At 39.7% G+C, this 49518-nt stretch carries 48 protein-coding genes and 2 pseudogenes (1 of these 50 cut by a window edge); 39 read left to right on the forward strand and 11 right to left on the reverse strand.

The genetic code is table 11. From position 1 onward, the window contains the following. Positions 1–336 carry the 5' portion of an HU family DNA-binding protein gene (locus BN161_RS15490; RefSeq protein ID WP_044267816.1) on the reverse strand. It extends 165 nt beyond the left edge of the window, so only the first 336 of its 501 coding nucleotides appear in the window; its start codon is at positions 334–336; its stop codon lies beyond the left edge, outside the window. A gap of 313 nt (positions 337–649) precedes the next feature. Here BN161_RS15490 and BN161_RS15495 point away from each other — a divergent pair, with 313 nt between their 5' ends. Next, positions 650–886 (forward strand): DUF4248 domain-containing protein, encoded by a 237-nt coding sequence (locus BN161_RS15495; RefSeq protein WP_007216226.1) that lies wholly within the window; start codon positions 650–652, stop codon positions 884–886. Positions 887–1047: 161 nt separating this feature from the next. Here BN161_RS15495 and BN161_RS15500 read toward each other — a convergent pair whose 3' ends face one another. Then, positions 1048–3303, reverse strand: coding sequence for a VapE domain-containing protein (locus BN161_RS15500; protein ID WP_044267820.1), 2256 nt, complete (start codon positions 3301–3303; stop codon positions 1048–1050). A gap of 126 nt (positions 3304–3429) precedes the next feature. Beyond that, positions 3430–3774: a hypothetical protein gene (locus BN161_RS15505; protein WP_244436515.1), complete on the reverse strand. Its 345-nt coding sequence runs from the start codon at positions 3772–3774 to the stop codon at positions 3430–3432. Between the two features lie 830 nt (positions 3775–4604). Between BN161_RS15505 and BN161_RS15510 the strand changes: the two genes are divergently transcribed. The 25 genes and pseudogenes from BN161_RS15510 to vap15 all read left to right on the forward strand — a co-directional run bounded on the left by BN161_RS15510 (position 4605) and on the right by vap15 (position 29165). Further along, complete coding sequence (locus BN161_RS15510) at positions 4605–5153, forward strand: UpxY family transcription antiterminator (protein WP_044267824.1); 549 nt, start codon at positions 4605–4607, stop codon at positions 5151–5153. A 75-nt stretch (positions 5154–5228) separates the two neighbouring features. Beyond that, the gene (locus tag BN161_RS15515; protein WP_044267826.1) at positions 5229–5717 is read left to right on the forward strand and encodes a UpxZ family transcription anti-terminator antagonist; all 489 of its coding nucleotides are present in this window, start codon (positions 5229–5231) and stop codon (positions 5715–5717) included. A gap of 31 nt (positions 5718–5748) precedes the next feature. Next, positions 5749–7196, forward strand: a pseudogene (locus BN161_RS15520) (MBOAT family O-acyltransferase). A gap of 7 nt (positions 7197–7203) precedes the next feature. Continuing rightward, positions 7204–8118, forward strand: coding sequence for a hypothetical protein (locus tag BN161_RS15525; RefSeq protein WP_044267828.1), 915 nt, complete (start codon positions 7204–7206; stop codon positions 8116–8118). Positions 8119–8224: 106 nt separating this feature from the next. Further along, positions 8225–9427 carry an alpha/beta hydrolase gene (locus tag BN161_RS15530; protein WP_044267829.1) on the forward strand — a complete coding sequence of 401 codons (1203 nt, stop codon included), beginning with the start codon at positions 8225–8227 and terminating at the stop codon, positions 9425–9427. Positions 9428–9457: 30 nt separating this feature from the next. Beyond that, positions 9458–10903, forward strand: a complete 1446-nt coding sequence (locus BN161_RS15535) for a lipopolysaccharide biosynthesis protein (protein WP_044267833.1) — start codon at positions 9458–9460, stop codon at positions 10901–10903. Positions 10904–10907: 4 nt separating this feature from the next. Continuing rightward, complete coding sequence (locus BN161_RS15540; RefSeq protein WP_044267835.1) at positions 10908–12287, forward strand: NDP-hexose 2,3-dehydratase family protein; 1380 nt, start codon at positions 10908–10910, stop codon at positions 12285–12287. Positions 12288–12294: 7 nt separating this feature from the next. Further along, positions 12295–13272 (forward strand): Gfo/Idh/MocA family protein, encoded by a 978-nt coding sequence (locus BN161_RS15545; RefSeq protein ID WP_044267837.1) that lies wholly within the window; start codon positions 12295–12297, stop codon positions 13270–13272. Beyond that, complete coding sequence (locus BN161_RS15550; RefSeq protein WP_044267839.1) at positions 13262–14350, forward strand: DegT/DnrJ/EryC1/StrS family aminotransferase; 1089 nt, start codon at positions 13262–13264, stop codon at positions 14348–14350. The genes BN161_RS15545 and BN161_RS15550 overlap by 11 nt, the downstream gene beginning before the upstream one ends. Before the next feature lie 38 nt (positions 14351–14388). Beyond that, positions 14389–15711: a phenylacetate--CoA ligase family protein gene (locus BN161_RS15555; RefSeq protein WP_125910848.1), complete on the forward strand. Its 1323-nt coding sequence runs from the start codon at positions 14389–14391 to the stop codon at positions 15709–15711. Further along, the gene (locus BN161_RS15560; protein WP_044267845.1) at positions 15708–16337 is read left to right on the forward strand and encodes a NeuD/PglB/VioB family sugar acetyltransferase; all 630 of its coding nucleotides are present in this window, start codon (positions 15708–15710) and stop codon (positions 16335–16337) included. The genes BN161_RS15555 and BN161_RS15560 overlap by 4 nt, the downstream gene beginning before the upstream one ends. Positions 16338–16388: 51 nt before the next feature. Continuing rightward, complete coding sequence (locus BN161_RS15565) at positions 16389–17711, forward strand: CapA family protein (protein WP_044267847.1); 1323 nt, start codon at positions 16389–16391, stop codon at positions 17709–17711. After that, a complete protein-coding gene (locus tag BN161_RS15570; protein WP_052356307.1) occupies positions 17708–18664 on the forward strand; it encodes a glycosyltransferase in 957 nt (318 codons plus the stop codon). The genes BN161_RS15565 and BN161_RS15570 overlap by 4 nt, the downstream gene beginning before the upstream one ends. 54 nt (positions 18665–18718) lie before the next feature. Continuing rightward, positions 18719–19291, forward strand: a complete 573-nt coding sequence (rfbC, locus tag BN161_RS15575) for a dTDP-4-dehydrorhamnose 3,5-epimerase (RefSeq protein ID WP_044267849.1) — start codon at positions 18719–18721, stop codon at positions 19289–19291. Positions 19292–19305: 14 nt separating this feature from the next. Further along, entirely contained in the window at positions 19306–20136 is an 831-nt protein-coding gene (locus BN161_RS15580) for a glycosyltransferase (protein ID WP_044267851.1), read from the forward strand. A gap of 110 nt (positions 20137–20246) precedes the next feature. After that, positions 20247–21353 carry an O-antigen ligase family protein gene (locus tag BN161_RS15585; protein WP_125910849.1) on the forward strand — a complete coding sequence of 369 codons (1107 nt, stop codon included), beginning with the start codon at positions 20247–20249 and terminating at the stop codon, positions 21351–21353. 4 nt (positions 21354–21357) lie between these two features. Then, positions 21358–21639, forward strand: a complete 282-nt coding sequence (locus BN161_RS15590) for a glycosyltransferase family 2 protein (protein WP_044267855.1) — start codon at positions 21358–21360, stop codon at positions 21637–21639. A 44-nt stretch (positions 21640–21683) separates the two neighbouring features. Further along, positions 21684–22175: a glycosyltransferase family 2 protein gene (locus BN161_RS15595; RefSeq protein WP_044267857.1), complete on the forward strand. Its 492-nt coding sequence runs from the start codon at positions 21684–21686 to the stop codon at positions 22173–22175. Then, a complete protein-coding gene (locus BN161_RS15600) occupies positions 22175–23188 on the forward strand; it encodes a polysaccharide biosynthesis protein (RefSeq protein ID WP_044267859.1) in 1014 nt (337 codons plus the stop codon). The genes BN161_RS15595 and BN161_RS15600 overlap by 1 nt, the downstream gene beginning before the upstream one ends. A gap of 34 nt (positions 23189–23222) precedes the next feature. Continuing rightward, complete coding sequence (locus BN161_RS15605) at positions 23223–24383, forward strand: polysaccharide biosynthesis C-terminal domain-containing protein (protein ID WP_044267861.1); 1161 nt, start codon at positions 23223–23225, stop codon at positions 24381–24383. Further along, the gene (locus BN161_RS15610; protein WP_044267865.1) at positions 24380–25522 is read left to right on the forward strand and encodes a UDP-N-acetyl glucosamine 2-epimerase; all 1143 of its coding nucleotides are present in this window, start codon (positions 24380–24382) and stop codon (positions 25520–25522) included. Before BN161_RS15605 ends, BN161_RS15610 begins: the two co-directional genes overlap by 4 nt. Positions 25523–25530: 8 nt before the next feature. After that, a complete protein-coding gene (locus BN161_RS15615) occupies positions 25531–26742 on the forward strand; it encodes a glycosyltransferase family 4 protein (protein WP_044267867.1) in 1212 nt (403 codons plus the stop codon). A 27-nt stretch (positions 26743–26769) separates the two neighbouring features. Then, on the forward strand, positions 26770–27666 hold the full coding sequence (locus BN161_RS15620; RefSeq protein ID WP_044267869.1) for an NAD-dependent epimerase/dehydratase family protein: 897 nt from the start codon (positions 26770–26772) through the stop codon (positions 27664–27666). A 97-nt stretch (positions 27667–27763) separates the two neighbouring features. After that, entirely contained in the window at positions 27764–28714 is a 951-nt protein-coding gene (locus BN161_RS15625; RefSeq protein WP_044267873.1) for an MraY family glycosyltransferase, read from the forward strand. A 202-nt stretch (positions 28715–28916) separates the two neighbouring features. Next, complete coding sequence (vap15, locus tag BN161_RS15630; protein WP_044267905.1) at positions 28917–29165, forward strand: type II toxin-antitoxin system VapB15 family antitoxin; 249 nt, start codon at positions 28917–28919, stop codon at positions 29163–29165. Positions 29166–29228: 63 nt separating this feature from the next. Here the strand turns inward: vap15 and BN161_RS15635 are convergent, their stop codons facing one another. The 3 genes from BN161_RS15635 to BN161_RS15645 all read right to left on the reverse strand — a co-directional run bounded on the left by BN161_RS15635 (position 29229) and on the right by BN161_RS15645 (position 32612). Continuing rightward, a complete protein-coding gene (locus BN161_RS15635; RefSeq protein WP_244436516.1) occupies positions 29229–31640 on the reverse strand; it encodes a TonB-dependent receptor in 2412 nt (803 codons plus the stop codon). Between the two features lie 107 nt (positions 31641–31747). Further along, positions 31748–32140: an RNA recognition motif domain-containing protein gene (locus tag BN161_RS15640; protein WP_044267876.1), complete on the reverse strand. Its 393-nt coding sequence runs from the start codon at positions 32138–32140 to the stop codon at positions 31748–31750. Between the two features lie 22 nt (positions 32141–32162). Further along, on the reverse strand, positions 32163–32612 hold the full coding sequence (locus BN161_RS15645) for a cold-shock protein (RefSeq protein WP_007213973.1): 450 nt from the start codon (positions 32610–32612) through the stop codon (positions 32163–32165). A 326-nt stretch (positions 32613–32938) separates the two neighbouring features. Between BN161_RS15645 and purT the strand changes: the two genes are divergently transcribed. Next, complete coding sequence (purT, locus tag BN161_RS15650; RefSeq protein WP_007213975.1) at positions 32939–34105, forward strand: formate-dependent phosphoribosylglycinamide formyltransferase; 1167 nt, start codon at positions 32939–32941, stop codon at positions 34103–34105. 58 nt (positions 34106–34163) lie between these two features. Here purT and rpiA read toward each other — a convergent pair whose 3' ends face one another. From rpiA to BN161_RS15660, 3 genes are all read right to left on the reverse strand, one after another. Further along, the gene (gene rpiA / locus BN161_RS15655) at positions 34164–34865 is read right to left on the reverse strand and encodes a ribose 5-phosphate isomerase A (protein ID WP_044267879.1); all 702 of its coding nucleotides are present in this window, start codon (positions 34863–34865) and stop codon (positions 34164–34166) included. 12 nt (positions 34866–34877) lie between these two features. Next, a complete protein-coding gene (locus tag BN161_RS29900; RefSeq protein ID WP_007213977.1) occupies positions 34878–35048 on the reverse strand; it encodes a hypothetical protein in 171 nt (56 codons plus the stop codon). A gap of 80 nt (positions 35049–35128) precedes the next feature. Next, on the reverse strand, positions 35129–35614 hold the full coding sequence (locus BN161_RS15660; protein WP_044267881.1) for a PepSY-like domain-containing protein: 486 nt from the start codon (positions 35612–35614) through the stop codon (positions 35129–35131). Between the two features lie 169 nt (positions 35615–35783). On the opposite strand from BN161_RS15660, the gene BN161_RS15665 reads away from it, so the two are divergent. Further along, positions 35784–37250: a RimK family protein gene (locus BN161_RS15665; RefSeq protein ID WP_044267883.1), complete on the forward strand. Its 1467-nt coding sequence runs from the start codon at positions 35784–35786 to the stop codon at positions 37248–37250. 5 nt (positions 37251–37255) lie between these two features. Beyond that, complete coding sequence (rimI, locus tag BN161_RS15670; protein ID WP_044267884.1) at positions 37256–37717, forward strand: ribosomal protein S18-alanine N-acetyltransferase; 462 nt, start codon at positions 37256–37258, stop codon at positions 37715–37717. A gap of 326 nt (positions 37718–38043) precedes the next feature. On the opposite strand, the gene BN161_RS15675 is transcribed toward rimI, so the two are convergent. Next, on the reverse strand, positions 38044–38988 hold the full coding sequence (locus tag BN161_RS15675; RefSeq protein ID WP_044267886.1) for a Dyp-type peroxidase: 945 nt from the start codon (positions 38986–38988) through the stop codon (positions 38044–38046). Positions 38989–39367: 379 nt separating this feature from the next. Here BN161_RS15675 and atpD point away from each other — a divergent pair, with 379 nt between their 5' ends. From atpD to BN161_RS15725, 10 genes are all read left to right on the forward strand, one after another. After that, positions 39368–40888 carry a F0F1 ATP synthase subunit beta gene (atpD, locus tag BN161_RS15680; RefSeq protein ID WP_044267888.1) on the forward strand — a complete coding sequence of 507 codons (1521 nt, stop codon included), beginning with the start codon at positions 39368–39370 and terminating at the stop codon, positions 40886–40888. Between the two features lie 23 nt (positions 40889–40911). Then, positions 40912–41157 (forward strand): ATP synthase F1 subunit epsilon, encoded by a 246-nt coding sequence (atpC, locus tag BN161_RS15685; protein ID WP_007213983.1) that lies wholly within the window; start codon positions 40912–40914, stop codon positions 41155–41157. Positions 41158–41206: 49 nt separating this feature from the next. Then, complete coding sequence (locus tag BN161_RS15690; protein WP_007218358.1) at positions 41207–41632, forward strand: hypothetical protein; 426 nt, start codon at positions 41207–41209, stop codon at positions 41630–41632. Beyond that, complete coding sequence (atpB, locus tag BN161_RS15695; RefSeq protein WP_044267889.1) at positions 41616–42767, forward strand: F0F1 ATP synthase subunit A; 1152 nt, start codon at positions 41616–41618, stop codon at positions 42765–42767. Before BN161_RS15690 ends, atpB begins: the two co-directional genes overlap by 17 nt. 27 nt (positions 42768–42794) lie before the next feature. Beyond that, positions 42795–43052 carry an ATP synthase F0 subunit C gene (gene atpE, locus BN161_RS15700; RefSeq protein ID WP_007213986.1) on the forward strand — a complete coding sequence of 86 codons (258 nt, stop codon included), beginning with the start codon at positions 42795–42797 and terminating at the stop codon, positions 43050–43052. A gap of 19 nt (positions 43053–43071) precedes the next feature. After that, the gene (gene atpF / locus BN161_RS15705; protein WP_044267890.1) at positions 43072–43578 is read left to right on the forward strand and encodes a F0F1 ATP synthase subunit B; all 507 of its coding nucleotides are present in this window, start codon (positions 43072–43074) and stop codon (positions 43576–43578) included. A gap of 76 nt (positions 43579–43654) precedes the next feature. Further along, complete coding sequence (locus BN161_RS15710) at positions 43655–44215, forward strand: F0F1 ATP synthase subunit delta (RefSeq protein WP_044267891.1); 561 nt, start codon at positions 43655–43657, stop codon at positions 44213–44215. 120 nt (positions 44216–44335) lie between these two features. Next, the gene (atpA, locus tag BN161_RS15715) at positions 44336–45919 is read left to right on the forward strand and encodes a F0F1 ATP synthase subunit alpha (RefSeq protein ID WP_044267892.1); all 1584 of its coding nucleotides are present in this window, start codon (positions 44336–44338) and stop codon (positions 45917–45919) included. A 117-nt stretch (positions 45920–46036) separates the two neighbouring features. Next, a complete protein-coding gene (locus tag BN161_RS15720) occupies positions 46037–46924 on the forward strand; it encodes a F0F1 ATP synthase subunit gamma (protein ID WP_029328561.1) in 888 nt (295 codons plus the stop codon). 175 nt (positions 46925–47099) lie between these two features. Next, complete coding sequence (locus tag BN161_RS15725) at positions 47100–49319, forward strand: HRDC domain-containing protein (RefSeq protein ID WP_044267893.1); 2220 nt, start codon at positions 47100–47102, stop codon at positions 49317–49319. A 45-nt stretch (positions 49320–49364) separates the two neighbouring features. On the opposite strand, the pseudogene BN161_RS29220 reads toward BN161_RS15725, so the two are convergent. Then, positions 49365–49518: pseudogene (locus tag BN161_RS29220) on the reverse strand (IS982 family transposase); the annotation flags it as partial.

Genomic DNA, 49518 nt, shown 5'->3' on the forward strand with positions numbered 1-49518 from the left:
CGAGGGGCGGAAATTGATTTTCACGGCCTTGATGTTCTTAGCCGTACAATCCTCCTTTTTCTCCACTCCGAGGGTCCGTGCCGACAGGCTGAAAACCCCGAAGTCCTTTATGTTCACCGATTGGCCACCATACAGCTTGTCAATCAGTGCTTCCACAAAGTTGGTAATCACACTTTTAATGTCTCCCAATGTCAGTGAACTTTTCTCCTTCATCACGTACGCCACGTCTTCCAGGTCGGCATTGTCCCCTAACGTCACCAGTTGCGGATAAAACTTTGCCACCGCATCCTCCTTTCGCGGATCTTTCCGCGGAATCTTCTTGAATGGTACTCCCATAATCAATAATTTTTTTAAAGTTTAAAAAACTAAGGTTGTTTAATAATCCTTGGGGAAAAGCTGTCCGAATTCTCTTCTCATGCTTTTCTTTATTTATTCTGCCATCATGGGCTTGCCGGAAGATTTTCGCTCTTTTCTCCTTTGGACACTGCAAATATACCCTGTTCTTTTTCCTTCCACTTTCCGCTTGACGTTATTTGAGTTTGTATGAAAAAAAGAGACTTCCAATGAGAGGTAATACCTCCTTTATTCCTTTCGGATATCGTTGCAAATGAGTACCTTTATACCATGTAAATCACTAAAAAACAAACTTATGAAAGAAGAAAACTTAGATGAGAAAGTCCCTGTCCGCGCTTATACCAAAGCCGACCTTGCCATGCTTTACAATCCCGGTGTATGTATTACTACCGCCCTTCAGCTTCTCCGCCGGTGGATTTACGCTAACAGGCAACTGATGGCGGAACTGAAGGAAGCGGGTTATAACAAGAACCGCCATTCTTACCTGCCCCTTGAAGTAAAACTCATCTTCAAGTATCTGGGAGAGCCTTAGAATATCCGGCAGGGAGTGTGCCTCTCCTTTGTAAAGAAAATGCCAATATATGTGGCGGGTGATAAGAATATATGTAATGCCACATTACAATATATCTAATCACCCGCTACATTATATGCTACCCGGTGGAATCTTCTTCCCGTGGATTCTATCCGAAATCCCTAAAACGGTAATCCCCCCTCGGCTTTATCGCCTTCTTCCGTCTTCCCGTCCTGTCCTTTTTTTCTGAATCCTTTTCTTACTTCATCTTCCGTCAAGTCCACCACCTGATATTCCGTGCTTCCCTGTTCGTTCTTTCTCGTCCTGAATCCGTATTTTTCCAGTGATAGCGCCAAGGTCTGTATGGTTTGCCTGTTCACCTGTATTTTGCCGTAGATCGCTATTTTGGTTAGTATGGCTGCGGCCGGTATCCACTTCACGCATAGATCCTCCGTTTCCGGCTTTCGGAAGTATATGAACAGGTTTTCTTCCACGGGGTCCTTCATCCTGTGCAGCTCATTGTGCCGGTTAAGCTCGTCAATTTCTTCTCCCTCGTACCAATACTGGTATCCTTCCTTCATCAATGCGTAAGCCTGCGCGTATATCCCCTCGTAATTGACCGGTGTTCTATAATCCAGCGTAATGACTGAAGAGGGCAGGAATCTCCTGTTTCCCCCTATGTCCTGCAGGCATTGGCGGCTGTTTGTGCTTGCAATGAACGATGCATGACGCGTGAAGTTATATGCCTGTAAGTCATAGGCCTTTCTCTCGGTGATGCTTTCCTGTGTGATGATCCGCTTGAGACCCGCCAGTTCTTCCATTCTGACGCCTTCGAATTCCTCCATGTTGATGATCAGGTGCGTACTTAGCAGTATCTGGTGATCTGTTTTTTCCGATCCCACCATTCCGTTTCTGTAATACTCTTTCCATTCCGGTGGCAACAGTCTTCGTATCCATGTACTCTTTCCCTTTCCCTGCTCGGAGTATAGTATGATGACCAGATGGTTCACCGTGTCGTCCTGCAATGCTCCTGCCAGCATTCCCACGAACCACCTTCTGAAACTCTTCCTCCAGAATTCCTGGTCTTCAGTCTGCACCGTATCCGCCAGTTCCCCGATGTAGTCTTTCACTCCGTCCCATGGTCTCAGCTTCTCTATGTAGGCTGTGAATGGATTGAACTCCCTTGCATACGATGAATCAATGATTGCCTGCAGATAATTTCTGAAGCATTTGATTCTTGTCAGTTGCAGGTCCAGGAATATTGAATTGTAGCTTCTTGTTCTCATGGGGCGGAACTTTCCTTTCCATTTCTCATCCTTTTCGTTTAGGTTTAGATATTCCAGCCGGTCCAGTATCACGTTTCTTCGTATGTCATAATGCGTCTTCAGGAATTCCAGCAGCTGGTCGATGGTATCTGTTTTCTCTTCCTTCCGCCCGAGTGCTTCGTAGGTCTTGTCCGTGTATACATAAGCATTGTGCAGGGGCGTGGCCATATCAATTCCCTTTTCCTCCGGTCCGAATTTCTCCTGTACCAGTCTGACTACCACCTTTTCGTCCAGTCCTTTGGCATAGCATTTGTTTCCCAGTGCGAATAGGAAGTTGTCCCTGTTTCCGGATTCAAACCTCGATGTCCTCTTCACTGCGAGCACTGCCTTGCCGAACTCCATCCTTTCCCACGGCTCAGCTTCCACTTTGCCGGCCTCCGGCTTTTTATCACCCACCGCCTTATTATCTATCACCTTATCACTTATCACCTTACCACTCATCACTCCATCACTCTTCCTTCTACCGGCTTGCGGCTTTTCCGGCGGAATGATGTCGGTCAGCGCCTCGTCCACCTCTTTCATCAGTTCCTCGTTCAGATACGCCTTCTCATCGAAAGAGGTGAAGAATCCCCTTGAAATGTCTTTTCCGCTTCCGTCTACTTCTACTTCCAACAGCTGCTCGTAGTATTCCTTGCAGGCGTCATACATCATCCTGTGATACTTCTCCAGGGTTGCGAAGTCCATTTTTCCAACAGAGAATATTTCCCTCAGGGTCCGTGCATATTGTGTACGCAGGAATACGAAGACTTTGAATCCATGCCCCTTTGGAGTGAGGAAACTGCCCAATGTATTGGGATCTTTATTTATTTTCTCCCTCAACTCTTCCAGCTTCTCCCCGGGCTGGTCGTCAATGTCCAGTACAATGGTATGGGTGTGCCTTGTAATGCTGTATGCCTGCCTTTTCTCCCTATACCCTGCCGTTACGGTATAGAATGGCAACTGCTTCTTCACATGGTTCGCCTCCTCTATCTTTCCCTGGCTGACGAGCAGCCTGATTTTAAGCACGAGCTTTGCATGCAATCCTTTTGTAATGTCCTCAATCACTTTGCGGAGAGTAATTTCTCCCCTGACGTTGCTGAATCCGCTGTATGCGGTAACCGGAATATTTTCCATTTCTAATTCTTAATTGTTTTAGTCTGCCTTATGGCGTTGCGAAGTAATGGATAATATTTTAAATGTGATTGCGCCTTTTCATGAGGAAAAGGCGCAAAAACCACAATTTTGCAGAAGCGTCCGGTTCTATTTCTGTTTCTTCCTTTTTCCGTCTTCCTTTTGCTCGTTCAGCAGTGCCTTTCTTAGTTTAATGATTTCAGTGTTAAGGCTTTCTACGGATATGAATCCTTTTTCGTTTTTGTCTTTCTCGAAGACTGTACTGCGGTTCAGTAATCTCGCCAGGTGCTTGGTCCCTTTCAGTCCCGCCTCCTTTTTCTGCCCGATAAGTTTCCGTACCCACGGGGTCAGGAACTCTTCCCTTTCCCCGGCTTTGACGATCATTCGCCCGTCAAACGCTTCATTTTCAACTAACAGGATGTTGATCCTGTATTCAGTTCTCTCTACCTGAATGTCATAGCCATCCTTCTTCATGAGTTCAATACTCAGGATTGTGTTTTTTTATCCATAAAACCACAATTTTAAAAGTTAGTAATTTATTGTTAGTTTGAAATACGAAAGCAAAATTAACGCTTATAATGGAAATATCTTCTGTTTTCGTATGGAAAAGTGAATGTTTTCTTTAGGTGTTGTTACACACAGTGATCCGAACAGGGTAGGGGGGATACCCCCTATTATTAATAATATGTGTGTAACAAGGTCTAAAGAAAAAATAGGGAAATACGCGCCTGTGCGCATATATACGCGGGTACATTATTATAAAAGAGAAATCTCCTGTCGGTAGATTGAAAGGAAGATTCTGCAATATGGACGTGATAGGGGAGTGAAGCGGGTGAACAGGGATGGTGTCAATAATGATTGTGTTAAATTGGGGTGTTTTTTAATCGTTCGATTAATGTGCGCAAAGATAGTGCAGAGAAATGAAACAACAAAATATTCTGATAAATAAAAGCTGCTTATTTTTCTTTTAAGTATGATATATTGCTAATCTATAACCAGTTATCCCTGAAATAAAATTGTGTTTTTTCCGCCTGCCTTTTGTTGAAAGAATCTTAGTGCGAATATGCCCCCGGACTATGCACATTAATCGAACGATTAAAAGACGATTATTTCTCTTAATCCATTCGTTTATAGCTTTTTACCTGCCATTTATTAAGGTAATGAACAGCTACGGAAAATCAACAGGCAAGAGGAACACGAAACTTGCCGTATCTTACATAAAGTGTTCGCAAGTGATTGAAACTCAAGTATATGCAAGGGTGTCAAAGCCCCGAAGGAACACCCTTTTCTGAACAGGACATAGAATGGAATCGGAAAAAGATACTGAAAAAGAGTCTGAAATCTGGTACGCTATGCGTGCCACCTACCGTCGGGAGCCTGATGCCATGCGTCTTCTTGAAAAGGAGAATCTGGGCTGTTTTGTCCCTATGCAATACAAGGTCAGCTTGAAGAAAGGCAGGAAAGTCCGGGTTCTGGTTCCTGTTGTCCACAACCTGATTTTTGTTCATGCCCGTCCTTCGGATGTAAAACGTGTGAAGTCTCAGGTCAGTTATCTGCAATACATCACCGATACCCGCAGCGGACGGAAGATAATCATCCCGGATAGTGAGATGCAACGCTTCATTGCCGTAGCTGGCACTTATAACGACCATCTCCTGTATTTCCAGCCTGATGAACTGAACCTGTCGAAAGGCACGAAAGTCCGTGTCACCGGCGGTGACTTTGCGGGGCAGGAGGGTCTTTTTCTGAAAGTGAAGGGTGCCCGCGACCGCCGTGTGGTTGTCGAGATACAAGGTGTGATTGCCGTAGCCATGGCCACCATCCATCCGGACCTTATAGAAGTCATAAAATAATCGGCTGTTGATAATCAATGATTGATCGTTGACAGTTGATGAATCATAAATCTGAAATCATAAATTAAAATAATTATGTCTCTTTCTGCAGAAACAGCTGCCCTTCAACGTGCAGCACATGAGCTGATGTATTTGGGTGTTGACGGGAGCCCCATCTATAGCGATGATTTGTCCCGTCGTAACGGTGAAGTCTACCGCCTGACCACTGCCTTGTATGATTCCGGTGCCAAGGGTTCTACCATTGAAGAACAGGCGAATGTTTGTCTCGCTCTTCTGATGGGCTATAGTGCCTCGTTTATTGATCACGGTGAAAAGCAGAAACATATCCAGGAAGTCTTGGATCGTTGCTGGGATATTCTTGATGCTCTTCCTGCTTCGTTGCTGAAACTCCGTTTGCTCACTGCCTGCTATGGTGAAGTGTTTGATGAGCCTTTGGCTGACGAAGGCCGTGCTATCATTGCTTCCTGGGATGTCGCATCGCTTACTACTGAACAACAGGAAGCTATCGAAGAGTTTCAGAGTGTGGTGGATAATCCTTATCCATGGGAGTACATTGACAATTGATAAAATATCTATGAATTTTATTCTGTAAAATATGCTATTCAACTCTTTAGAATTTGTTCTCTTTTTGCCTGTTGTTTTTCTACTTTACTGGTTTGTCTTTAAACGGTTAAAGTGTCAGAATTTATTTTTAGTAGTAGCTAGCTATTTGTTTTATGGTTGGTGGGATTGGCGTTTCCTGCTTCTTATTGCTTTTACAACATTGTGTAGTTATATCAGCGGCCTTCTTATTGTATATTATGAAAGAAAACGCTCTTTGCAGAAATTGATAAGTGCATGCAACATCGTTTTGAATCTTTCAATTTTAGGTGTATTCAAATATTATGATTTTTTCGCAGAGAATTTTGCTAATCTTTTTCATGGTTTAGGTGTTGAAATTGATTGGGTGACTTTGGATATTCTTCTACCTGTTGGTATTAGCTTTTACACTTTTCAAGCATTAAGTTATAGTATTGATGTCTATCAGAAAAAGCTGGAAGCTTGTCGGGATATTATTTCTTTTTTCGCTTTTATAAGTTTTTTTCCTCAGTTAGTTGCTGGTCCCATTGAACGAGCAACGAATTTACTTCCACAATTTTATCGTCCGCGTATTTTTGATTATCCTAATGCAGTGGATGGTTGCCGTCAGATTCTTTGGGGCTTTTTTAAGAAAATGGTAATTGCAGATAATTGTGCAGTATTAGTTAATCAGATTTGGTCGGATTATTCTCATCAAAACGGTTTTATACTGTTTATGGGAGGTCTCTTTTTTACTTTCCAGATATATGGAGACTTTTCCGGCTATTCGGATATTGCTATCGGAACGGCTCGTCTGTTTGGTATAAATCTGATGCGTAATTTTAATTTTCCTTATTTCTCGCGTGATATTGCCGAATTTTGGCGGCGTTGGCATATTTCTCTCACAACTTGGTTTCGTGATTATATTTATATTCCCTTAGGAGGAGTCGTTGTACTAAATTAAAGGCTTTTCGTAATACAATGATTATTTTCTTATTAAGTGGTTTTTGGCATGGTGCTAATTGGACTTTTATTGTCTGGGGAGCTTATCATGCAATACTTTTTCTGCCTTTGATGTTTTTGGGCAATAATAGAAAACATACAAATATGGTGGCTAATGGGCATTTACTGCCTACATTTAAAGAGTGCTTTCAAATGTTGTTTACTTTCTTTTGGGTTATCATTGGCTGGATTATTTTTCGCGCAGAAAATATTTATCAAGCATGGGATTATTTGGAAAGAATGTTCTCTGATTTTTCAGTTAATATCTTCATGTTATCCTCTAAACATCTTTTTTCATTACTATGTATTCTTTTACTGTTGATTGTGGAATGGGTACAACGTGATAAACAGCATGGGCTACAGTTTTCTGCTAATGGAATTTTGAAATATAGAGTTTGTCGATTAAGTATATATTATGTTTTAGTGATGACTATTCTTCTCTTTGCCGGTGAGCAGGAAACATTTATTTACTTTCAGTTTTGAGTTTAAAATGAAACATTTTTTACGTTTAATATTTGTGATGATCTTACTTGTGGGTTTATCACTGGCAATTGGAGAATGTCTTGTTCGCAAAGTTCCTAACCCCTTTAAATATAAACATGAATGGATGCAACAACATGCAAGTGAGGTTGAAACTTTAATTTTGGGAAGTTCGCATGCTTATTTTGGAATTTCCCCCTCTTATATGAAACATTCAGGTTTCAATTTAGCAAATGTGTCACAAAATTTAAAATACGATAGCTTCTTATTAGAACAATATGCTTCTGACTGTAAGAACTTGAAGCAAGTTGTTTTGACCATATCGTATTTTACACTCTTTTCTCCAGGATTTGAAGGGACAAAAAATTGGTGGAATGGAATAAATTATAAGGTATATATGGATTGTCCTTATCATTCTGATTTTTCAAAATATAATTTTGAATTATTTCATTTACCAGTATATGCAGGAAAACTACGAAGTTTTTTTCAATCCCAAAGTGATATTCTCTGCGATTCTTTGGGGTGGGGGAAGAATTATTCGTTACGAAATAAACCTGCCTCATGGGATAGGAGTTTAGCTGAACAAGCAGTACGTCGTCATACAAAACAGAATTGGGATTATCTTGACGAGAATGAGCAATACTTAAATAAAATAGCATTTTATTGTCAGGAACATTCGCTTTCGTTAGTTCTGGTTACTATGCCTGCTTGGCCCACTTATTATGAGAATTTGGATAAGAAGCAATTAAATAAAATGCATGAATGTATTCAGGAACTTCAACATGAATATGGTTTAGTTTATTATGACTATTTGAAAGATTCGCGTTTTGTTGAGGAAGACTTCTATGATTCAGATCACCTTTCTGACGTTGGTGCCCGAAAGTTTACAGAAATTTTTGTAGAAGAGTGCTCTTTTAGATTTTAGTTTAATGAATTTATTCTTAAAAAAATAAGAATATGGACTTGAGTAAAAAAAATGTATGGCAGAAGTGTGATCTACCTAATAGTATTAACTTGTAAAACTGAAAATTATGATTGTAAATGACAAACAAACAGCTATTAAAATTGATAACGGGAGTTTTGTGACTTGTGAAGGAGACATCCATTATTATTTGATTCAAGGAGCACAACGTCACGAAGTCCCTTTAAAAGTTTTGGATGCATTAATTGACAATAAAAAAGTGATTCGCGTTATTAAAAAAGACACTTTGGAAAATATTCCATTAGGGATATCTCTGTCTGATGATACCTGTTTGATAAGAGGTCATGAAACAGCTCCGGTTTACCTTTATTCGAACTATGTGAAAAGTCATATTCGTTCTTCAAATGATTTTAATCTTACAGGATTTAACTGGGGAGCAATAAAGAATATTTGTCAAGAAGGCATAGACAAAATTCGACCTGTAAGAGATTTTATTATTGAAAAGAATAAGGAGGTTTTTATTAATAATGGTGATATACCTTCAGACTTTGCAGATTATACAGACTATGGAATTCGAGAGGATTTTGTATACGAAGGCGATGGAGAGGTAATGAAGCAATGCTCTATTCTGTTACCTGAGGAAAAAGAAGATAAAAAGTATCCTGTACTATATTTATATCATGGACTAGGTGAAAATACAGAATGGCTCGATTTAAATAAGGGGCGTATTAGAAAAATTATGGGATATATGGTATCTAAAAAAATGATACCAGAAATGGTAGTGGTTATTCCGCAAATAATGTCTCCTGACTCTACGTGTGAGGAAAAAAAAGTTTGCGATTTTCATTGTTTTCATAAGCATTTGACACATTTGATGGACTATGTAAATACTACTTATTCAAATGTCGTATCAGTGAAGAAAGAGAATAATGCAATTGCAGGTATTTCTCTTGGAGGAACAACAGCTCTTTATAACGGTTACTTATTTAAAGAGCGTTTTAAGTATGTTGCCGGAATAAGTCCTAATTATGAGCTTTTGACCAGCAAGGAGAGAGGAATATTCAACGGCTGGATAGCCAAACCTGAGGATTTTGTTTTGGGAACAGGCAATGGAGGTTTTGCTTTTATTGGTAATGGTACTGCTGATACAGGAACAGGCTCGCATCCAAGATATTATAGTAATGTTCTTAATGAAAATGGAATCGATAATCTTTTCACGCTTCTTCCAAATGGAGGGCATAATTGGGAGGCCTTTAGAAAACTTTTCTATATATTTATGTCTTATGATTTTTTCCGCAAACGAGTGGATTAGAAAAGATGAAGTTGTCAATAAATCTATCAGATGTCGGAATCACTGAAAAATAAAACAGTTCGTGGCGTAACTTGGAGTTTAATAGATAATATTGCCAATTCTGGAATTACCTTTTTAGTCGGGCTTATTCTTGCCCGTTTATTGACACCTGCAGAATATGGGATAATGGCAATGATTGCAATTTTTATTGCCATATCAACTTCAATTATTGACAGTGGTTTCTCTAATGCTCTGATTCGGAAGAATGCGGTAAAGAAGATTGATTATGACACCGTTTTTTATTTTAATCTGGTAGTAAGTAGTATTTTATATATATTTCTTTATTTAGTTTCTCCTGCTATCAGTTCTTTTTTTAAAGAACCAGTGTTAATCGAAGTAACAAGAGTAATTAGTTGGATACTGATTATAAACGCATTGGGAATAATTCCTCGAACTATTTTTATTATAAACGTAGATTTTAAGGTTCAGACAAAAGCTTCTTTGATATCTTCTCTTGTGAGTGGAATTGTTGGCATAAGTATGGCTTTGTTCGGATTAGGTGTTTGGAGTTTGGTTGGTCAACAGCTTTCTCGGCAATTACTGAATACATTTTTCCTGTGGTTTTATTGTCATTGGCGTCCTGCTTGGGAATTTTCAATTGAGAGTTTCAAAGAAATGTTCGGTTTTGGCTCTAAATTGTTGGTTTCAGGTTTGATAGATACGATTTATAAAAACATTTATTATATAGTAATTGGACGTTTTTATGATCCGGATCAATTAGGGCAATATACGCGGGCAGAACAATTTAAATTAATATTTTCTAGCAATTTAACTGCTGTAGTTCAACGCGTCAGTTATCCGGTTTTGAGTTCTATACAAAGTGAACCTGTACGATTGAGGGAAGCATATCGACGAGTGATAAAATTAACTATGATAGTAACATTTGCTTGTATGTTGGGATTAGCGGCAATAGCTAAACCTTTAATAATCCTGTTGATTGGTGAGAAATGGTTGCCTGCAGTTCCTTTTCTTCAGATTATCTGTTTTTCTGGTATGCTTTATCCGTTACATGCTATTAATTTAAATATTCTTCAGGTGAAGGGGCGCTCAGATTTATATCTGAAATTAGAGATTATAAAAAAGATAATAGCGGTTATTACTATTTTTGTCGGGATTTTCTGGGGTATTGAATGTATGCTTTGGGGAGGAGTTTTTGTCTCATTTATTTCCTTTTTTTTGAATAGTTATTATTCGGCAGATTTGATTGATTATTCTACCAAAAATCAGATTAGTGATATATTTCCTTTTTTAATTATTTCTTTGATTGTATCTTTTTGTATTTGGCTGGTTTCATTTACGGAATGGTCATATATAATAATCTTGATAATTCAAATCATTGTTGGTATAGGGCTATATTGGTTTATCTCAGAGAAACTACCTATACAAGAATATCAAGAAGTGCGTCAGTTAGTGTTTTCTTTATTCAGAAAAAAATAGTACAATGGTAATTCGTTCTTTATTAACCATTCAGGGTACTTTGCATTCGCTGGATGAAATACGTCTTTGGATTGAGAATCGTAATCGTTCAATCCATGTCTCAATCTCTCCTGTTCCTTTTTCTTCCCTGGAACACTGGTCTCAGGATGAAGATGGTACTTTAAGACATAATTCCGGTCGCTTTTTTTCGATTGAAGGGATTCGTGTAGAGACAGACTATGGCTCCCTTTCCAGTTGGACGCAGCCTATAATCAACCAACCGGAAGTAGGCTATCTGGGGATTTTGACCAAGGAATTTGATGGTGTCCTTTATTTTTTGATGCAAGCAAAGATCGAACCCGGGAATGTAAATTGCGTGCAGATTTCTCCTACCTTGCAGGCAACTAAGAGTAATTATAGTCAGATTCATAAAGGGAAACAACCCCTATACCTTAATTATTTTGTGAATGCGAGCCCTGACCAGATAATTCTTGACCAACTTCAATCCGAACAGGGAGCAAGGTTTCTTCGTAAGAGAAACCGCAATATTATAATAAAAGTGGAGGAGGATGTTGAGGAGCATGATGATTTCCGCTGGATGACACTCGGTCAGATAAAAGAGTTGATGCGTTATGATAATATGGTCAATATGGATACCCGTACCGTTCTTTCCGGTTTAAAAATCAGCGACTATTTATCTCTTGCAGATGATACGAGTCGTTTGTCGGTTTTTGGTAGGGATTTGCTTCTTTCTTCCGTAACGAATCACTGTCATTCTACGATATCCGAGCATCTTTCCTGGCTGTCTTCTTTAAAGTCCCGGTATGATTTGAAGGTACATCCTTTTCCTCTCCGGAAAATGACAGATTGGCGGGTATTGCCCGGTGAAATATCCCGTGAGGATGGAAAATATTTTAAAGTGGTTGGTGTGAAAGTTAGCATATCTAACCGTGAGGTCTCTTCGTGGTGCCAGCCGTTGATTCAGCCGATGCAGCAAGGCATATGTGCTTTTATCATCAAAAAGATAAATGGAGTTTATCATTTTATGGTGCAGGCAAAACTTGAATGCGGTAACTTTGATGTTATGGAATTGGCTCCTACAGTGCAATGTCTGACAGGTAATATTCCTTCTTCGCGGAGCGCCCGTCCGCCTTTCCTTGACCTTGTGCTTGAGTCTTCCGGATCTCAGGTGCTTTACGATACTTTACAATCGGAAGAAGGAGGCCGCTTCTATCATGAGCAAAACCGTAACATGCTTGTTGAGGTGGATGATTCTTTTCCCCTCGAACTCCCTGAACGTTATCGCTGGATGACTTTAGGACAAATCTATCAGTTCTTGCGTTTCAATAATTATCTGAACATTCAGTCCCGCAGTTTGATAGCGGCTCTAAATTATTTATCTTAAATACCGAATGATTAAAAAGTATAAAGTGGGTGTGCTTGGGTGTGCCCATATTGCGATCCGCTCCCTTCTTCCCGCCTTTTCGTCATCTGAACGCTTTGAACTGACTGGCATTGCCAGTCGTGATTTTCACAAAGCCCAACTTGCAGCTGCCCCTTATCATTGTGTTGCTTACGGTAGCTATGAAGAGCTGCTGGATAATGAGGATATCGAATTGGTATATATTCCGCTTCCGACAGGCTTACACTATGAGTGGATCCATAAAGCTTTGGAAAAAGGAAAGCATGTGATGAGTGAGAAATCTCTGTCGTGCACTTATGATGAGGTTCGGGAGCTTGTTGAACTTGCCTGTGATAAACATTTGCTTCTGATCGAGAACTTCCAGTTTCGTTTTCATTCCCAGCATGTTTGGGTAAAAGAACTTTTGGAAAGGCATGAATTGGGTGACCTCCGTTGTTTCCGCTGTTCTTTTGGATTCCCCCCTTTTGAGGATCGGAATAATATCCGCTATTCGAAATCTCTTGGCGGCGGGTCTTTGCTTGATGCGGGAGCTTATACCTTGAAAGCTATGCAGTTTATACTTCCTGATTGTAGTTTTAGTTTGCGTTCCGCTTCTTTATACCAACCTTCTGATATGGAGGTTGAATTGTACGGAGGGGCGTACCTTGACAGTCCCCAAGGTGTCATTGCAGAGCTTGCTTTCGGTTTTGATAATTATTATCAGTGCGGCTATGAAATTTGGGGCAGTCTTGGTAAATTGACTACCACCCGTGCGTTCACCGCTCCTGCTGGTTTTTCTCCGAAAGTAATCTTGGAAAGGCAGGGACGTTGCGAGGAGATTCTCTTACCTGCTGATGATCATTTCTCAAATATGCTGGCGCATATTGCTCACTGTTTGGATACAGGGGAGTTTTCAGGTGAATATATACAGAATTTGAATCAATCCCGGTATATCGGGCAAATAAAAGAATATTGTTATGGCAAATAAAAGTATCTATGTGACGATGCCTACTTTGGCACCGTTGGAAGAAGTTACTCAGCTTATGCAGGGTATTTGGGAGCGTGGTATTATGACGCATAACGGTCCCCTGGTACAACGTTTTGAGAAGGAAGTTGCTGATTATCTTCACTTGCGTAATATTGTTTCAGTGACCAATGGTACTATTGCCATTCATATGGCTATCCGTGCCTTGGGCCTTAAAGGTGAGGTCATTACTACCCCTTTTACTTTCATCGCTACAATCAGCTCCATAATTTGGGAGGGTTGTACGCCTGTCTTTGTTGATATTGATCCTGAGACATTGAATATGGACCCGTCTAAGATTGAGGAAAAGATCACTGAACATACTTGTGCAATTCTTCCCGTACATGTTTTCGGTAATCCCTGCGAAGTCGAGCAAATTGATGCTATAGCTAAGAAACATAACTTGAGAGTGATTTATGATGCTGCGCATGCTGTCGGGGTGAATTATAAAGGCAGGTCAATATTTGAGTACGGTGATATTTCCACTACGAGCTTTCATGCCACAAAGATGTTGAATACGGCTGAGGGAGGTGCCTGCTTTGCCTTGGACGATGAATTGCATGAAAAGTTGAAGCGCTTGCGTTTCTTTGGTTTTGATGATCGTAAGGATGTTGTGGATGATGGTACTAATGGAAAAATGACCGAAGTTCATGCGGCTATCGGCATTGCCAATTTACGTTATCTGTCGTCTGCGCTGGCTGATCGTCAAGAAAAGTATATGCTGTATAAAGAGATACTTTCTCAATGTCCTGAATTGAAGTTTCAGCGTATCAATGAGGCTTGTAACTATAGTTATTTTCCAGTGATATTTCCTTCGGAAGCAACGCTTCTCTCCGTTGAGAAGAAGTTGAATGCTGAAGGCATTTATCCAAGACGCTATTTCTATCCTTCGGTGAATACCTTTACACAGATACTTCCCTATGTAGAAATGCCTGTTTCCGAGGATATTTCGAAAAGAATACTTTGCTTGCCTTTGTACTATGGTTTGGCAAAGGAGGATATTGAAAGAATTGCTAATGAAGTATTATCGTTATTTTTTTAGTGAGGTAGTGCTCTGTTTGGGTGTAATACATGAATGATATGAAACAGGATCTTTTTGCATTTTTTTTAAGAATGTCTTTTTGGATGCGAGATATAATGAAAGGTGGTCGTATTCTTTCTCATTATAAAAATATTCGGTTGATTCAAGAACATCCTGAGCAAGGGAATATTGAGAGAGAGCGTTTACTTACAGATATTTTGCGGCATGCTGTTATGCATACTACCTTTTACAAACATATCAATCCGTCATCTTTGTCTAATTTTCCGATTGTAACTAAAACAATATTAATTGATAATTATGATAATATACGAGTTGATCCAGTATATCTTCCTTGGCAGAAGGGGGCGTATCATATTCAACGAACTTCCGGTTCGACAGGAACTCCTTTTGCTGTACCACAAGATGTAAGGAAGCGCAACCGAAGACTTGCCGAATTAAAGTATTTCGGACGTTTGGCTGGTTTCAAGTCACATGATAAATTGGTGCATCTGAGAATTTGGACAAAATGGCAAAACAAAACTAAGAAACAGTCTTTTAAAGAAAACATTGTTCCTTATGATATCTCAAATTTAAATGAGGATAATCTTCAGGTACTATATGACACTCTGAAGAGTACACGGGCTAAATGTGTACGGGGATATGCTTCTTCTTTTGATTTACTAGCTAAATTTGTTGAAAAGTATCATTTAGACAAACTTCCTCATTTAAGGATCGCTATTGCTACGAGCGAGACATTATATGATTCTACTTGTGAGTTAGTGGAAAAATACATTGGATGTAAAATTATATCTCAATACGCGAATGAAGAAAACGGGATTCTTGCTCAACAACAAGTCGGAGATTCTTCTCGTCGCTTCTATTTGAATGAAGCTTCCTACTTTTTGGAAGTGCTGAAATTCGACAGTGATGAACCGGCGGAATATGGTGAACTTGGTAGAATTGTAATTACAGACTTTTTTAATTATGCATTTCCTCTGATTAGATATGACAATGGCGATACTTGCATTATGCAATTAGATGAGAAAACGAATCATCCATACATTGCACAATTATATGGTAGGAGATTAGATTTAGTGTATAATACTAAAAATGAACCTGTTTTTCCAATGGTATTGGCTAGAATACTTAAAAACTATTCAGAAATAAGTCAGTGGCAATTTATTCAGGAAACATCGGATTCATATTGTCTGAAAATAGTTCTACGAAATTTGTCAAAGTTGAGTTGCTCGGAAGAAATAGTTATTCAGTTAAAAGAATACTTTGGTTTAGATGCTAAAATTTCTATCAAATATGTACAAGAAATTCCGGTACAGAGATCCGGAAAACGAAAATGTGTGGTTTGTAATAAGGAGATTAAATGAAAGATATTTATATATTAGGAGTCGGGTGTAATACGGTTGTGTATATTGATTTAGTTGAAAGTTGCGGTTATCGAGTAGTTGGGCTTTATCATTATGAGGAAGGACGAACTGGGGAGATTTATTTTGGTCACAAAATTATAGGGAGTAATGAGGAACTTTTTTCTTTAGACCTATCTGGTAAGCAATTTGCAATTAGTGTCGGCGATAATAAAATCCGTTCTTCGCTTTATAACAAAATTTTATATAAAGGAGGCGTTGTCCCTACGATTATTCATCCTTCTGCTATAGTTTCTAAATATGCTCAGTTAGGTAGTGGAATCGTTGTTCACGCAAATAGTGTAGTTTCACCTGATGTGATTATCGGTGATGACAGTATAGTTTCTTCCAATGATTTAATTACTCATGGAAGTAGAATGGGAAAGCATTGTTTTGTTGCTAGTAATGTAGTATTGGGTGCTAATGTACATATGTGTGATTATGCTTTTGTTGGTTCTGGTGCAACCATAATTTCTAGTAAAGTATCTTATATTGGCAGAGGAGCTATTGTTGGTGCTGGAGCCGTAGTAACAAAAAATGTGGAACCAGATGCTTGTGTAGCTGGCAATCCGGCTCGATGCATAGATTGAGATAACTATAGATAATTACATGAGATATTAAGAAATGATACGTGCGAAATTATGATAGGTAAAAATAAGAACTCGTTAATAACCATCTCTTTATGTGGTGACATTTTTATAAGCAAACGTTTACCTGGTTCGTCCTATCCGGGTTTTGATGAATTGTACACATTTCTCCATAAACATGAATGTCGATTTGCCAATCTGGAAACTACTATTCATAAAAGAGAAGGATACCCGGAAGCTTTTCCTGGAGGTGGGTATGCGATGGCTGATCCTGCTTGTTTGTGTGATTTGAAAAGAATGGGATTGAATATATTTAATACAGCAAATAATCATGCGATGGATTATGGTCATAATGGGCTATTGGCAACTATTAAATATTTGACTGATTTAGAACTTCCTTTTGCTGGAACAGGCAGAAATTTAGCAGAAGCGAGTAAACCGGCTTTTTTTGAGACTTCAAATGGCAGAATCGCATTGCTTGGAGTAACAAGTTCTTTTCATGACTCCTATGCAGCCGGACCGCAAAATCAAGATATGCAGGGGCGGCCTGGAGTTGCTCCGTTGAAGCATCAAGCTGTATATGAGTTGAGTGAAAATCATTATAAAGCATTGTTGGAAGTATCAAGAAGTATTGGCATTAATAGTTATCATGAACAAGCTATAAAAGAAGGTTATCTGCCTAGGTGTGAAAATTTAAAGTTTGGAACTTATGAATTCAGAAAAGGAGTAGAAAATAAGGTTCATACTTCCCCTAATGAGAAAGATTTGCAACGGACGATTGCTGCGATTGCAGATGCTAAGCGTCAATCGGATATTGTAATTCTGAGTGTACATTCTCATCAATTTGCTGATGGAAGTAAAAAAAATCCTCCAGAATTCATTAAAATATTTGTTCGTAAGTGTATAGATGCAGGAGCAACTATCGTTGTTTGTCATGGACCTCATGTTGTACGGGGAATAGAGGTGTATAATTCGGGTGTTATATTTTATGGATTAGGAAATTTTATTTTTCAACATGAGGATGTTGATTACTTACCTGAAGAATTTTACTGGAAATATGGTAAAACAAGAGAGCAAGTAACCGGAGTTAGTGAGATAATGAATAACCGGAGCAAAAATAATACAATAGGTTTATGCACTCAACCGGATGTTTGGAGAAGTGTAATGGTTAGTATTAGTTGTGATTTGGAATATTTGGAAGTAAGATTATTTCCAATTAAGATTATACTTGAAGGAAGGAAAGGTTTAAAAGGGCTTCCTGTGTTGACTTCGGATTTATCAATCATTCAAGAAATTAAAAACCTGTCAATAGAATTTGGTACTAATATTGAAATGGCAAATGCTAATTTTGGATATATAAGAATCTCTAGGATATGATTGAAAATGAATTTATGATGGTCAGCGTTTTATGCCAAACATATAATCATGAACAATATATTTCCGAATGTTTACAAAGTATAGTTACTCAAAAAGTGAATTTTCGTTATGAAATATTAGTACATGATGATGCTTCCACTGATAATACGGCTAATATTATTCGTAAGTTTGAAAGAGAATATCCTGATTTGATAAAACCTATTTATCAGGAAGTAAATCAATGGTCTTTAGGGAACAAGGTATTTAGTGGTATACAATTGCCTAGATGTACAGGAAAATATATTGCTATATGCGAAGGAGATGATTATTGGACTGATCCATTGAAGCTTCAAAAGCAGGTTGATATTTTGGAAGGTAATGAAAATGTTGGACTTGTTTATGCGAAAGCCAGAGTTTATTTGCAGTCAAAATGTAAATATGCTGATGATTTATTTGGTGAATATCGTGCTTCTTTGAATGAGATGATATTTAAAGGAAATGCGATTCCAACTCTCACAGCCATGTTTCGGCGAGAAATTGCGGTAGCATTCCGACGAAAATTTTCTCAGATAAAGGGGTGGAAGATGGGGGATTATCCATTATGGTTGTATATTTTTGGGAAGTATGAAGTTGCTTTTGAAGATGAAGTAATAGGAGTATATCGAATGCTGGAAAATTCGGCCTCTCATTTGAGCTCATGTAAAAGAAATATTAGATTTAGTAGGAACTATTTTGAAATCGCATACTTTTTCGCTGATTATTTTGGATTAAATAAAAGTGTTTATCATCATATAAAGCAAAGTTATTTTTCGTATGTAGTAAGGATATGTATACAAAGGCAATATAAACAACATGTAATTTCTCGTTATTTACGTAGATTTTATCGTGAAAAAGAGCCAAAGATTTTATGTCTGAGAGTTATATCTATGTTTGGTTGTGGGAGATTTGTTTTGAGGTATTTATATAAACATTGATCTAACTCATATTTCACTACTATGAAATGCATAAAGTTTAAAATATAAGGATATATGAAAGTTTTAAAAACGTTGATAAAGGGTGTGGTTATTATTGAACCTGATCTTTTTAAAGATTCTCGTGGATATTTTTTTGAATCTTTTAATCAAAGGGAATTTGAAGATAAGGTATGTGAAACTCTTTTTGTTCAAGATAATGAGAGTAAATCTTGTTTTGGAGTACTTCGTGGTTTGCATTTTCAGAAACCTCCTTTTGCTCAAAGTAAATTGGTGCGTGTTGTGAAAGGTGCAGTGTTAGATGTTGCTGTTGATATACGTAAAGGTTCGCCTACTTTTGGGCAGCATGTTGCTGTAGAATTGACAGAAGACAATCGTTGTCAGTTTTTCATACCTCGTGGCTTTGCTCATGGTTTTAGTGTGTTAAGTGAGGAAGTCATTTTTCAATATAAATGTGATAATTTCTATTCTCCTCAAAGCGAAGGTGCTTTGGCATGGGATGATCCAGATTTGGATATTGACTGGCGTATACCATTTGATAAAATAATACTTAGTGAGAAAGATACTAGGCATTTAAGATTGAAAGATACTGAGTGGCTGTTTGATTATTCGGTAGATTACTATAAATGAGCAGTTGTATCCTAATGAATAGTTTACCTAATTATTTCAACACTATTATAGTGGTGATAACCTATAACCCGGATTGGGGATTTAGGGATAGGATTAAAAGATATGTTGAAATTGCAGATAAGGCGATTATTGTTGATAATGGCTCTGTTCAAGATGTGTCTCAATACATTCCTGAAGGATTGAATAAGCATTTTATTATAGTGAAATCTCCTCAAAATAGAGGAATAGCTTGGGGGTTAAATCAAGGAGTTTTATATGCGAAAAATCACGGCTTCTCATATCTCCTTACTTTTGATCAGGATAGTTTACCTATTCGAGAAATATTAAATTGTTATGCAGACGTGTTGCGTCATGTTTCTGATGTAGGACTTATAGGCACTTCTTTTACAGAAAAAAAAGCGATAATGCCATCTCATGTTACATATCGTTCGCAAAAAACACTAATAACGTCTGGAACACTTCATCCGGTTACTATCTTTGATGAAGTGGGGTTATATGATGAACAGTTGTTTATTGATTCAGTAGACTTTGATTTTGTATTGCGTGTTAAAAAGAAATTTCATGTATTACGTGTAAATGAACCTTTAATTTACCATGAGCTAGGTTTACCTATAACTAAATATGGAATAAGTTCATCAAATCATAATGCTATTCGCCGTTATTATATGGCTCGGAATCATGTTTTAATCTGTAGAAGATATTGGAAAGATTATCCTATGTGGGTCTTAAAGAAAACTTTTATGTTTTGTGGTTCTGTTATAAAGTTGATGGTGGTAGAAGATAACATAAAAGAAAAAACTTTTAATACAATACGAGGGCTAAAAGATGCCTTTAAACTAAAATAGTAATGTTTTTGACAATACAGAAGAAAACGCTCCTTTCTTTTAGTACTCTGTTACTATTGTCTTTGATGATGGTGTTTATAGCACAATTATACATTGTTAAAATATTATGTATGATAGCTATAGGTGTATTGATGTCTAAGAAGATAAGAGTTTCAAGAATTGTTCTGTTGAACTTTATTCTTATATTGGTTTATGGAGTTTTAGGAACTGGTTTGGGGGTAATTAATCAAAACCCCAATCCATTTCAGTTCCTAGGTGTTTTTTTCTTCTGGCCTATTTTCTGGCTGCTTTTTATTTCCTATTTCTCAACTTCTCCTAATTTATTGGAACGATATTTAAAAGTATTATTCATTTCTCATGCAGTAATAGTTTTATTTGATTTGTTTTATGCCGTGGCAGCATTTAATGGGATTAAATTACCAAATCCTTTTTATGGGACAGAGACAGGATTTAGTATATATGAGAATTCCACTAGAATGACTTTTATTAATCTGAATACATTAACATTCTCCACACCTATTTTATTTATCCTATTCTTTTCACAGTATAAATTCGGAATTAGCAAAATATATCAGGCTATTAATGTCATTCTTACAATTATTTTACTAATACTTTCGGGTCGTAGGAGTGTTATGTTGATGTGTGTATCAGTCTTTATTATGCCTTTATTTTTTTCTGGCTGTTTTTCAAAAGAGGTAAGGAAAACCACGGGAAAAGTTGTGCTTGTATTACTCGTTATAGTCTTTATTGGAGCATATTATGTAGAGAATGCATATCCTGGATTTTGGGAAGGTTATTACCAAGTCTTTTTAAAGGCCTTTGATTCTTCCGAAGAACCTATAAAATTTGCTCAGGCTAAAATGTTTATTAATGCAATTTTTGAAAAACCCTTTTTAGGACACGGTTTTGGTGCTATCTTTTTTGAGCCGTTACCGGGACGCATGATTTATTCTTCATATTTTGAATTGTCATATCATCAGAAATTAGCAACTACCGGAATTGTTGGATTTACTTTGATTATGTTTGTCTTCTTATCTACTCTTTGGTATTCGTTCTACTTATCAAAAAGAAATAAGGATGTTACTTTGGTAGCATTTGCAGTAGGTTTGTTGTTTATGCTGGTTGCAGATGCTACAAATCCAGTTTTATGCTCCTTTGATTTAATGTGGCCTTTATATCTCTGTTTGGCAAAAATAAATTCTTATCAAATAAATTAATTTTATGAAATACTATTTGGTAATAGTAAATTACAATAACTGTAATGTGACTATTGATTGTATTCTTTCTGCCGGAAAACTTATAGAAGAAAGTTTTTCAAAAATAGTTGTAGTTGATAATAATTCTGACGGATCAGATAAAGAAATTCTGAAAAGTTTTATTCTTAAAAATGTAAATTTAGATATTGAATTAATTTCTTTAGATAAAAATATGGGCTATTTTCCCGCCCTTAATAAAGGGATTATTTCATTGAATTTGTATGGTCGTGATGATTTTTTTTGGTAGTTGGTAATAATGACCTTCTGTTTCCTTCCAATTTTATACAATCATTGAAGGCACTAATAATTAATGAGAAAACATTTGTTATCTCTCCTGATATCATTACTCCACAAGGGATTCATCAGAATCCACATGTAATAAACCGGCTTTCCTTTTTTCGCCGATTTGCCTATAAATTGTATTTTTCTTCTTATCCTGTGGCTTGCATATTAACATCGTTGGGGAAAATATTGGGGCGAAATAGAAGAGAAAAATCGAGGTTTGGATATAATAAGGAACAGATTATTAGAATGGGCTTTGGAGCATGTTATATAATATTGCCTCGGTATATACAAAAACTCGGATTACTTGATGAAAGTGTTTTTTTGATGGGTGAAGAAGCATTATTGGGAAATCAAGTATATTCGAATGGTGGTGAAATATTATATACTCCACAAGTGAAAGTTGTTCACCAAGATCATTCTACCTTTAAAAAAATGCCATCTATACATACTTATAACATAACGAAGGAGTCGTATAAAGTTTATAAAAAGTTTTTGTAATGTTTGAAAATAGAGTACTTTTGATAACCGGAGGCACAGGGTCTTTTGGTAATGCTGTTTTACGCCGTTTCTTAGATTCAGATATCAAAGAAATCCGTATTTTTAGTCGTGATGAAAAAAAGCAGGATGACATGCGTCATCACTTGCAAAATCCTAAAGTAAAATTCTACATCGGTGATGTACGTGACAAACGTTCCGTTGATGGTGTGATGAATGGGGTGGATTATATTTTCCACGCTGCGGCATTGAAGCAAGTACCCTCCTGCGAATTCTTTCCGACACAAGCTGTACGTACTAATGTGCTTGGAACAGAGAATGTACTTGATTCGGCCATTGAACACGGTGTGAAGAATGTCGTAGTACTTTCTACCGATAAGGCAGCTTATCCCATCAATGCTATGGGTATCAGTAAGGCCATGATGGAGAAAGTTGCCATTGCCAAAGGGCGTCAGTTGGGTGAAACCGGTTCTACTACGATTTGTTGTACCCGTTACGGTAATGTCATGGCCAGCCGTGGTTCTGTAATTCCCTTGTGGGTTGAGCAGATGAAAGATAATAAGCCGGTGACTATAACAGATCCTAACATGACCCGTTTCATGATGACTTTGGATGATGCCGTTGACCTAGTCATTTACGCTTTCCAACATGGACATAATGGTGACCTGTTTGTCCAGAAAGCTCCCGCTGCTACGCTGGATGTCCTGGCCGCCGCGTTGAAAGATTTGTATCATAACGATACCGAGGTGAAAGTCATTGGTACTCGTCACGGTGAAAAGTTATATGAAACGCTTGTGACCCGGGAAGAGATGTCCAAAGCCATCGATATGGGGGATTACTACCGTATTCCCTGTGATACTCGTGACCTGAACTATGATAAATTTTTTGTTGAAGGTAGTGAGGAAGTCTCCCGTATAGAAGACTACCACTCTCATAATACTCACCGCCTGGATGTGGAAGGGATGAAACAACTTTTATTGAAACTTTCCTTCATCCGTGAAGATCTCCACCTCTAATCTTTCCTTTTTATTTTAAGAAACATATAATTTTATGATACGAGTTGGCATAACGGGCCAGCCTGGTTTTGTAGGGAGTCATCTCTACAATGTACTCGGTTTGTCCCCTGACGAATTCCTTCGTATCCCCTTTGAAGATTCCTATTTTCAGAGTGAGGGGAAATTGCGCTCCTTTGTGTGTGAATGTGATGTAATCGTGCATTTGGCAGCCATGAACCGCCATCCGGATGCCCAAGTTCTTTATGATACGAATATCGGTCTGGTTAGCCAGCTGATATCCGCTATGGAAGCCGAAAAAGTTACCCCCCATGTGCTGTTCTCTTCTTCTACCCAGGAGGAGCGTGATAACGAATATGGACGTTCCAAACGTGAAGGACGTAATCTGCTTGAAGAATGGGCGGGACGTAATCGTGCCAGTTTTACCGGTATGGTCGTTCCTAATGTGTACGGTCCCTTTGGACGCCCCAACTATAATTCTTTCATTGCTACTTTTTGCTATAAACTGACTCATGGAGAAATACCACAGGTTTTACAGGACAGTGAGGTACGTTTGATTTATGTGGGTAACCTTTGCAAACATATAATTGGTAAGATACGCGAAGCTTCTTCAAATGCCCTTCCGATGGTTGAACGTGATGTAGTCCCTTACGACTTTGAGAAAAAAGTAACGGACATTCTGGCTCTGTTGGAAAACTATAAGTCTCTTTACTTCGAACAGGGTATCATTCCTGTCCTGAAGGATAGGGACGAAGTGAATCTCTTCAATACCTTTTGTGGCTATATTGATTTCTCTTCCGTCTATCCCCGTAAACTGGTAAAGCATGAAGACCCCCGTGGTATGTTTGTAGAAACTGTTAAGCTGGGTATCGGCGGGCAGGTCTCTTTCTCTACCACCATTCCCGGTATCACTCGTGGTAATCATTACCATACCCGTAAAATAGAACGCTTCACGGTCATTCGTGGAAAAGCCCGTATTCAGTTACGTAAAATCGGTACGGATGAAGTCCTGAACTTCTATCTGGATGGGAAAGATCCCTGCTATGTGGATATGCCTGTCTGGTATACTCATAATATCACCAATGTTGGAAATGAAGACCTCTATACACAGTTTTGGATCAATGAATGGTATGATTCTTCTGACGGCGATACCTATTTTGAACCTTGTGATAAAAATGAAAATTACAAATTGAAATGAACAAGCTTAAGTTAATGACTATCATAGGCACCCGTCCGGAGATTATCCGTCTGTCTGCCACCATTAAGTGTTGTGACCAATACTTTGATCAGATACTTGTACATACCGGTCAGAATTATGATTACTCCCTGAATCAGGTATTCTTTGAAGACCTCGGTCTTCGTGAACCTGACTACTACCTGAATGCGGTGGGTAAGGACTTGGGTGAAACTATTGGCAATATCATAGCTAAATCTTATCAACTTATGATAGAAGTGCGACCTGATGCGGTTCTGGTTTTGGGAGATACCAATTCTTGCCTTTCCGTTATCGGTGCTAAGCGTCTTCATATTCCCATCTTCCACATGGAAGCCGGTAATCGCTGCTTTGATGAATGCCTCCCTGAAGAAACTAACCGGCGGATTGTTGACGTAACAGCTGACGTAAACCTTTGTTATTCGGAACATGCCCGCCGCTATCTGAATGCTGCGGGTACTCCGAAGGAGCGTACTTATGTTGTTGGTTCTCCTATGGCTGAAGTCCTGCATAATAATCTGGAACAGATCAAAGCGAGTACTATTCTGGAACAGCTCAATTTAGAGAAGTGCAGATATATCCTTCTTTCCGCTCACCGTGAAGAGAACATTGATACGGAGAAGAATTTCTTCAATCTGATGAATGCGGTCAATGAACTGGCTAAGAAATATGATATGCCTATTCTTTATTCATGTCATCCGCGTTCAAAGAAATTTATCGAACAACGCGGCTTTGTATTTGACGCTCGGGTTATTCAGCACCAACCTTTGGGTTTTCATGATTATAATCATCTTCAGATGAATGCCTTTGCTGTCGTTTCAGATTCGGGTACTTTGCCCGAAGAGAGTAGTTATTTTCTCTCTATCGGTCATCCTTTTCCGGCTGTTTGTATCCGTACGAGTACAGAACGACCGGAGGCTTTGGATAAAGGTAACTTTATACTGGCCGGCATCACAACGGAACAGGTTCTTCAAGCGGTTGATGTAGCTGTGGAGATGAATCGTAATGGTGCTTTGGGTATTCCTGTTCCGGATTATACGGATGAGATTGTATCGGTTAAGGTTGTGAAGCTGATTCAGAGTTATACCGGGGTAGTGGATAAGATGGTCTGGAGAAAATATTGATATACTATATGTGTTCTAAAAGAATATGGGTTATTTCAGAAATCTATTATCCTATTAAGACTTCGACAGGCTATTATATAACTGAAATTGCTGAATATCTGGCAGCTAAGGGGCTTGATGTTCATGTGATATGTACCGGTTCTACCTATAGTGAGGGAGAATCTATGAGTTTTTTGAGAGAAGAGTGCCACAAAGGAGTAAATATTCATCGAGTTTTTCCTCCTAACCTCGACAAAAACAATTTCTTTAAAAGAACCTTAAGATTATTTTTTTCTAGTTTTCAATTGTTTTTAAAGGTGTTGCTTTTGGTACAAAGAGGTGATGAATTATTAGTAGTAACTAATCCGGCATTTTTGATTCTGATGATGCCTTATGTGGCATGGAGGAAAAAGATTAATTATACAATTCTTGTTCATGATATTTTTCCAGAGAATTTAGTAGCGATAAATAAAATGTCATCTTCTTCGATTGCTTATAAATGTTTAAAACGAGTTTATGATAAGGCTTATTCTAAAGCTCGTATTTGCATTTCAATAGGACGCGATATGACTGAAATCTTAATATCTAAAACTCGTGCAAATGCTAATATTTCCTTTATTCCAATATGGGCAGAGAATAGAGCCATTTATCCATTGGATAAAAGAGATACAAATTTGTATGAGAAATTAAAACTGGAAGGGAAATTTGTTTTTCAGTTTGCCGGTAATCTGGGCCATGCGCAAGGCGTTGATAATCTTTTGGCTGCAATAGAAAAGATCGATGTTGAAGACATACATTTTTTGTTTATAGGTGGAGGGGCAAAGTTTGATGAAATTTCTTCGTTTATTAGTCATAGAGGACAAAAGAATGTTTCATTATTGGGTTTTCAAGACCGTTCACAGCAGAATGATTTCCTGAATGCATGTGATATTGGAATTGTTACGTTGAATGATGGCATGTATGGTTTGGGAGTACCTTCCAAATCATATAATATATGGGCTGCTGGTAAACCTATATTATATATCGGTGATGATAACTCGGAAATAGCTTTATGTATTAAAGAATTTACCTTAGGTTGGATTGTGCCTCCTAATGATCCACATACATTAAAGAATATGATTGAGTTTATATATGATAATAGAAATAATCTGTCTTCCATAAGAAATAATGCAAGAACTGTATCAGATACAATATTCGCTAAAGATCAGATATTGGAAAGATATTATACCTTATTAAAGTAGTTGTTGCTATATTTAAATTGCTTTTAGATGAAACTCTTATTTACAGGAGCCTCCGGGTTCTTGGGCAATAATGTATGCCCTATTTTAAAGAAAATGTATGCTGTCACCACTATTGGCTTGACTTCACAGGATAATTATACTGTAAATATTGCAAAAGATATTCCTAACTTACATGAACGTTATGATATCGTATTGCATGCAGCCGGAAAGGCTCATTCTATTCCCCGAACGGAAGCAGAACGGCAAGTCTTTTTCGATGTAAATCTGCAAGGAACAAAAAATCTTTGCGCCGCATTAGAGAAAGTCGGAATGCCGAGAGCTTTTGTTTTCATTTCTACTGTAGCAGTATATGGTTGTGATTATGGGGAGAATATCACGGAAGAATATCCATTAAATGGAACGACTCCTTATGCTATGAGTAAGCGTTTGGCAGAAGAATACCTGCAAAAATGGTGTTTAGAACATAATGTAGTACTAGGTATTATTCGTCCTTCTTTGATTACCGGTCCTAATCCTCCGGGAAATTTGGGAACAATGATAACTGGTATCCGTAGAGGGAGGTATTTTAGTATTGCAGGTGGTGGAGCTAGGAAAAGTGTGTTGATGGTACAGGATATTGCTCATTTAATTCCTATGCTTGTCAGAAAAGGTGGTATTTATAATATATGTGATAGTTCTCAGCCTACATTTAGGGAATTGGAAACGCTCATTTGTAGGCAAGTGAATAAACCGCTGCCTTTATCAATTCCTTATTGGCTGGCTAAGGTTATGGCCTTGATAGGGGATTGTTTAGGCAAAAAAGCACCAATAAGTTCACTAAAGCTTGATAAGATAACAAAATCGTTAACTTTCAGTAATGAGAAGGCTATGCATGAATTGGGATGGAAGCCGATGAGTGTATTGGAAAACTTTCGGATAGAATGAGTATGTGCTTTTGGATTATATTATCTGTGATAGGCGTTCTTGTCTTCTTATTTGCCTGTATTCAAATATGGTTTCATTGGATTAATAAAAACGAATAATGTATTATATAATAGTTTTGGTTCTGCTATTTTTAGCAGAACTTTTTTATTTTAAGATAGCTGATAAGTGTAATATCATTGATAAGCCTAATGAGCGTAGCTCACATACAAAAGTTACTTTGCGTGGTGGTGGAATTATCTTTTATTTTGGTGCATTGGCTTATTTCCTGACTAATCATTGGGAATATCCCTGGTTTATAGTGGCATTGACTCTGATAACATTCATTAGCCTTGTGGATGATATTCGTTCCACTTCTCAAGGCCTGAGATTGGTTTTCCATTTTTCCGCTATGGCCTTGATGTTCTACCAGTGGGGATTGTTTTCCCTTTCCTGGTGGTGGATAATCGTAGCATTAATAATTTGTACAGGTATTATTAACGCTTATAATTTCATGGATGGCATCAATGGAATTACCGGTGGTTATTCCTTGGTTGTTTTAGTCGCATTGGCTTATATCAATGCTGAAGTAACACCGTTTATTGAGCCTGTTTTGATTTACACTGTTTTATGTTCTGTCCTGGTCTTTTGCTTCTTTAATTTCCGTAAGAAAGCCAAGTGTTTTGCCGGTGATGTCGGTTCTGTTGCCATTGCTTTTATTATCCTATTTCTGATAGGCAAGCTGATTATAACGACTAAAAATTTCAGTTGGATAATCCTGTTATCTGTTTATGGTGTTGATAGTGTCCTGACTATTATTCATCGCCTGATGCTTCATGAGAACATCGGTTTGCCCCATCGTAAGCACATGTATCAATTGATGGCTAATGAATTGAAGATGTCTCATGTAGTGGTTTCGTTTATTTATATGGTAGTACAAGCAATTGTAATTGTAGGTTATATAATGTGCTTGAATTATGGTTATTGGTATTTGTTCGGTACGGTTCTGTTGCTAAGTTTACTGTATATCTGTTTTATTAATAAATATTTCGAATTGCATCGATTATCATAAAATTACTGATTTGATGCTTAAACAAAGAGGACGAGGATGTATCCTATATTGTGGAACAGATAAAAGTTTGCTGTAAGAAATAATAAGTGCGAAATATTGCCCACTGTTGTGCCATAATCATCAAGAAAATAATCGCATCTTTATTTGATAGTTGCATAAATTATACTACTTTTGTTTATAGATAATATCAATGTGTAATTGTATGGCAACTGTATCATTGAAAATTCGTCTGAATTATAATCAGATATTGGAGTTAACTCAACAACTTTCTGACGATGACAAATTGGAGTTGAGCCGTGCGCTTGCTGTCGAAACGCGCGGCATTAAGTTGAAACGACTATTGAATGCTTTTAAAACAGATGAAATTTCACAAAAGGAAATAGATGCTGAAGTGGAAGCTGTTAGACAAGAGGCATATGAAAAACGATTGCGTGATAAAAATAATTGTTGATACAAATCTTTTGATTATTTTTCTGATAGGTAAGTATTTGACTCGCTCGTTGGAATTATAAATCTAAAATTCCACAGTCACCCCAATCGACGGCAATAGCGTTCCGCTTTCCTGTTTCAACTTTTTCATCTTATACCTTTGCTCCTCAATGGGGGCAGATGGATTTTCAATGATTCCCGTACTCATAATTACATCCTGCTGCTTCAGCTTACTTCCGGTTATATTCTGTAAGTCGAGATAAAAGCCAACCATACAGCGATGGAAATAGAAAGACTTGTCTACACGTAGATCGAGTTGGGCAAAGTTAGGCAAGCGTTCGGTATTGTATTGTGAATAATCGTAGTATGGGCGTCCTTGTGCATTCCATGCTTCTACTAACGATGATTTTTCCTCATCATAAGGCGTATAGGGAGCACCGCCTATATAACTCAATTTTCCTCCAATACTCCAACGACGCGGAAGGTTATACGTACCGCTTACGTTGAGAATGAAACGGTTGTCCCATGCAGAAGAGATGTATTTGGTTCCGGAGGGGATATTATCATCACTGCCACCATTTCCATTGCGATATTCGCTGCGGAAGACTGTGAGGGAAGATACAAAGTTGAAATGTCCCGGTATCTGCCAACGTAACATGGCTTCCACGCCATAAGCGCGTCCTTCGGCGGTAGGAATAAGCGCTTCATTGCCTATTGTGCCATAATCATCTCCCTTGCATGCCAGGGGAATATTGTCTCGCAGGGAAAGAGGCATACGTCCGTATTGCTTGAAGAATCCTTCTGCTGAGATCATTAATCTATCCTGCAAATGCCAGTCAAGTCCGAGACTGGTTTCCATCACCCGCATGTATTTCAAATCCTTATTTATGTAGTGCCCGTCATTATCTTTGAACCCCAATGCTGTATAAGGTGGAAGCTGATGATATAATCCTGCATTTCCACTCAAGGTCCATTGCTTTGTCAATTCATAAGATAAGGAGAGGCGGGGAGAAAGCTGCTTCCACAATTCTTTCATTTCACGGTTGTAATTATTGCCATCCGTACGGATACCGGCAGAAGCGGAGAAACGTTTATTGGCAGTAGTGTAGTCCGTGGAAAAGAAGCCGCCCCAACTGAATATGTTTAAATCCGTCTGATAATCGGAGAGTGTGGTGTAGCCGAACATCCGCTGTTTTGTCCGGTTGGTATAATTGGAATAATTCATTTCCGCACCTTCTTTCAATGTCCATTGCCCCAATCTTGTCTGGTTCTCAAAACGAAGGGTGGTTTTCTGTTCTACTGAACGAAGGCGAAGGGTCAGATTATCTTCGTAAGATTCATCATTATTCAGATACTTCACATTGCGGTTGTTCAGATAATTATGACTTAGCGTCAGCGTCTGTACATGCTTTCCTGCATAATGGCGATATGAAGTTCCCACAGTAAATGTCTCTTGATGAATAGTGGGCAGATAACTCAATATATATTCAGCATCTTCTCCTTTCTCATCAGTATTCAGTTTCATTTTATCGATTCCGACTAATCCGAGTATGGTTAGTTCGTTGTGAGCCGAGAGCTTTGTCTTCAGTTTGAATTGTCCGTCAATGAAGTTGGGCAGGAATGGGAGTCCCAAGGCCTTGAACAGTAATTGGAGGTAAGATTGGCGCAGGGAGAACAAATAGGTTGTTTTATCACTCAGATGTCCGTTGCCACTGAAAGAAACTTCGGATGCTCCCAGCGTGGCTTTAAATGTCTGCTTATCCGGGTTACCATCTTTCAAACGAAAATCGAGTACCGAACTCATTGCTCCGGAACGATTAGCAGGGAAAGCCCCCGTATAAAAACTTATTTCACGTATTAAATCTGCATTGACAATGCTGACAGGTCCGCCGGACGCCCCCTGGGTAGCGAAGTGATTGATATTGGGTATTTCTATCCCATCCATATAGAAGCGGTTTTCGAAAGGTGATCCACCGCGTACAATCAAATCGTTTCTGTAGCCGATGGGTGAAAAGGAGACTCCCGGGTATGCCCTTACAATACGTGAAATGTCCCGATTTCCTCCCGGGCTCTTTTCAATCTCCTGCAAGCCTATGATACGCATACTTACCGGACTTTCCACTGTCTTCCGAAAAGGGGAGGGGGTGACTACCACTGCTGCCAGCATATTCTCATCTTCTTCCATCTCTATCTCGATGAAAGGTGTAGAGGCGGAAACCACGTATTCGGGGGTCACTGTGCTTTTATAGCCTATCAGCGTCGCTTCGAAGCGGTAAATGCCCGGTGGTACCTGCTCAATTCGGAACATACCGAGCGAATCGGTTGATGCTCCCTTGCCGGGAATACCTACAACTACGACATTAGCATACGCTACCGGTTGGCGGGACTGCTTGTCGATAATCTTTCCACGCACGGAGTAATCGACTGTTGCGGCGTGGATGCAGACATTGCACAATAGCAATGAAAGAGTCAGTAATATGTGTTTGGTTCTTATCATAATATACAAATATAGATATTATTGATATATATAGGTGTGATATGGGTATAAAAAAACTGCCCGGGAATATTCCCGAACAGTTTTCATTTCTTTGCTAAGTTGTAAGATTAATATCTTCCACCGCGATCTCCGCCGCCATAGCCACCGCCACGATTGCCGCCGCCGTAGCCACCGCCACGATTGCCACCACCGTAGCCACCGCCACGATTGCCACCGCCGCCATAGCCACCACCACGGTTGCCGCCTGCAGGTCTTTCTGTTCTGGGGCGAGCTACGCTTACTGCAATGCTCTTGCCTTCAAATTCTGTTTCGTTAAGAGTGTCAATAGCCTTCTGACCTTCTTCATCATTCGGCATTTCTACGAAGCCGAAACCGCGTGAACGTCCCGTCTCTCTGTCGTTAATAATGTAGGCTGAAGTTACTTCGCCATACTGTGAAAATAATTCCTGTAAGCTGTCACTGTTTGTGTTCCAGCTTAGGTTTGCAACATAAATGTTCATTTCTTTTTGTAAGTTAAAATTGTTATTTATTAATGATTGAGATCCGCACGGCGTTCATACCTCGCGTACCACGTTCAATTTCAAATGTTACGTTATCCCCTTCGGTTATCCCTTCGGGAGCGGAAGTAACGTGGAAAAAATATTTCTCACCACTTCCTAAATCTTTAATAAAACCATAACCCCTGGACACATTAAAATGTTCAATACGTCCGTTTAATGGCAGAACTTCTTCTGCTTCGCCTTTTTTCGGAATTGATATTTCTATTTCAGAAGCATCTATTTCTTCTTTAGGCTTTACACCTTCGGGTGTGGAATGAAGAATACCGTTTTCGTCCACATAAGCCAGCATCTCTTCGAAGCTACGGCTACCGCTGCTCAAGCGTTCTTCTTTTCTCTTTTGTTTTTCTTCTCGCTTACTCTGTTTCGCTTTTTCTCTGTCTCTTTTACTTGATGTTACTCTTTTTACTGCCATTCTTTAATTATTATATATTATGCAGTTTATATACTGCACTTAGTTTTCTGACTAATAGCTGCACCTAATCCGTTCAGGATTCATACAACAATTTAATCTTGTGATGAACAAAGGAGCTGATTATGAGGTCATTTTGGGATGGAATAATTTGCGGAATACCGCAAAAGCAAACATGCACAAAGAAGATTTCAGAATAAACCCTATTGTTTATGCTACAAAGATACAGATAAAAATGAGCTATCCATTCGTTTTTTAAATTATTTAAAGCCGTAGCTACTTATTTTTTTACGTACATTTGTGCTTCTTAATATAAACACATAGCAAAAATGAAGAAGATTTTATTGTTAGGTTCCGGTGAACTGGGCAAAGAGTTCGTGATTTCTGCCCAACGAAAGGGTCAATATATTATTGCCTGTGATTCATATGCCGGAGCACCTGCCATGCAGGTGGCTGATGAGTATGAGGTATTTAGCATGCTTGACGGCGATGCATTGGAACGTGTAGTACGCAAACACCAGCCTGATATCATTGTTCCGGAAATCGAGGCCATCCGTACAGAACGTCTTTACGATTTTGAGAAGGAAGGTATTCAGGTGGTACCCAGTGCCCGTGCCGTAAACTTTACCATGAACCGCAAGGCTATCCGTGATTTGGCCGCACAGGAGTTGGGACTGAAAACTGCTAAATATTTTTATGCAAAAACTCTGGATGAGTTGAAAGCTGCTTCTGAAAAGATTGGTTTTCCTTGCGTAGTGAAGCCGTTGATGTCTTCTTCGGGCAAGGGGCAGTCTCTTGTGAAGAGTGCGGATGAATTGGAACATGCCTGGGAATATGGCTGCAATGGTAGCCGTGGTGATATAAAAGAATTGATTATTGAAGAATTTATCAAGTTTGATAGTGAGATAACATTGCTTACGGTGACGCAAAAGAATGGGCCTACATTGTTCTGTCCGCCCATCGGACATGTGCAGAAAGGGGGAGATTATCGTGAAAGTTTTCAGCCGGCGCACATTGATCCTGCTCATTTGAAAGAAGCGCAGGAAATGGCTGAGAAAGTGACACGGGCTCTGACCGGCGCCGGCCTGTGGGGAGTTGAATTTTTCTTGAGCCATGAAAATGGAGTTTATTTCTCGGAACTTTCTCCGCGTCCGCATGATACGGGTATGGTGACATTGGCAGGAACACAAAATTTGAATGAATTTGAGCTTCATTTGCGTGCTGTACTAGGCTTGCCTATTCCAAACATCAAGCAAGAGCGTATTGGTGCCAGTGCTGTGATTCTTTCAACTATTGCCAGCCAGGAACGTCCTGATTATCGTGGTATTGAAGAGGTGACGAAAGAAGAAGATACTTATCTCCGCATTTTCGGTAAGCCGACGACGCGCGTCAATCGGCGTATGGGCGTGGTGTTATGCTATGCACCGTTAAAGTCAGATCTGGATGCATTGAGAGATAAGGCTAAGCGAATTGCAGAAAAGGTTGAAGTGTATTAAGGCTTACTTATTAGATAAAAGAAAAGCAGTTGTCACAGATTGAGTGGCAGCTGCTTTTTTATTTCGCAACTACTATTTCAACATCATATCCGATAAAAAGCCCGCTTTCAATTACTCCGGTAATTGCTTTCAGGTTTTGTTCCAAAGAAGGGTCAACATAACTGAAGCGGGTATCAAAAATAAAGTTACCGTTTTCGGTAAGAACAGGCCCGTCTTTTCCACCGGCAAGACGCAATTTCACGTCAGAAGCTCCTAGCCGTTGCATCTCGCTTTCTACAAAAGTTAATGCACTTGGAAACACTTCTACAGGTATTGGAAAATGACTTCCTAAATGATCTACCAGTTTTGTATCATCAATGATAATGAAGCTCTTACTACTGCTTTTTATCAGAAGTTTTTCTTTGAACATGGCTCCACCACGCCCCTTAATCAGACTTTTCTCCGGATCTACTTCATCAGCACCATCAAAAACCCAGTCTGGACGCTTATTCCAAAGGGTCGTTTGTGGTATACCCAATTGTATGCAGGTCATGGAAATTTCTGCAGAGGCAGGGATAACTTCTATGTGTAGAGATTCTTTGCGAATACGTTCCGCTAATGCGAATAGCGTCAGATAAACGGTAGAACCGGAGCCGGCTCCGATCACATCACCATCCTTCGCCATTGCAGCAATTTCCTGTGCTACGATTTCTTTGCCCTCACGATTAATGATAGCATTCGACCATTGCAAATGATTTATCAGTTGATTATCCCATTTCATTGTCAGAGGTTGCTAATCGTTATTATCTTCTTCGTCGTCAGTCAGGTTGTTCAGTTCTACCTCAAGTTCAACCAACTCTTGTTCCCAAATTTTTCTGATGTTTGCCGGCGTATTTTGGGGAGCTTCCTTAATACGTTTTTGAGCTAATGATACTTCATGCTCCAGCTGCGAACGTCTACTCATAAGTCTTGCTATTTATAGTTATTTTTATAGATAACATTCTGTTTGACTCAATTGTTCTTGTATTTGGTAAGAATTTTGTATTACCCGAATAACTCGGGATAGATTTCTCCATCATCACCGGATACATCAAGGCTCTGTAGTAGTTTACCGTCAGGAGCATAGAAAAGCTGAATTTCTCTGTCAGAGTTATACTCTTCTATATCGATGATTACTACAGTAGGCATTTTGGGGAAGGTAATTATCTTTATATATCTGATCTGTATAGGAGGGGTCTCTGTCTGCATAAATGCTTTAGCTACGGGAGCAGGGACATCTTCCAGGCTTTCGACGTTTGTCTCCGTCATTATCCATTGGGCGTTGTTTCCAAACCAGGCGTTCATTTCGTGGCTATCTGAAACGAATCCGGCAATGTGGTAATCACTTTTATGCGTCCATTCCACGGTCGTCACTTTAGGATACATCTTTTTGAAAGTTTCCTGTACTTTTTCCGGAGTATTTTCCGCGCATACGGAAGCAGATATCAGCAACAACAAGCCTGCCAATAAACTGAATTTAAACTTTTTCATAATCAAGGTCTGTTTTTAGTTGCTATTAGAAACAACCCTGGGAAGCTTTTGTTTGTTGCATTTTTGAGCAAAAACAGAGTTGCTTTCATTCTTTGAAAATAATTATTGAGTCTGCGATATTTTGTATTGCTTAATTCACTACTTTCGGGCACTTTTTTAAAAAGATGAAATGAACAATGTATTGATCCTTGTAGACAGCTTGGATGATTGGAAACCATATTCCAAAACAAACAGCATTTTAACAGTATCTGACTACCTGAAGTATAAATCACCGGGAAAGGATCGTAAATTAGTAATCAACCTGAGTAATGATTATAGCTATAACTCCGAAGGCTATTATTGTTCGTTATTAGCCCAGACGAGGGGGCATAAAGTTATTCCCGGAGTAGATATAATTAATAAGGTGGAAGCAGGTGCAGGTATCCGTATGGATAGCAGTCTTCAAAAGCTTTGTTATCAATGGATTCAGAAAAATGAAATAAACGATGATCTTTGGTCTCTGAATGTATACTTTGGCACTTGCAAAGAGAAAGGATTGGAGCGTATAGCCCGTTTTATTTTTGAGAATTATCCGGCTCCTTTATTGCGGGTTACATTAAATACGCGACATAAAAATCAGATAGAAAATATTCAGTTTTTACCTTTGAGCTCATTGAATAATGAGGAAGAGGATTATTTCGCTAATGCTCTGGATTTGTTTAACAGAAAAGTGTGGCGCAATCCTCAGGCTTCGAAATCGGCAAGATACAACCTGGCTATACTGTATGATCCGGATGAGAAATTTCCGCCAAGCGATAAAAAGGCACTTCACAAACTACTTGAACTGGCTAAGAAGATGGATATTCATGCCGAATTGCTAACTGAAGAAGATGCCACACGACTGATGGAGTTTGATGCCTTATTTATTCGTACCACTACTTCGTTAAACCATTACACGTTCCGGCTTTCACAATTGGCCACACAAAATGGGTTGGCTGTTATAGATGATCCTCAATCTATTATCCGCTGTACCAATAAGGTTTATCTGAAAGAATTGTTTGAGAAGGAAAAGATTCCGACACCGCTTTCCATGTTACTATTTAAATCGAATGTCAACTCTTATGAGGAGATTACGGAACAACTTGGTAGTCCTTTTATCCTGAAAATCCCAGATGGTTCTTTCTCTATCGGTATGAAGAAAGTCAATAATGAGATCGAGTTGGATGAAGCGTTGAAAGTATTGTTTGATAAGTCGTCTATACTGCTGGCTCAGGAGTTCACTCCAACAGATTTTGACTGGCGTATCGGCATTCTGAATGGAGAGCCTCTCTATGCGTGTAAGTATTATATGGCTAAGGGACATTGGCAAATCTATTGCCATTATGCTTCCGGACGGAGCCGCTGCGGACTGGTGGAGACTATTCCTATTTATCAAGTGCCACGTAAGGTATTGGATACAGCGCTGCGCGCGGCTTCTTTTATTGGGAAAGGCCTGTATGGAGTAGATTTGAAAATGGTAAATGACCGTGCTATTGTTATTGAGATAAATGATAATCCCAGCATTGACCATGGATTAGAAGATGCCATTCTGGGAGACGAACTCTACTATCGATTGCTGAATAACTTTTGGCGTATGTTGGATGTAAAACGTTTCTAATTCGCATGGAAAAGCGATTTATACTTCGTTTGGCTGAAATTGATGATATTCCGTCAATTATGGAGATAGAACAAATTTGTTTTAATAAAGATAGTTTTTCAAAACGTCAGTTTGTTTATCTTATTTCTCAAGCAAAAGGATACTTTTGTGTAGTAGAATATCAGCAAAGGGTGGTGGGCTATTTTAGTGTATTGATAAATCAACGTGCTTGTAGTCTACGTATCTATTCGATAGCTGTTCATCCTGATTTTCGTGGCAAGAAAGTGGGGCAATTACTAATAGATCAGATAGCTGTTATTGCCCAAAAACAAGGCTTAAAGAGAATTACTTTGGAGGTGAATGTTTCTAATTCCCCGGCTATTCATTTATATGAAAAAAATGGTTTTAAATGTACTTCCATAAAAGAGAACTATTATCATAACGGGACTTCTGCATATTATATGCAGAGGCCCACTATAGTTGAATAGATATTCTTCTCTGGAAATTCGGTATCAGAAACAGGAATTAATAAACAAGCAGAGAGGCTGATTACCCCTCTGCTTTACAATATTCTTAATTCCTGTTTAAAAATATAGTGTAATACTCTATTTTCTTTGTCAAATTGTTAACAAGGTCGATAGAATTATTAAACCTTGTTGTAAAATGCCCTGTAAAGGCTCTGAAATTTGGAGAAATCAAGAAAAGCCGTACCTTTGCAATGTGTTTTTCATAGTATTAGATTTAAGGTTAACAAAAGATTGGCTGTCTGGGATAGATAGCCTTTTTTTATGTTTGCCCAGCATGGGGCGAACTGCTAATCTTCTCCAAGTAGATCGTAAGACGGTGCAAAGAACAGGGTCCCGGTAACCGCAGTACTAAAATCAAGCAAGCGGTCGGTGTTGCCTACAGGATTCCCGATAAACATACTTTCCAACATCTGGCGCGTAGTACTGAATGTACTTGCATATCCAATGAAATAAGTACCGTATTCTCCTTTTGAAGTATTGGCAAATGGCATATTGGCACGTACTATTTTTAAATCATCTCCAATATTTGTTACAGCATTATGTGCATTTGCAGGCTTTTCTTCATCCGACAATTCCACATCATTGAACTTTCTTCGTCCTATCACCTTTTCCTGCTCTTCTACCGGAAGCGCATTCCAGGCATTCATATCGTGAATATACTTCTGTACAAATACATAACTTCCACCCGCAAAATCCGGATCTTCTTCACCAACTACGGCAAAGTGATAAGGATTCTCGTCTACGGCTGGAGATTCTGTTCCATCTACGAAGCCAATGATTGCTTTACCATCCATATATCTGAAACCGTGAGTTTCATCAATAGCTTCGACAGCCCCCTTCAGCTTTTCATCGATGATAGAAGCAAATTCGTAACATAGCCCCATTTGCCGTGCCCGGATATGAAACAGTATATCACCGGGAGTGGATACAGCTGTATATTTACTTCCCCTTATTTCTTTGAAAGTTTCCAATTCTTTGGGTTTCCCCTTGCCAGGGAAAATATGATCCCATACATTAGCACTGAAACTTATCGTGCTACTGAACTGTGCATCGGGAAAGCGATTACGCATACTACGTATTAACGCTGAGAAATTGGCACATACATCTTTTACTTTGTCAACGGCATCAGGAGATTGATTTAATCCGTAAACGATGAAAATGGCATTTTCACCTTGTCTTTCGGTTACATCCTGTGGGGTGTTTCCTGCGAATGGATTTTGATGTGAATTCATACTTTTTCCTTTCATTAAATTTATACTTCAAAATATAACTTACCAAATGATGTTTTGTTCATACAAAAATAGTGGAATTCCTTCTTAGCATCTGTTGATGAATGTTTAAGCAACGTTAAATGGATGTCGCTTTTTTGTTCTGATTGTAGTAATAATAGTTCAAAAGGGTATAATTTATAGAAAAAACGTTTTCATAGAGTACAACCTGAAAGTTTTTGTGTTTACATTTGCAAAGTTGCTTATGTAACTATTCCGTAAAAATTAAGATTTGAAGCTTTGAACAAAAACTATTCAATAGGTGTTAAGCTCATAGCAGCGGAATGACAAGAACGCGACTTGTAGAGTTTAGAAAAAGAGAAATTATATAAAAAGATTGCTTATGTCACAAATTATCGGACATATCTCTCAGGTCATCGGACCGGTAGTAGACGTCTATTTTGAAGGTACGGATGCCGAACTGATGCTTCCAAGTATCCACGACGCACTGGAGATAAAAAGATCAAACGGAAAAACATTAATCGTAGAAGTGCAGCAACACATTGGCGAAAATACAGTGAGAACTGTAGCAATGGATAGTACGGACGGTTTACAAAGAGGTATGAAAGTGTATCCCACAGGTGGTCCTATTACCATGCCGGTGGGCGACCAGATTAAAGGTCGGTTGATGAATGTAGTGGGTGATTCCATCGATGGTATGAAAGAGTTAGACCGTGCCGGTGCTTATCCCATCCACCGTGATCCTCCTAAGTTTGAAGATTTGACTACCGTACAAGAGGTGCTCTATACAGGTATCAAGGTTATCGACTTGCTGGAACCTTACAGTAAGGGTGGTAAGATCGGTTTGTTCGGTGGTGCTGGTGTAGGTAAAACAGTGCTTATCCAGGAACTCATTAATAACATTGCTAAGAAACAACATGGTTTTTCTGTGTTTGCAGGAGTAGGAGAGCGTACCCGTGAAGGTAACGACTTGCTGCGTGAAATGATTGAATCCGGTGTTATCCGTTATGGTGAAGAGTTCAAGAAAAGTATGGAAGAAGGAAACTGGGATTTATCTAAGGTAGATTATAGTGAAGTGGAGAAATCACAGGTATCTTTGATATTTGGGCAGATGAACGAACCTCCCGGTGCGCGTCAATCAGTGGCATTGTCCGGGCTGACGGTGGCGGAAGCTTTCCGTGATCAGGGTGCTGAAACTGGTGGTTCACGTGATATCCTGTTCTTTATCGATAATATTTTCCGTTTCACACAAGCAGGTTCCGAAGTGTCCGCTTTGTTGGGACGTATGCCTTCGGCTGTAGGTTACCAACCTACGCTGGCTACTGAAATGGGTGCTATGCAGGAGCGTATTACTTCTACCCGAAATGGATCTATCACTTCTGTACAGGCTGTATATGTGCCTGCCGATGACTTGACTGACCCAGCACCTGCTACTACATTTACGCACCTGGATGCCACGACGGTATTGAGCCGTAAAATTACTGAGTTAGGTATTTATCCTGCCGTTGATCCGCTGGAATCTACTTCACGTATCCTCGACCCGCATGTTGTGGGAGAAGAGCATTATGAAGTGGCGCAACGGGTGAAACAAATTCTGCAACGTAACAAGGAATTGCAGGATATTATTTCTATCCTTGGTATGGAAGAACTTTCGGATGCCGACCGTACATTGGTGAATCGTGCACGTCGAGTGCAACGTTTCTTATCTCAGCCTTTTGCCGTTGCCGAACAATTTACAGGTGTACCGGGAACGATGGTGTCCATAGAAGACACTATCAAAGGCTTTAAGATGATTCTGGATGGTGAGGTGGACTATCTACCCGAACCTGCTTTCTTGAATGTCGGTACGATTGAAGAAGCGATAGAGAAAGGTAAGAAATTGCTGGATCAGGTAAATAATTAAAAAATAAAAGAAGGAAAGAGGCTATGAAGAAGTTGTATTTGAACATAGTGTCTCCTGAAAAGGAAATTTATAATGGAGAAGTGGAAAGTGTAACGCTACCTGGCACGATAGGAACGTTTACCATCCTTCCGCAACATGCACCCATTGTGTCTTCGCTTCGTGAAGGTAAGGTGATGTATGTACCGACAGAAGGAGAAGAACAGACTCTTGACATAGAGGGTGGTTTCATTGAGTTAAGTGGTGGAGTGGTTTCTGCCTGCGTAGACTGAAATAGTCTTTTCATCCTTAATTCTTTCATTCTTAATTTTAAATAATACTATGAGTATCAGCTTGACAAAGCGCAATTTTTTATATCAGATCACCCTGTTGACATTAATAGCAGGATGGGTAGGCGCAGGGATTTTACATTATTTATTGCCTGGACATTATTTTGGAGGATACCCTTTCATTCCGGTATATTTCTTCTTGTTCGGGCTTTTTGAAATATCTATGTTTGATGCTTGCCGTAAGCATGCCCCGCAAAAGATGTTGCTGCTTTACATGGCGATGAAGGTGATGAAGATGTTGCTTTCTGTGATACTCTTGGTGGTGTACTGCTTTGCAGTGCGGGAAGAAGCTAAGTTATTCCTGCTGACATTCATCCTTTACTATATAGTCTATCTGATATATGAGACTTGGTTCTTTTTTACTTATGAAGTAGGAAAGAAACAGAAAAAAGAAAAGAAAAATGAAACAAATGCGTAATCTATTGACTGGAATATTCCTGATGCTGGGAATGCTGCTTACTACCTTGCCTGTTGTGGCACAGGGGATTGAAGCGGAACTTGACAGCGTAGCCAAACGGGATGATGTCACTTCTACCGAACAGAAAGAAAACACGGTGGATGTGAAAGAGATCGTCTTCGGGCACATTGGCGATGCTTACGAGTGGCATATTACCACATGGGGAAAAACGCACGTCACTATCCCATTACCTATTATTGTATATAGCTCGCAGACTGGTTGGCACGCTTTCCTCTCTTCACGGTTGGAAGAAAATGGAGGATCTTATGAAGGATTCTTCATAGCTCCGGCAGGTAGCAGGTACGAAGGTAAGTTGGTTGAGCATGATGCAGCCGGAAACGAAATACGTCCTTGGGATATTTCTATCACAAAAGTGACACTGTCACTGTTGATTAACAGTGTATTGCTACTTGTCATTATTCTGGCCGTTGCCCAGTGGTATCGTAAACATCCGCAAGGTAGTGCGGCTCCGGGCGGCTTCATCGGATTTATGGAGATGTTTATCATGATGGTGAATGACGATATCATTAAGAGTTGTGTAGGGCCGAAGTATCGGAAGTTTGCTCCTTACCTGCTGACAGCGTTCTTCTTCATCTTTATAAATAATATCATGGGGTTGATTCCCATTTTCCCGGGTGGAGCTAATGTGACGGGTAATATTGCTATTACGATGGTTCTGGCACTTTTTACATTTGTTGCCGTCAACCTGTTCGGAACGAAAACCTATTGGAAAGATATTTTTTGGCCGGATGTGCCTTGGTGGCTGAAGGTTCCTGTACCGATGATGCCTTTTATTGAATTCTTCGGTATCTTCACCAAACCATTTGCCTTAATGATCCGTCTTTTTGCCAATATGTTGGCTGGACACATGGCAATGTTGGTGTTAACATGTCTGATCTTTATTTCCGCCAGTATGGGACCTGCGCTTAACGGTACGCTTACCGTGGCATCTGTACTGTTCAATATCTTTATGAATGCATTGGAACTATTGGTGGCATTTATCCAGGCATACGTATTCACTATGTTGTCTGCCGTATTCATCGGACTGGCTCAGGAAGAGCATAAAGAAGTAAAAGTGAAAGAAAACAACAATTAATAATAAACCATTTAAAAACAAAAGATTATGTTACTATCTGTATTATTGCAAGCTACTGCAGCTGCAGCCGGAATTAGTAAATTAGGTGCAGCAATCGGCGCCGGACTTGCCGTTATTGGCGCAGGTTTGGGTATTGGTAAAATTGGTGGTTCAGCTATGGAGGCTATTGCCCGCCAGCCGGAAGCATCGGGAGACATTCGTATGAACATGATTATCGCTGCTGCATTGATTGAAGGTGTTGCTCTGTTGGCAGTAGTTGTGTGTCTGTTAGTGTTCTTCTTATAATTAAAACGTAGATAAAATTATGTCATTGTTATTACCCGATAGTGGTCTGCTGTTCTGGATGCTTTTGTCGTTCGGTGTGGTGTTTGTGGTGTTGGCGAAGTATGGCTTTCCTGTCATTACTAAGATGGTAGAAGGCCGTAGAACCTACATAGACCAATCGCTGGAAGTGGCAAAAGAAGCTAATGCGCAACTTCAAAGACTAAAAGCTGAGAGCGAAGCACTGGTTGCTGCTGCCAACAAGGAGCAAGGACGCATCCTGCGGGAGGCGATGCACGAACGTGACAAGATTATCGTTGAAGCACGCAAACAGGCGGAAGCCGCCGCGCAGAAAGAGCTGGACGATGTGAAGAAGCAGATACAGCAAGAAAAGGAAGAGGCGATACGCGATATCCGTCGCCAGGTTGCCGTGCTTTCTGTGGATATTGCGGAGAAAGTAATCCGTAAGAATCTGGATGAAGAGCACGAACAAATGGAGATGATAGACCGGATGCTGGACGAGGTGCTGGCAGCCTCAAGAAGCAATTAAGTAGCGATAAGCGATTAGTGATGAATGATTAGCGAAATGTTGGTCATGAGTCGCTAATCACTAACAATTAAAGGAAATGGATATAGGAATTGTTTCGATGCGATATGCCAAAGCGTTGATAGAATACGCAAAAGGTACGGGGGCTGAAGACCGCGTATACTATGAATTGCGTATGCTGGAACGAAGCTTCCGTAAGCATCCTGATTTACGGGAAGTGTTGGATAACCCCATTTTGAAGACTAAGGAGAAGTTTGCTCTGATTTGCACTGCTGCCGTAGGCAATGGAGAAGTGAGCCGGGAATTTTCCCGCTTCATAACACTTGTGTTGAGAAACCGCCGGGAGTATTATTTGCAGTACATCTGTCTGACTTATCTTGATCTATACAGGAAATTGAAGCATATCGGCGTAGGAAAGCTGATTACGTCTGTACCTGTGAGCCGGGAAGTTTGGGAGCGCATTCGAGATAGTGCTTCTACTTTGCTACATGCACAGATGGAGTTACAAACTGAAGTTGATCCTTCGATTGAAGGGGGCTTTATATTTGATATCAACGATTTCCGGCTGGATGCCAGTATCGCCACGCAACTAAAGAGAGTGAAACAACAGTTCATTGATAAGAACAGAAGAATAGTGTGATTTACGATTGGACGATTTACGATTTACGATTAGGGTTACTCTACATTGTAAGTCGTGAATTGGACTTAATGATGGTAATCTCAATCGTAAATTGTAAATAACTAAATCGTAAATAGAATCATGTCTGAAAATATAAAAGTAAGCGAAGTCTCCAATATTCTCCGTCACCAGTTAGAGGGAATTGATACCCGCGTGCAGTTGGATGAAATCGGTACGGTGCTGCAAGTCAGTGACGGTGTGGCACGTATCTACGGACTGCGCAATGCTGAAGCAAACGAACTGTTGGAGTTTGACAACGGTATCAAGGCGATTGTGATGAATCTGGAAGAGGACAACGTAGGAGCTGTTTTGCTGGGTCCTACAGATAAAATCAAAGAAGGCTACGTCGTAAAGCGTACCAAGCGAATTGCTTCCATTATGGTGGGAGAGGGCATGCTGGGACGTGTTATCGATCCCTTGGGAGCACCACTGGATGGTAAGGGACTCATTGGTGGAGAGCTGTGCGAAATGCCTTTGGAACGTAAAGCGCCGGGCGTTATCTTTCGTCAGCCTGTGAACCAGCCGTTACAGACTGGACTAAAAGCTGTGGATGCCATGATACCTATCGGTCGTGGACAGCGTGAGTTAATTATCGGTGACCGTCAGACGGGAAAGACAGCTATTGCCATCGATACGATCATTAACCAGCGTGCCAATTATGAGGCAGGCGATCCTGTATATTGTATTTATGTAGCCATAGGGCAGAAAGGTTCTACTGTAGCTACTATTGTGAATACCTTGCGTGAGAATGGCGCAATAGATTATACGATTGTGGTTGCCGCTACGGCAGGTGATCCTGCGGCATTGCAGTATTATGCTCCGTTTGCAGGTGCTGCCATTGGTGAATATTTCCGTGATACCGGTCGTCATGCACTGGTGGTTTATGATGACCTTTCCAAGCAGGCGGTAGCTTATCGTGAGGTATCACTGATTTTGCGTCGTCCTTCAGGGCGTGAAGCCTATCCAGGTGATATCTTCTATCTGCATTCCCGTTTGCTGGAACGTGCAGCACGTATTATCAATCAGGAAGAAGTGGCACGTGAAATGAATGATTTGCCGGAAAGTCTGAAAGGCAAAGTAAAAGGTGGCGGTTCGCTGACTGCACTGCCTATTATCGAGACACAGGCAGGAGACGTATCTGCATATATCCCAACGAATGTGATTTCTATCACTGACGGACAGATATTCCTTGATACAGACTTGTTTAACCAAGGTAACCGCCCGGCTATCAATGTGGGTATCTCTGTGAGTCGTGTGGGTGGTAATGCTCAGATTAAGGCGATGAAGAAAGTGGCTGGTACATTGAAGATAGACCAGGCACAGTATCGCGAGCTGGAAGCATTTACGAAGTTCAGCGGCGATATGGATCCTGTTACTGCATTGACCATTGATAAAGGACAAAAGAATACCCGTTTATTGGTTCAGCCGCAATACAGTCCGATGCCGGTAGAAAAGCAGATTGCCATTCTGTATTGTGGTACACATGGCTTACTGCGTAATGTTCCGTTGGATAAAGTAACAGATTTTGAAAGGAGTTTCCTTGAAGCGCTTGAAATGAACCACCGCACTGATGTGCTCGATGTACTGAAGAGTGGTGCCATTGACGATGATGTCTGCAAGAAGATAGAGGAAACTGCAGATCTGATGTCGAAACAATACTTGTAATTTACGATTGGACGATTTACGATTTACGATTAGAGTTACTCTACGTTGTAAATGATAAATCGGACAAGCCAAAGTAATTTCAATCGTAAATCGTAAATAACTAAATAGTAAATAGAAGTGGGTTCTTTAAAAGAAGTAAAAAACAGAATAAACTCCGTCAAGAGTACGCGTCAGATAACATCAGCGATGAAGATGGTGGCATCCGCTAAGTTGCACAAGGCACAGACACGGATTGAGAATATGCTGCCTTACCAACAGAAACTGAATGAAATTCTGACTAACTTCTTGTCTACAGATGCCACGTTTGAGTCACCTTATACCGAGGTACGTTCCGTAACACGGGTGGCGATTGTGGTTTTCTCATCCAACAGTTCGCTGTGCGGAGCTTTTAACGCGAATGTGGTAAAAAAGCTTGGAGAAACGCTGGAAGAATATAAATCACTTGGTAAAGAGAATATTCTGATATATCCTGTAGGAAAGAAAGTAGAGCAGGCAGTGAAAAAGTTGGGCTATACATCGCAGGGAAGTTATCAAGGGATGGCGGATAAACCATCATATATGCAAGCGTATGAACTTGCTGCATTGTTGATGCAAGAGTTTATGGAAAAGCAAATCGATCGTGTGGAACTGATTTATCATCACTTTAAATCAATGGGTTCGCAGATATTGATGCGTGAAGAATATCTTCCTATTGATTTGAGCAAGGTGGCAGCAACTGCTGCAACAGAAGGATCGGGAAAGCGTGGTTTCCAGAATGATTATATTGTAGAACCATCTGTCGGACAGCTGATTGCTGATTTATTGCCGAAGGTGTTGAGTCAGAAACTATTTACTGTGCTTCAGGATTCTAATGCTTCTGAACATGCTGCGCGTACACTTGCCATGCAGACTGCAACAGATAATGCGAATGAACTGATACAGGATTTGACGAAGCAATATAACAAGAGCAGACAACAGGCAATTACAAATGAATTGCTGGATATTATAGCAGGAAGTCTGAAGTGATAAAGCTAAAAGCTACGAGTGGCTGCGCTATGTTCCGAAAAGCACTCGTAACTTGTAGCTCGTAGCTTGTCACTCTTATAGCTTTTTTCCTTTTTTTGCAAAAAGATGTGCCAATGGAGGCTTTAGCTCTTTTATTTGTGTTACCTTTACACCTCCAACCAACATTGATGAAATAATGGAACAGAATCCTGAATTGGCATTAGCGTGGCAATTTATAGAAAATACAGGCACACATCTCTTTCTGACCGGTAAAGCAGGGACCGGAAAAACTACATTCCTGCGGCGGTTGAAGTCCGAAAGTCCAAAGCGTATGGTTGTTCTTGCCCCAACAGGTATTGCAGCTATCAATGCAGGTGGCGTAACCATTCACTCTTTCTTTCAGTTACCTTTTGCCCCTTACGTACCTGATACCTCATTCAGTGCGGATGGCAAAGCACAATATCGTTTCCGTTTCGGAAAAGATAAACTCAACATCATGCGTAGTATAGACCTGCTGGTGATTGATGAAATCAGTATGGTACGTGCTGATCTTCTGGATGCGATAGACGATGTGTTGAGACGTTTTCGTGATCGCAGTAAACCCTTCGGTGGTGTGCAATTGCTGATGATTGGCGATTTGCAGCAGCTTGCCCCAGTGATAAAAGATGAAGAGTGGCAGATGCTGAACAGTTACTATGATACTCCTTATTTCTTTTCCAGTCGTGCACTGAGACAGTCTGAATATTGTACGCTTGAACTGAAAACGGTGTATCGTCAGAGCGATACTCACTTTTTGGATCTGCTGAACCGTATTCGGGAGAACCGTTGTGATAAAACTTTGCTGGATGAATTGAACCGTAGGTACATTCCGAATTTCAACCCTTCGAAAGAGGAAGGATATATCCAGCTGACTACCCATAACTATCAGGCGCAACGTATCAATGAACATGAACTGGCACAATTACCCGGTCGTTCCTTCACCTTTCGTGCCCAGATAGATGGAAAGTTTCCTGAATATTCTTATCCCACAGATGAAGTGCTTGAACTGAAACGTGGTGCCCAAGTCATGTTTGTGAAGAATGATTCATCCGGTGAGCACCGTTATTACAATGGTATGATCGGTGAAGTGGTGAATGTCTCAGCTTTGGGTATAGAAGTACGTAGTAAAGGAAGTGAGGATGCTTTTATGCTGCAAGAAGAAGAATGGACGAATGCAAAATACGTGTTGGATGAAGAGACTAAGGAAATCACCGAAGATATAGAAGGAGTCTTCAAACAATTCCCTCTGAAGCTGGCATGGGCTATTACTATCCATAAAAGTCAGGGACTGACATTTGAACGTGCAATAATCGATGCCAGTGCTTCTTTTGCACACGGACAGACTTATGTGGCATTAAGCCGTTGTAAAACATTGGAAGGCTTGGTATTGAGCGCTCCACTGTCGGCAAGAGCGGTCATCAGTGACAGTGCTGTAGATACTTTTACGGAAGATGCGCGTAGAAACGAACCTGATGAAACGCGTTACAGGAGATTGCAACAAGCATACTTTCTGGAATTGCTATCGGGATTGTTTGATTTCTTACCGTTAGAGTTGGCATTGAAGCGCTTTGTGAGATTGGTGGATGAACACTTGTATAAACTCTATCCCAAACTATTGACTGAATATAAATCAGAAACGGAACGTTTTCACGAGAAGGTTATGAAAGTTGCCCAAAAGTTTAGCCTTCAATACACACGCCTGGTTGATGGTGCCGAAGATTATGCAACGGATAAAAGCTTGCAGGAACGTATTCATTTGGGGGCGGAATATTTTAAAGAACAGTTAGAACCTTTGGATGCTATCAGGAGTAGTACCATTGTGGAAACAGATAATAAAGAACTAAAAAAACAGTTGAAGACTGCCAGTGAGGAATTGGATGATCTGCTTCTGTTAAAAGTTGACTTATTGGAATTTGTTATCAGTAAGGGCTTTCATGTAGGAGAGTACCTGAAACAAAAGGCGGTACTTTCCATTGACGATACGGCATCGACTAAAGGCAAAGAGGAGAAGCGTTCCGGTAATTCTACCGAAAGAAGAAAACGAAAAGGCGGAACCGAGGAAAGTGGAAATACCCCTGCACGGAAAAAAACGGCAGCAGTGGAAGTTCCTTCGGATATCCTGCATCCCGAATTATACAGGCGTCTGGTAGCATGGCGTAATGCAGAAGCGTCTCAATTAGGATTACCGGTATATACCGTAATCCAACAGAAAGCTATTTTAGGTATCACCAATTTATTACCGGAAGATAAATCCGCTCTTCTCCGGATCCCTTATTTTGGTAAAAAAGGAGTGGAAAAGTATGGGGATGAGTTGCTGGAGATGGTGCGGGTGTATAAGAAGGAGAGTGGAATTGCAGAAACGCTGTTTAGTGATTAGTGGCACTCACCACTAATCACTTATTTAACGTGAGTTCGATATAATTCAAAATAATCTTAGCTGCCCGTCGTTGACAAATTGCAGGTCAATGGCGGGCTTCTTCTCAAAGAAACAGTATGCTGCAATTGCTGCCAATGCGTTAGCAATGAAATTATTGAATGACCGATGCCTGGAGTGTTCGATCTGTGCAATATTCTTG

Origin of the sequence: Bacteroides timonensis (genome assembly GCF_000513195.1) — a bacterium.
Taxonomy (GTDB): Bacteria; Bacteroidota; Bacteroidia; order Bacteroidales; family Bacteroidaceae; genus Bacteroides; species Bacteroides timonensis.

Excerpts from the sequence above, each read along its gene's own strand:
- BN161_RS15615 (WP_044267867.1), top strand. The coding sequence starts at position 25,531 with ATGTGTTCTAAAAGAATATGGGTTATTTCAGAAATCTATTATCCTATT.
- BN161_RS15560 (WP_044267845.1), top strand. The coding sequence starts at position 15,708 with ATGAAAGATATTTATATATTAGGAGTCGGGTGTAATACGGTTGTGTAT.
- BN161_RS15515 (WP_044267826.1), top strand. The coding sequence starts at position 5,229 with ATGTCTCTTTCTGCAGAAACAGCTGCCCTTCAACGTGCAGCACATGAG.
- BN161_RS15500 (WP_044267820.1), bottom strand. The coding sequence starts at position 3,303 with ATGGAAAATATTCCGGTTACCGCATACAGCGGATTCAGCAACGTCAGG.
- BN161_RS15495 (WP_007216226.1), top strand. The coding sequence starts at position 650 with ATGAAAGAAGAAAACTTAGATGAGAAAGTCCCTGTCCGCGCTTATACC.
- BN161_RS15620 (WP_044267869.1), top strand. The coding sequence starts at position 26,770 with ATGAAACTCTTATTTACAGGAGCCTCCGGGTTCTTGGGCAATAATGTA.
- BN161_RS15675 (WP_044267886.1), bottom strand. The coding sequence starts at position 38,988 with ATGAATTCACATCAAAATCCATTCGCAGGAAACACCCCACAGGATGTA.
- atpA (WP_044267892.1), top strand. The coding sequence starts at position 44,336 with ATGTCTGAAAATATAAAAGTAAGCGAAGTCTCCAATATTCTCCGTCAC.
- BN161_RS15555 (WP_125910848.1), top strand. The coding sequence starts at position 14,389 with ATGAAACAGGATCTTTTTGCATTTTTTTTAAGAATGTCTTTTTGGATG.
- BN161_RS15660 (WP_044267881.1), bottom strand. The coding sequence starts at position 35,614 with ATGAAAAAGTTTAAATTCAGTTTATTGGCAGGCTTGTTGTTGCTGATA.
- BN161_RS15535 (WP_044267833.1), top strand. The coding sequence starts at position 9,458 with ATGTCGGAATCACTGAAAAATAAAACAGTTCGTGGCGTAACTTGGAGT.
- BN161_RS15600 (WP_044267859.1), top strand. The coding sequence starts at position 22,175 with ATGTTTGAAAATAGAGTACTTTTGATAACCGGAGGCACAGGGTCTTTT.
- rimI (WP_044267884.1), top strand. The coding sequence starts at position 37,256 with ATGGAAAAGCGATTTATACTTCGTTTGGCTGAAATTGATGATATTCCG.
- BN161_RS15545 (WP_044267837.1), top strand. The coding sequence starts at position 12,295 with ATGATTAAAAAGTATAAAGTGGGTGTGCTTGGGTGTGCCCATATTGCG.
- BN161_RS15510 (WP_044267824.1), top strand. The coding sequence starts at position 4,605 with ATGGAATCGGAAAAAGATACTGAAAAAGAGTCTGAAATCTGGTACGCT.
- BN161_RS15550 (WP_044267839.1), top strand. The coding sequence starts at position 13,262 with ATGGCAAATAAAAGTATCTATGTGACGATGCCTACTTTGGCACCGTTG.
- atpD (WP_044267888.1), top strand. The coding sequence starts at position 39,368 with ATGTCACAAATTATCGGACATATCTCTCAGGTCATCGGACCGGTAGTA.
- BN161_RS29900 (WP_007213977.1), bottom strand. The coding sequence starts at position 35,048 with ATGAGTAGACGTTCGCAGCTGGAGCATGAAGTATCATTAGCTCAAAAA.
- BN161_RS15635 (WP_244436516.1), bottom strand. The coding sequence starts at position 31,640 with ATGATAAGAACCAAACACATATTACTGACTCTTTCATTGCTATTGTGC.
- BN161_RS15640 (WP_044267876.1), bottom strand. The coding sequence starts at position 32,140 with ATGAACATTTATGTTGCAAACCTAAGCTGGAACACAAACAGTGACAGC.
- BN161_RS15505 (WP_244436515.1), bottom strand. The coding sequence starts at position 3,774 with ATGAAGAAGGATGGCTATGACATTCAGGTAGAGAGAACTGAATACAGG.
- BN161_RS15610 (WP_044267865.1), top strand. The coding sequence starts at position 24,380 with ATGAACAAGCTTAAGTTAATGACTATCATAGGCACCCGTCCGGAGATT.
- BN161_RS15725 (WP_044267893.1), top strand. The coding sequence starts at position 47,100 with ATGGAACAGAATCCTGAATTGGCATTAGCGTGGCAATTTATAGAAAAT.
- atpF (WP_044267890.1), top strand. The coding sequence starts at position 43,072 with ATGTCATTGTTATTACCCGATAGTGGTCTGCTGTTCTGGATGCTTTTG.
- atpE (WP_007213986.1), top strand. The coding sequence starts at position 42,795 with ATGTTACTATCTGTATTATTGCAAGCTACTGCAGCTGCAGCCGGAATT.
- BN161_RS15625 (WP_044267873.1), top strand. The coding sequence starts at position 27,764 with ATGTATTATATAATAGTTTTGGTTCTGCTATTTTTAGCAGAACTTTTT.
- BN161_RS15530 (WP_044267829.1), top strand. The coding sequence starts at position 8,225 with ATGATTGTAAATGACAAACAAACAGCTATTAAAATTGATAACGGGAGT.
- BN161_RS15605 (WP_044267861.1), top strand. The coding sequence starts at position 23,223 with ATGATACGAGTTGGCATAACGGGCCAGCCTGGTTTTGTAGGGAGTCAT.
- BN161_RS15565 (WP_044267847.1), top strand. The coding sequence starts at position 16,389 with ATGATAGGTAAAAATAAGAACTCGTTAATAACCATCTCTTTATGTGGT.
- BN161_RS15585 (WP_125910849.1), top strand. The coding sequence starts at position 20,247 with ATGATAGCTATAGGTGTATTGATGTCTAAGAAGATAAGAGTTTCAAGA.
- atpC (WP_007213983.1), top strand. The coding sequence starts at position 40,912 with ATGAAGAAGTTGTATTTGAACATAGTGTCTCCTGAAAAGGAAATTTAT.
- BN161_RS15645 (WP_007213973.1), bottom strand. The coding sequence starts at position 32,612 with ATGGCAGTAAAAAGAGTAACATCAAGTAAAAGAGACAGAGAAAAAGCG.
- BN161_RS15665 (WP_044267883.1), top strand. The coding sequence starts at position 35,784 with ATGAACAATGTATTGATCCTTGTAGACAGCTTGGATGATTGGAAACCA.
- BN161_RS15590 (WP_044267855.1), top strand. The coding sequence starts at position 21,358 with ATGAAATACTATTTGGTAATAGTAAATTACAATAACTGTAATGTGACT.
- BN161_RS15570 (WP_052356307.1), top strand. The coding sequence starts at position 17,708 with ATGATTGAAAATGAATTTATGATGGTCAGCGTTTTATGCCAAACATAT.
- BN161_RS15710 (WP_044267891.1), top strand. The coding sequence starts at position 43,655 with ATGGATATAGGAATTGTTTCGATGCGATATGCCAAAGCGTTGATAGAA.
- vap15 (WP_044267905.1), top strand. The coding sequence starts at position 28,917 with ATGGCAACTGTATCATTGAAAATTCGTCTGAATTATAATCAGATATTG.
- rpiA (WP_044267879.1), bottom strand. The coding sequence starts at position 34,865 with ATGAAATGGGATAATCAACTGATAAATCATTTGCAATGGTCGAATGCT.
- purT (WP_007213975.1), top strand. The coding sequence starts at position 32,939 with ATGAAGAAGATTTTATTGTTAGGTTCCGGTGAACTGGGCAAAGAGTTC.
- BN161_RS15580 (WP_044267851.1), top strand. The coding sequence starts at position 19,306 with ATGAATAGTTTACCTAATTATTTCAACACTATTATAGTGGTGATAACC.
- rfbC (WP_044267849.1), top strand. The coding sequence starts at position 18,719 with ATGAAAGTTTTAAAAACGTTGATAAAGGGTGTGGTTATTATTGAACCT.
- BN161_RS15690 (WP_007218358.1), top strand. The coding sequence starts at position 41,207 with ATGAGTATCAGCTTGACAAAGCGCAATTTTTTATATCAGATCACCCTG.
- atpB (WP_044267889.1), top strand. The coding sequence starts at position 41,616 with ATGAAACAAATGCGTAATCTATTGACTGGAATATTCCTGATGCTGGGA.
- BN161_RS15525 (WP_044267828.1), top strand. The coding sequence starts at position 7,204 with ATGAAACATTTTTTACGTTTAATATTTGTGATGATCTTACTTGTGGGT.
- BN161_RS15540 (WP_044267835.1), top strand. The coding sequence starts at position 10,908 with ATGGTAATTCGTTCTTTATTAACCATTCAGGGTACTTTGCATTCGCTG.